The 55,944-nt window shown below is 59.1% G+C and carries 59 protein-coding genes (2 of these 59 only partly in view); 34 read left to right on the forward strand and 25 right to left on the reverse strand.

Annotation, left to right across the window (positions count from 1 at the left end; translation table 11 throughout):
• A protein-coding gene (locus DSCA_RS32200) for a histone H1-like repetitive region-containing protein (RefSeq protein WP_197904704.1) crosses the window boundary here: on the reverse strand, positions 1-134 show its 5' end (the start). 1,222 nt of this gene lie to the left of the window's left edge; 134 of the gene's 1,356 nt are visible here — the first part of the coding sequence; the start codon lies at positions 132-134; the stop codon falls past the left edge of the window.
• A gap of 28 nt (positions 135-162) precedes the next feature.
• Between DSCA_RS32200 and DSCA_RS32205 the strand changes: the two genes are divergently transcribed.
• The 10 genes from DSCA_RS32205 to DSCA_RS00810 all read left to right on the forward strand — a co-directional run bounded on the left by DSCA_RS32205 (position 163) and on the right by DSCA_RS00810 (position 9,941).
• Complete coding sequence (locus DSCA_RS32205) at positions 163-405, forward strand: hypothetical protein (protein WP_155314634.1); 243 nt, start codon at positions 163-165, stop codon at positions 403-405.
• A 98-nt stretch (positions 406-503) separates the two neighbouring features.
• Positions 504-1,340, forward strand: a complete 837-nt coding sequence (gene larE, locus DSCA_RS00770) for an ATP-dependent sacrificial sulfur transferase LarE (protein ID WP_155314635.1) — start codon at positions 504-506, stop codon at positions 1,338-1,340.
• Positions 1,341-1,476: 136 nt separating this feature from the next.
• Entirely contained in the window at positions 1,477-1,953 is a 477-nt protein-coding gene (locus tag DSCA_RS00775) for a GNAT family N-acetyltransferase (RefSeq protein WP_155314636.1), read from the forward strand.
• A gap of 43 nt (positions 1,954-1,996) precedes the next feature.
• Positions 1,997-3,232: a lipoprotein-releasing ABC transporter permease subunit gene (locus DSCA_RS00780; protein WP_155314637.1), complete on the forward strand. Its 1,236-nt coding sequence runs from the start codon at positions 1,997-1,999 to the stop codon at positions 3,230-3,232.
• 83 nt (positions 3,233-3,315) lie between these two features.
• Positions 3,316-4,020: a DUF6901 family protein gene (locus tag DSCA_RS00785; RefSeq protein ID WP_155314638.1), complete on the forward strand. Its 705-nt coding sequence runs from the start codon at positions 3,316-3,318 to the stop codon at positions 4,018-4,020.
• A complete protein-coding gene (locus tag DSCA_RS00790; protein WP_155314639.1) occupies positions 4,013-4,531 on the forward strand; it encodes a C40 family peptidase in 519 nt (172 codons plus the stop codon). The genes DSCA_RS00785 and DSCA_RS00790 overlap by 8 nt, the downstream gene beginning before the upstream one ends.
• 423 nt (positions 4,532-4,954) lie before the next feature.
• Positions 4,955-6,319: a DEAD/DEAH box helicase gene (locus DSCA_RS00795; RefSeq protein ID WP_231716345.1), complete on the forward strand. Its 1,365-nt coding sequence runs from the start codon at positions 4,955-4,957 to the stop codon at positions 6,317-6,319.
• A complete protein-coding gene (locus DSCA_RS00800; protein WP_155314640.1) occupies positions 6,316-6,615 on the forward strand; it encodes a hypothetical protein in 300 nt (99 codons plus the stop codon). The genes DSCA_RS00795 and DSCA_RS00800 overlap by 4 nt, the downstream gene beginning before the upstream one ends.
• Before the next feature lie 59 nt (positions 6,616-6,674).
• Positions 6,675-7,814, forward strand: a complete 1,140-nt coding sequence (locus DSCA_RS00805; protein WP_155314641.1) for a THUMP domain-containing class I SAM-dependent RNA methyltransferase — start codon at positions 6,675-6,677, stop codon at positions 7,812-7,814.
• A 222-nt stretch (positions 7,815-8,036) separates the two neighbouring features.
• Positions 8,037-9,941: an ATP-binding cassette domain-containing protein gene (locus DSCA_RS00810; RefSeq protein WP_155314642.1), complete on the forward strand. Its 1,905-nt coding sequence runs from the start codon at positions 8,037-8,039 to the stop codon at positions 9,939-9,941.
• Between the two features lie 54 nt (positions 9,942-9,995).
• Here the strand turns inward: DSCA_RS00810 and DSCA_RS00815 are convergent, their stop codons facing one another.
• Genes DSCA_RS00815 through DSCA_RS00825 form a run of 3 tightly spaced genes read right to left on the reverse strand, consistent with a single transcriptional unit; the run spans position 9,996 to position 14,000 of the window.
• The gene (locus tag DSCA_RS00815; protein WP_155314643.1) at positions 9,996-11,009 is read right to left on the reverse strand and encodes a P1 family peptidase; all 1,014 of its coding nucleotides are present in this window, start codon (positions 11,007-11,009) and stop codon (positions 9,996-9,998) included.
• Positions 11,006-12,004 carry a thiamine-phosphate kinase gene (gene thiL, locus DSCA_RS00820; RefSeq protein WP_155314644.1) on the reverse strand — a complete coding sequence of 333 codons (999 nt, stop codon included), beginning with the start codon at positions 12,002-12,004 and terminating at the stop codon, positions 11,006-11,008. The genes DSCA_RS00815 and thiL overlap by 4 nt, the downstream gene beginning before the upstream one ends.
• Positions 11,991-14,000: a PAS domain-containing hybrid sensor histidine kinase/response regulator gene (locus DSCA_RS00825; protein ID WP_155314645.1), complete on the reverse strand. Its 2,010-nt coding sequence runs from the start codon at positions 13,998-14,000 to the stop codon at positions 11,991-11,993. Before DSCA_RS00825 ends, thiL begins: the two co-directional genes overlap by 14 nt.
• Positions 14,001-14,281: 281 nt before the next feature.
• Between DSCA_RS00825 and DSCA_RS00830 the strand changes: the two genes are divergently transcribed.
• From DSCA_RS00830 to DSCA_RS00840, 3 genes are all read left to right on the forward strand, one after another.
• On the forward strand, positions 14,282-14,794 hold the full coding sequence (locus DSCA_RS00830; protein ID WP_155314646.1) for a gamma carbonic anhydrase family protein: 513 nt from the start codon (positions 14,282-14,284) through the stop codon (positions 14,792-14,794).
• A 204-nt stretch (positions 14,795-14,998) separates the two neighbouring features.
• Entirely contained in the window at positions 14,999-16,135 is a 1,137-nt protein-coding gene (locus tag DSCA_RS00835) for a PAS and helix-turn-helix domain-containing protein (RefSeq protein WP_167527547.1), read from the forward strand.
• 301 nt (positions 16,136-16,436) lie between these two features.
• Complete coding sequence (locus DSCA_RS00840; protein WP_155314648.1) at positions 16,437-16,625, forward strand: hypothetical protein; 189 nt, start codon at positions 16,437-16,439, stop codon at positions 16,623-16,625.
• Positions 16,626-16,862: 237 nt separating this feature from the next.
• On the opposite strand, the gene DSCA_RS00845 is transcribed toward DSCA_RS00840, so the two are convergent.
• The gene (locus DSCA_RS00845; protein ID WP_155314649.1) at positions 16,863-17,663 is read right to left on the reverse strand and encodes an alpha/beta hydrolase; all 801 of its coding nucleotides are present in this window, start codon (positions 17,661-17,663) and stop codon (positions 16,863-16,865) included.
• A 255-nt stretch (positions 17,664-17,918) separates the two neighbouring features.
• Between DSCA_RS00845 and DSCA_RS00850 the strand changes: the two genes are divergently transcribed.
• The 3 genes from DSCA_RS00850 (at position 17,919) to DSCA_RS00860 (ending at position 20,434) form a co-directional block, all read left to right on the forward strand.
• Entirely contained in the window at positions 17,919-18,518 is a 600-nt protein-coding gene (locus DSCA_RS00850; protein ID WP_155314650.1) for a metallophosphoesterase family protein, read from the forward strand.
• Complete coding sequence (locus DSCA_RS00855; protein WP_155314651.1) at positions 18,511-19,584, forward strand: Lrp/AsnC ligand binding domain-containing protein; 1,074 nt, start codon at positions 18,511-18,513, stop codon at positions 19,582-19,584. The genes DSCA_RS00850 and DSCA_RS00855 overlap by 8 nt, the downstream gene beginning before the upstream one ends.
• 88 nt (positions 19,585-19,672) lie before the next feature.
• Positions 19,673-20,434, forward strand: a complete 762-nt coding sequence (locus DSCA_RS00860; RefSeq protein ID WP_155314652.1) for a DUF362 domain-containing protein — start codon at positions 19,673-19,675, stop codon at positions 20,432-20,434.
• 128 nt (positions 20,435-20,562) lie between these two features.
• On the opposite strand, the gene DSCA_RS00865 is transcribed toward DSCA_RS00860, so the two are convergent.
• Genes DSCA_RS00865 through DSCA_RS00875 form a run of 3 tightly spaced genes read right to left on the reverse strand, consistent with a single transcriptional unit; the run spans position 20,563 to position 21,718 of the window.
• Entirely contained in the window at positions 20,563-21,096 is a 534-nt protein-coding gene (locus DSCA_RS00865; RefSeq protein WP_155314653.1) for a hypothetical protein, read from the reverse strand.
• Positions 21,093-21,347 carry a hypothetical protein gene (locus DSCA_RS00870; protein ID WP_155314654.1) on the reverse strand — a complete coding sequence of 85 codons (255 nt, stop codon included), beginning with the start codon at positions 21,345-21,347 and terminating at the stop codon, positions 21,093-21,095. Before DSCA_RS00870 ends, DSCA_RS00865 begins: the two co-directional genes overlap by 4 nt.
• Positions 21,348-21,358: 11 nt before the next feature.
• Positions 21,359-21,718 (reverse strand): Dabb family protein, encoded by a 360-nt coding sequence (locus DSCA_RS00875; RefSeq protein ID WP_155314655.1) that lies wholly within the window; start codon positions 21,716-21,718, stop codon positions 21,359-21,361.
• Positions 21,719-21,955: 237 nt separating this feature from the next.
• Between DSCA_RS00875 and DSCA_RS00880 the strand changes: the two genes are divergently transcribed.
• Positions 21,956-22,780: an NTP transferase domain-containing protein gene (locus DSCA_RS00880; RefSeq protein WP_155314656.1), complete on the forward strand. Its 825-nt coding sequence runs from the start codon at positions 21,956-21,958 to the stop codon at positions 22,778-22,780.
• Positions 22,781-22,813: 33 nt separating this feature from the next.
• Positions 22,814-22,942, forward strand: coding sequence for a hypothetical protein (locus tag DSCA_RS32820; protein WP_269434632.1), 129 nt, complete (start codon positions 22,814-22,816; stop codon positions 22,940-22,942).
• Here DSCA_RS32820 and DSCA_RS00885 read toward each other — a convergent pair.
• The 5 genes from DSCA_RS00885 to DSCA_RS00905 all read right to left on the reverse strand — a co-directional run bounded on the left by DSCA_RS00885 (position 22,927) and on the right by DSCA_RS00905 (position 27,727).
• Positions 22,927-23,643 carry an ABC transporter ATP-binding protein gene (locus DSCA_RS00885; RefSeq protein WP_155314657.1) on the reverse strand — a complete coding sequence of 239 codons (717 nt, stop codon included), beginning with the start codon at positions 23,641-23,643 and terminating at the stop codon, positions 22,927-22,929. The two genes, DSCA_RS32820 and DSCA_RS00885, sit on opposite strands and share 16 nt — an antisense overlap.
• 9 nt (positions 23,644-23,652) lie before the next feature.
• Positions 23,653-24,396 carry an ABC transporter ATP-binding protein gene (locus tag DSCA_RS00890; protein ID WP_155314658.1) on the reverse strand — a complete coding sequence of 248 codons (744 nt, stop codon included), beginning with the start codon at positions 24,394-24,396 and terminating at the stop codon, positions 23,653-23,655.
• Between the two features lies 1 nt (position 24,397).
• Entirely contained in the window at positions 24,398-25,399 is a 1,002-nt protein-coding gene (locus tag DSCA_RS00895) for a branched-chain amino acid ABC transporter permease (protein WP_197904705.1), read from the reverse strand.
• Between the two features lie 4 nt (positions 25,400-25,403).
• The gene (locus tag DSCA_RS00900; protein ID WP_231716346.1) at positions 25,404-26,258 is read right to left on the reverse strand and encodes a branched-chain amino acid ABC transporter permease; all 855 of its coding nucleotides are present in this window, start codon (positions 26,256-26,258) and stop codon (positions 25,404-25,406) included.
• 194 nt (positions 26,259-26,452) lie between these two features.
• Positions 26,453-27,727 carry an ABC transporter substrate-binding protein gene (locus tag DSCA_RS00905; RefSeq protein WP_231716347.1) on the reverse strand — a complete coding sequence of 425 codons (1,275 nt, stop codon included), beginning with the start codon at positions 27,725-27,727 and terminating at the stop codon, positions 26,453-26,455.
• A gap of 515 nt (positions 27,728-28,242) precedes the next feature.
• Here DSCA_RS00905 and DSCA_RS00910 point away from each other — a divergent pair.
• The 3 genes from DSCA_RS00910 (at position 28,243) to DSCA_RS00920 (ending at position 29,909) form a co-directional block, all read left to right on the forward strand.
• Positions 28,243-28,707: a YbhB/YbcL family Raf kinase inhibitor-like protein gene (locus DSCA_RS00910; RefSeq protein WP_155314660.1), complete on the forward strand. Its 465-nt coding sequence runs from the start codon at positions 28,243-28,245 to the stop codon at positions 28,705-28,707.
• A 19-nt stretch (positions 28,708-28,726) separates the two neighbouring features.
• Entirely contained in the window at positions 28,727-29,311 is a 585-nt protein-coding gene (locus tag DSCA_RS00915; protein ID WP_155314661.1) for a GAF domain-containing protein, read from the forward strand.
• 184 nt (positions 29,312-29,495) lie between these two features.
• Positions 29,496-29,909, forward strand: a complete 414-nt coding sequence (locus tag DSCA_RS00920; protein WP_167527548.1) for an Lcl C-terminal domain-containing protein — start codon at positions 29,496-29,498, stop codon at positions 29,907-29,909.
• 666 nt (positions 29,910-30,575) lie between these two features.
• Here the strand turns inward: DSCA_RS00920 and DSCA_RS00925 are convergent.
• The 3 genes from DSCA_RS00925 to DSCA_RS00935 all read right to left on the reverse strand — a co-directional run bounded on the left by DSCA_RS00925 (position 30,576) and on the right by DSCA_RS00935 (position 33,199).
• A complete protein-coding gene (locus DSCA_RS00925; RefSeq protein ID WP_155314663.1) occupies positions 30,576-31,118 on the reverse strand; it encodes a hypothetical protein in 543 nt (180 codons plus the stop codon).
• Positions 31,115-31,675 carry a PspA/IM30 family protein gene (locus DSCA_RS00930; RefSeq protein ID WP_155314664.1) on the reverse strand — a complete coding sequence of 187 codons (561 nt, stop codon included), beginning with the start codon at positions 31,673-31,675 and terminating at the stop codon, positions 31,115-31,117. Before DSCA_RS00930 ends, DSCA_RS00925 begins: the two co-directional genes overlap by 4 nt.
• Before the next feature lie 102 nt (positions 31,676-31,777).
• Entirely contained in the window at positions 31,778-33,199 is a 1,422-nt protein-coding gene (locus DSCA_RS00935; RefSeq protein WP_167527549.1) for a vWA domain-containing protein, read from the reverse strand.
• A gap of 177 nt (positions 33,200-33,376) precedes the next feature.
• On the opposite strand from DSCA_RS00935, the gene DSCA_RS00940 reads away from it, so the two are divergent.
• Genes DSCA_RS00940 through DSCA_RS00950 form a run of 3 tightly spaced genes read left to right on the forward strand, consistent with a single transcriptional unit; the run spans position 33,377 to position 36,656 of the window.
• Positions 33,377-34,105 (forward strand): response regulator transcription factor, encoded by a 729-nt coding sequence (locus DSCA_RS00940; RefSeq protein WP_231716348.1) that lies wholly within the window; start codon positions 33,377-33,379, stop codon positions 34,103-34,105.
• Positions 34,102-36,015, forward strand: coding sequence for an ATP-binding protein (locus DSCA_RS00945; protein ID WP_155314666.1), 1,914 nt, complete (start codon positions 34,102-34,104; stop codon positions 36,013-36,015). The genes DSCA_RS00940 and DSCA_RS00945 overlap by 4 nt, the downstream gene beginning before the upstream one ends.
• A gap of 32 nt (positions 36,016-36,047) precedes the next feature.
• A complete protein-coding gene (locus tag DSCA_RS00950; RefSeq protein WP_231716579.1) occupies positions 36,048-36,656 on the forward strand; it encodes a YkgJ family cysteine cluster protein in 609 nt (202 codons plus the stop codon).
• A 69-nt stretch (positions 36,657-36,725) separates the two neighbouring features.
• Here the strand turns inward: DSCA_RS00950 and DSCA_RS00955 are convergent, their stop codons facing one another.
• Together DSCA_RS00955 and DSCA_RS00960 are read right to left on the reverse strand one after the other, a co-directional pair.
• Positions 36,726-37,901: an MFS transporter gene (locus DSCA_RS00955; RefSeq protein WP_155314667.1), complete on the reverse strand. Its 1,176-nt coding sequence runs from the start codon at positions 37,899-37,901 to the stop codon at positions 36,726-36,728.
• 67 nt (positions 37,902-37,968) lie between these two features.
• Entirely contained in the window at positions 37,969-39,087 is a 1,119-nt protein-coding gene (locus DSCA_RS00960; protein ID WP_167527550.1) for a trans-sulfuration enzyme family protein, read from the reverse strand.
• A gap of 334 nt (positions 39,088-39,421) precedes the next feature.
• Between DSCA_RS00960 and DSCA_RS00965 the strand changes: the two genes are divergently transcribed.
• Positions 39,422-40,864, forward strand: a complete 1,443-nt coding sequence (locus DSCA_RS00965) for a trimethylamine methyltransferase family protein (RefSeq protein ID WP_155314669.1) — start codon at positions 39,422-39,424, stop codon at positions 40,862-40,864.
• Positions 40,865-40,974: 110 nt separating this feature from the next.
• Here DSCA_RS00965 and DSCA_RS00970 read toward each other — a convergent pair whose 3' ends face one another.
• Positions 40,975-41,649: a hypothetical protein gene (locus tag DSCA_RS00970; RefSeq protein WP_197904706.1), complete on the reverse strand. Its 675-nt coding sequence runs from the start codon at positions 41,647-41,649 to the stop codon at positions 40,975-40,977.
• A complete protein-coding gene (locus DSCA_RS00975) occupies positions 41,628-43,121 on the reverse strand; it encodes a hypothetical protein (RefSeq protein WP_155314670.1) in 1,494 nt (497 codons plus the stop codon). The genes DSCA_RS00970 and DSCA_RS00975 overlap by 22 nt, the downstream gene beginning before the upstream one ends.
• A 419-nt stretch (positions 43,122-43,540) precedes the next feature.
• On the opposite strand from DSCA_RS00975, the gene DSCA_RS00980 reads away from it, so the two are divergent.
• From DSCA_RS00980 to DSCA_RS01020, 9 genes are all read left to right on the forward strand, one after another.
• Positions 43,541-44,119 carry an NUDIX hydrolase gene (locus tag DSCA_RS00980; RefSeq protein ID WP_155314671.1) on the forward strand — a complete coding sequence of 193 codons (579 nt, stop codon included), beginning with the start codon at positions 43,541-43,543 and terminating at the stop codon, positions 44,117-44,119.
• 295 nt (positions 44,120-44,414) lie between these two features.
• Complete coding sequence (locus DSCA_RS00985; RefSeq protein WP_155314672.1) at positions 44,415-45,137, forward strand: HNH endonuclease; 723 nt, start codon at positions 44,415-44,417, stop codon at positions 45,135-45,137.
• 573 nt (positions 45,138-45,710) lie between these two features.
• On the forward strand, positions 45,711-46,772 hold the full coding sequence (locus DSCA_RS00990) for a GGDEF domain-containing protein (RefSeq protein WP_155314673.1): 1,062 nt from the start codon (positions 45,711-45,713) through the stop codon (positions 46,770-46,772).
• Positions 46,773-47,011: 239 nt separating this feature from the next.
• Positions 47,012-47,701 carry a hypothetical protein gene (locus DSCA_RS00995; RefSeq protein ID WP_155314674.1) on the forward strand — a complete coding sequence of 230 codons (690 nt, stop codon included), beginning with the start codon at positions 47,012-47,014 and terminating at the stop codon, positions 47,699-47,701.
• A 12-nt stretch (positions 47,702-47,713) separates the two neighbouring features.
• On the forward strand, positions 47,714-48,292 hold the full coding sequence (locus DSCA_RS01000) for a DNA-3-methyladenine glycosylase I (RefSeq protein ID WP_155314675.1): 579 nt from the start codon (positions 47,714-47,716) through the stop codon (positions 48,290-48,292).
• Positions 48,293-48,357: 65 nt separating this feature from the next.
• Positions 48,358-48,684 carry a TfoX/Sxy family protein gene (locus DSCA_RS01005; RefSeq protein ID WP_155314676.1) on the forward strand — a complete coding sequence of 109 codons (327 nt, stop codon included), beginning with the start codon at positions 48,358-48,360 and terminating at the stop codon, positions 48,682-48,684.
• Between the two features lie 16 nt (positions 48,685-48,700).
• On the forward strand, positions 48,701-49,900 hold the full coding sequence (locus tag DSCA_RS01010) for a winged helix-turn-helix domain-containing protein (RefSeq protein ID WP_155314677.1): 1,200 nt from the start codon (positions 48,701-48,703) through the stop codon (positions 49,898-49,900).
• Positions 49,901-50,121: 221 nt separating this feature from the next.
• Positions 50,122-50,277: a hypothetical protein gene (locus DSCA_RS01015; RefSeq protein ID WP_155314678.1), complete on the forward strand. Its 156-nt coding sequence runs from the start codon at positions 50,122-50,124 to the stop codon at positions 50,275-50,277.
• A gap of 27 nt (positions 50,278-50,304) precedes the next feature.
• The gene (locus DSCA_RS01020; protein WP_155314679.1) at positions 50,305-51,093 is read left to right on the forward strand and encodes an Lpg1974 family pore-forming outer membrane protein; all 789 of its coding nucleotides are present in this window, start codon (positions 50,305-50,307) and stop codon (positions 51,091-51,093) included.
• A gap of 387 nt (positions 51,094-51,480) precedes the next feature.
• Here the strand turns inward: DSCA_RS01020 and DSCA_RS01025 are convergent, their stop codons facing one another.
• The 5 genes from DSCA_RS01025 to DSCA_RS01045 form a co-directional block, all read right to left on the reverse strand.
• The gene (locus DSCA_RS01025; protein ID WP_155314680.1) at positions 51,481-51,990 is read right to left on the reverse strand and encodes a TRAP transporter small permease; all 510 of its coding nucleotides are present in this window, start codon (positions 51,988-51,990) and stop codon (positions 51,481-51,483) included.
• Positions 51,991-52,107: 117 nt separating this feature from the next.
• A complete protein-coding gene (locus DSCA_RS01030) occupies positions 52,108-53,148 on the reverse strand; it encodes a TRAP transporter substrate-binding protein (protein ID WP_155314681.1) in 1,041 nt (346 codons plus the stop codon).
• Between the two features lie 24 nt (positions 53,149-53,172).
• Entirely contained in the window at positions 53,173-54,477 is a 1,305-nt protein-coding gene (locus DSCA_RS01035; protein WP_155314682.1) for a TRAP transporter large permease, read from the reverse strand.
• A 44-nt stretch (positions 54,478-54,521) separates the two neighbouring features.
• Positions 54,522-55,508 carry a succinylglutamate desuccinylase/aspartoacylase family protein gene (locus DSCA_RS01040; protein WP_155314683.1) on the reverse strand — a complete coding sequence of 329 codons (987 nt, stop codon included), beginning with the start codon at positions 55,506-55,508 and terminating at the stop codon, positions 54,522-54,524.
• A gap of 100 nt (positions 55,509-55,608) precedes the next feature.
• Positions 55,609-55,944, reverse strand: the end of a protein-coding gene (locus tag DSCA_RS01045; RefSeq protein WP_155314684.1) for an L-serine ammonia-lyase, iron-sulfur-dependent, subunit alpha. The gene runs 939 nt beyond the window's last position; the window shows 336 of its 1,275 coding nt (coding positions 940-1,275); the start codon falls outside the window, past its right edge; its stop codon occupies positions 55,609-55,611.

Consider the following 55,944-nt stretch of genomic DNA (forward strand, 5'->3'; position numbering starts at 1 on the left):
CCTTTAATGCGCTGGGTATCATCGGCGTTAAACCCGGCCAGGCGTTCGGGTGCCGTGAATGTCGACTTGGCGACCATCTTGGCGGGCACGGTATACAAAACGGTGGGGGTAACGATATCAAATTTTTTCTTCAAAAGGTCCTTCACCGAAACCGGCTTTTTCTTGGGAGCGGTCTTTTTCGGCGCTGCTTTTTTTGCCGGTTTGGGGGTCGGTTTGGACTTGGCTGCCGGTTTCGGCTTCTCTGGAGCGGCTTTCTTAGCCGGCGCTTTTTTCTTCGGTTTGGCCTTTGAAGCCGCTTTTTTCGGCGCACGCTTCTTTTTTGAAGTCGATTTGATGAGACTCTTTTTCCCCATGAAAAACCCCTTTGAATTTGTATTTGGATTGGCCTATAGTGAAACGGAGTGACAACAACCGCTTATAATGGATTGCGTGCTGATTGTAAATGATTTTTTGGGCGTCTGCCGGGGCGGTAAACACCCGTCAACGCCGGGAATAAGATGATTATGAAGCCATCGCTGCAGGACAGGAAGCGCCTGTTGACAGAGGGGCTGAAGAAATTTGACCGTCTCGCGGTGGCGCTCTCCGGAGGTGTGGACAGCGCATTGCTGCTGGCCGAAGCCCGGGCCGTTCTGGGCAGCCGGTTGATCGCCGTTACGGCGCGTTCGCCCATCCACCCGGAGCAGGAAGTGGCCGATGCCGAAGCGATCGCCGGCCATCTGGGTGTTGATCATCTCATCGTCGATTCCGGTGAACTCCGCCGGGCCGACTTTCTTGCCAATACCCCGGAGCGGTGCTACATCTGCAAAACCTCCGTGTTCGGGCTATTGCTGGCGGTCGTCAGGGAAAAAGGATTCAACCATCTGGCCCACGGCGCCAATGCCGACGATCCGGGCGATTATCGCCCCGGGTTGAAAGCGGCGCGGGAACTGGGGGTGGTTGCACCCCTGATGGATGCGGGATTTTCCAAGGCGGATATCCGTCTTGTTGCCAGGCAGCGGGGTTTGTTCGTCTGGGACAAGCCCGCCATGGCCTGCCTTGCCACCCGTTTTCCATACGGCACCGCCATCAGCACCACCGCGCTCGAGCAGGTCAGCCGCGCCGAACAGGTGCTGTCCGATGAAGGCTTCTCCGGTTGTCGCGTGCGCCATCACGGGGATGTCGCCCGCATCGAAGTGCCGGTGGACCAGCTATTGAAACTGGTTGCCGGGCCGTTGCGCCGCCGGATTGTCGACCGGTTCAGGAATATCGGATTTCTGCATGTATCCGTGGACCTGGAAGGCCATGTGTCCGGGAGCATGAACCGGTCGCTGGGCGACAACCCTGCGGCCGAATCCCGGTGACGGTGACGGGCCGGGCAAGCGGGCGGCGGGTTGATTTGACCTTCATCGCATCCTCGTTTACAAAGACCTCCCTGGACGGAATCGGGACCCGAGCGAATAATGATTCTGATTTTTCATTGATCTTCAAGAGGAAACCATGACCGATCTTCTCGTTAAACTGTATGACCTGCCCGATGTGGGCCCCTGCCTGGCGGCCCTGGCGGACCAAGACATCGTCGTGCGCCGGGCCATGGCCAGTGAACAGCGCCTGGTGGTCGGGTGGGTGCAGAAAGTGTTCGGCGACGGGTGGGCCGCCGAGTGCAATGTGGCCTTTTCCCGCCAGCCGCTGGCCTGCATGATTTCCGTTTCCGGGGGCCGGATGACCGGCTTTGCCTGCCATGACAGCACCTGTCTCAATTTTTTCGGTCCCATCGGCATCGATCCCGCCTTTCGCCACAAGGGCATCGGGCAAGCGCTTTTGCTGGCCACCTTGAACGACATGGCCCATGCCGGCTATGCATACGCCATTATCGGCGGCGCCGGGCCGATGACCTTTTTTGAAAATTGCGTCGGGGCCTTTCCCATACCCGGATCGACCCCGGGGATATACCGGCCGCCCATAAAAAAAACCTAACCCGGCCGCAAGCGCCGTTTTCACTTTTCATAGGGAAGGTGACATGTCCTTTACCTGGTTCGTGGGCGCCCGCTATCTCAGGGCCCGGCAAAAACAGGCTTTCATTTCGCTGATTACGTTTCTGGCCACTGCCGGCATCGCCGTGGGGGTCATGGCCCTGATCGTCGTCATCGCCGTGATGACCGGCTTTGAAGCGGAACTGCAAAACCGCATCCTGGGCATCGAATCCCACGTGCTGGTGATGCGGTACGGAGAAACGGTTTCGGACATCGATGCCACCGTCGCCGCCATCGAATCCATCGACGGGGTCCGCTCGGCTTCTCCGTTCGTTTATACCCAGGTGATGCTGCGGAGCCCCCACGGGGTGACGGGGGCGGTGTTGAAAGCGCTGGATCCATCGCGACCGGGGCCGCCCATTGTCGTCCGGCACAACAGGCCCCTCGCCCGGGTGCTCAACGATGCGGCCCCCGACGAATCCGCCGGAAAGGCTCCCGGCCTGATCGTCGGGGGCGTGACCGCCGAAAAGCTGCAGGTTGCCGTCGGCGATCCCATTTTTCTCATATCGCCATTGGGAAAGGGGGCCGGGGCCAGCCAGATGCCGACGGTGATGCGGTTCTCCGTCGCCGGCATTTTCGAAACCGGAATGAACGAATATGACGGGGCCATGTCCTTCGTCCGGCTGGATGTCGCCCAGCGGCTGCTTCAGATGCCGGGGCAGGCCACGGGCCTGGAGGTGCGCGTCGACGATATTTATCAGGCCAGGACCCTTGCCGACGATATCGTCGCCAGCATCGGTTTTCCATTCTGGGCGCGGGACTGGATGCAGATGAACCGCAACCTGTTTTCCATGCTGCGGCTTCAAAAGACGGTGATGTTCATTATCCTGACGCTCATCGTTCTCGTGGCCGCCTTTAACATCGCCAGCGCCCTGATCATGATGGTCATGGAAAAGACACGGGATATCGCCATTTTAAAGACCCTCGGGGCCACCAATCGGCACATCCGCCGGATTTTCGTTTTCAAGGGGCTGGTGATCGGCTGTCTGGGAACGGTGGTTGGCGGTTTGATGGGCTTTGTCGTCTGCAGCATTCTGAAACGGTACCCGTTCATTAAACTGCCCGGCGATGTCTATTTTCTGACGACCCTGCCGGTGAGCCTGCAGCCGTTGGATGTGATCATCATCGGCCTGTCCACGGTGGTGATCTGTTTTCTGGCCACGCTCTACCCGGCAACCAGCGCGTCGGCCCTGGATCCGGTGGACGGGATTCGCTACGGTTGAGCATTGCCCGTTGGCGTGAATCTTGCTCTGAATTCAGTGTAAGGAATCCATGTCCCTTAACCTGTTTTCAGAAAGAGACGCCCATGAATGAAAAAGCATACTGGTTCAACTATCAGATCGAACTGGAGGACGGCCAGCGGTCCCGTTTTCACATCGCACTGGATCCGGTGACCCTGACCATGACGCCGGCGTCTCCTGAACCTTATCCACCGTGGGCCCGGCTTTCCTACCGGCAATGCCGGGGATGCCCGCTCTCCCCGAATACGGACCGGTATTGTCCCATTGCCGTGAACATCACGGACCTGGTCGAACGGTTCAAGGATATCGTTTCCCATAATAACTGTATGGTCGTCTGTGAGACCCGTGACCGGACCTATTCCAAAAAAACGTCGGCCATGGAGGGGCTGACCTCGGTATTCGGGATCGTGATGGCCACCAGCAATTGCCCGGTGATGAATTTTCTCAAACCCATGGCCCGCTTTCACCTGCCTTTTTCGTCGGTCGAAGAGACAACGGCCCGCAGTACGTCCCTGTTCCTGCTGGGCCAGTATTTCGAATATAAAAAGGGGCGGGTCGGCAGCTTTGACTTCGATCAACTCGAGCGGAGCTATGCCCGGGTGCAGCGGGTCAACGAAGGCCTTCTGGCGCGCATCCGCAGCCTGGGAAACCGGGACGCGGATAAAAACGCCATTATCACCCTGCACTCCCTGTCCCAGTTTCTCTCCATGGAGATGGACTTCAGCCTGACCACCATCGCCCACCTGTTTGAAAGGGGGGCGGATGGCTGATGGCGTTTCACGGGATGCTGGCCGGTTCATGCGCCGGTGGCGTGTCGCTTGCCTGATCTGGATCCTGATGCCCCTGATGGCCGCCGGGTGCGCCACCACCACGCCACCGGACCCCGGGCCGTCCCGTTCGCCGGCAGGCCGCCTCCGGCCTGAGCAGGTGCTGCGCGCCGGCATCCGGCCCTGGCTGGGTACGCCGCACCGGATGGGCGGCTTGAGCCGCCGGGGTATCGACTGCTCGGGACTGGTGGTGGTCCTGTACGATGACCTGTTCGACCGGCGGTTGCCCCGGACCACCACGGCACTTTTGCGCAGCGGCCGGCGGGTGGAAAAGGCGCAACTGACCGCCGGCGATCTTGTTTTTTTCACCCCCCGGTCAAAGGTCCGCCACGTCGGCATCTATCTGGGACATGGTGAATTCGTGCACACATCCACCCGCTACGGGGTGGTGGTTTCACGAATGAACGACGGCTACTGGCGCCGCTGCTACCTGACCGGCCGGCGGCTGTTGTAGGCCGATCGGCCGATACCCCTTGCAATTCGCGGTCGATCTTCGTATATTGCTGCGGGCCCTGAAACAGGCCCGCTTTTTTTATACAGATGATCATCGGTGCATGTGCACCGGTCAAATAACCGTTTGAAGCGATGAAAGGAATTGCAGGTTAGCTGAATTTTGATAAAAAAACTGATTAACGCCATACGGGGCAGGCTATTCGACAACCATCGCCCCGACACTGCCGAACCCTCTGGAAAGAACGGCTCACCGACACCCGCAGCAAAATCGGATCTTCGCACCGGCCCAAAGCAAACGCCCGCCGCACGCCGCAGACCCAAAGGTACGGATGAAAAACGTAAGGCTGCGCCCGAAAGACCGCTGCGGAAAAAGACGGACCGGGCACCCGCACCGGCCGTCACGTGGCACCCGGATCAGTTCCAGGTGCCCCCGGAACCGGGCAAGACCCGGTTCCACGATCTGGATCTCCCCGATCCGGTGCTGCATGCCGTCGCCGATGTCGGATTCCAATACTGCACGCCCATCCAGGCCGAGATCATGCCGGCAACCCTCAAGGGCCGGGATGCGTTCGGCCGGGCCCAGACCGGCACCGGCAAAACCGCCGCCTTTCTCATTACTGTGCTTACCCGGATGCTGGCCAATCCCCTCAAGGGGAAAAGACCCCCCGGTACCCCCCGGGTGCTGATCATTGCGCCGACCCGTGAACTGGTCCTGCAGATTGCCGATGAAGCCCACCTTCTCGCCGCCCATTGTCACTTTACCATCGTGAGCGTATTCGGCGGGATGGACTACGAAAAGCAGCGACGGCAGCTGCACGGCCGGCCGGTGGACATTGTGGTGGCCACGCCGGGACGCCTGCTGGATTTCAAGCGCCGCAGGGACCTGGACCTGAAGCGGGTTGAGATGCTGATTCTGGATGAGGCCGATCGCATGCTCGACATGGGATTCATCCCCGATGTGCGCCAGATTGTCTACAGCACACCCCACAAGGATAAGCGCCAGACCCTGTTTTTCAGTGCCACGCTCACACCGGACGTCACACGGCTGAGTGCAAGCTGGACGCGGGACCCGGTGTCCGTCGAGATCGAACCGGAACAGGTGGCCGTGGACACCGTGAACCAGGTGGTCTACATCGTCACCACCGATGAAAAATTTGCCCTGACCTACAACATCATCACCCGCAAGAATCTTCAGCGCGTGCTGGTCTTCTGCAACCGGCGTGATGAGACCCGGCGCCTGGCGGAAACGCTGGACCGCTACCGGATCAACTGTGCGGTCCTGTCCGGCGAGGTGCCGCAGAAAAAGCGGATCCGGACGCTGGAACAATTCAAGGCCGGAAAGATCCGCGTACTGGTGGCCACCGATGTGGCCGGACGGGGCATTCACATCGAAGACATGGATTATGTCGTTAATTTTACGCTGCCCCGTGATCCCGAAGACTATGTTCATCGAATAGGACGAACGGGCCGGGCCGGTGCGGCCGGAACCTCCATCAGCTTTGCCTGCGAGGAGGATTCCTTCTACCTGCCGGCCATCGAGGAGTTCATCGGCCGGCCGCTTCACTGCATTCCGCCGGAAGATCACTATCTGGAACTGCCTCCGGCCCCGCGACGGCGCAAACCCAGCTCCCAGGGCAAGCCCGGACACGGTCCCGGCAGGGGCGGGCAGGGGAGACGACGACGGCGACCGAGCCAGGGCGGCGGCGGTCCCAAACGGCAATATGGCAAGCGTGGCGGCCGCCCCAAGCGCTCCGGAGCCGGAAAGCCGAGAAGGACGCCGCCTGCATGACCCCACGTGACTGCATGATCAATGTCATGGCCGATCTTATCGGACTGGACGAGACCTACACGGGAGACCGGCTCAACGACCCAGCCGTCTGGGACCGGTTCATGGACGAGCTGTTCAGGCGCATGGACGCGGTCGAGGACGAGGGCATACGGCAGACGCTGAACAGCATCGACACCGATGAGTTTCAATCCTGGATCGATGAGCCCGGTTTCTGGTCAGCCATCCAGGCGGAGATCGCCCGCCGCCTGAACGTGGTGAAAACCCTCCTGCCATCCCGGAACCAGGGGCATTGCTGACGTCTGTTGCGCGACCCCGACATCGGCTTCATTGACCCTCTCCCGCAGGTGACCCATCCATGAGCGACGATCGCAAAACCCATCGTTATTTTGCCCAGATTGCCGACGGCCTCGAAACCACCGGGGCGGTAGAACTGGCTGAACTGGGCGCGACCGACACCCGCCCGGCCCGCCGGGGCATCCATTTCCAGGCAGATCGGGCTTCACTTTACCGCATCAATTACTGCACCCGATTGTGCACCCGGGTGCTGGCGCCGATCCAGTCATTTGCCTGCCCTGACGCTGCGGCCATCTACCGGGCGGCCCGCGGCATCGACTGGTCCCTGTTCTTCAGGGTGGATCAGACCTTCGCCGTTTTTGCCAGCACCGCCGGCAGCACCGTCCCCCATTCCCAGTTTGCAGGCCTGAAGCTAAAAGATGCGGTGGTTGACCAATTCCGCGACCGGTTCGGCCGGCGGCCGGATGTGGACCCCAAAACCCCCGATCTGTGGATCAACCTGCATGTGGAAAAGGACAGGGGAACCGTCAGCATCGACACCTCCGGCGGCAGCCTGCACCGCCGCGGATACCGGACGCGCAGTGTCGACGCCCCCATGCAGGAGACCGTTGCCGCCGCCATGGTGCGCCTGTCCGGGTGGGACGGCCGGGTCCCGCTGGCGGACCCCATGTGCGGGTCGGGCACCCTGGTGGTCGAGGCGACCCTGGCCTATTGCCGTATTCCCGCCGGATACCTGCGCCCCCGCTTTGGTTTTCAGCAGCTTCCGGACTACGATCCGCAGTTGTGGAAAATCGTCAAAGAGCAGGCGGACAGCCGGATCCGGCCGCTGCCGGAACGGCTTTTTTACGCCAGCGACATCGATCCCCGGGCAGTGTCGGCGACCCGGGCCAACTGCAAAATGATCCCCCAGGCACGCAGGGTCAACGTCCTGCGGGTCGATTTTCGGCAGATCGAATCGCTGGAGAACCGGATCATCCTGTGCAATCCGCCATACGGCATCCGCATGAACGCCCAGGACGGCCTGGACGAGACCTACCGGCAACTGGGCGACTTTTTCAAACAGCGCTGCAAGGGATCGACGGCGTATGTGTATTTCGGCAACCGGGAGATGATCAAACGCATCGGGTTGAAGCCGTCCTGGAAGAAGCCGCTGAGAAACGGCGGGCTGGATGGACGGCTGGTTAAGTATGAGATGTACTGAGGATTGGCGGATTCGTAAAAAAGCCGATATCTGCGTTACGCTTCATCCCTCGTCACTGCGGAGTACCGTAAGTACACCTCATTCCTCGGGATTCGCAAGCCTTGATCTCGGCTTTTTTACGAACCCGTCGATAATGCGATTTTTGTTTTGATGGGATTGAGGGATTGAAACGACAGGCCGGCGGGACCTTGATTTTAATGAACATATCCGATTAGCGAGAAAATGGCACTGATAACCCTTCGTGATGTCAGCATGAGTTTCGGCGCTCAGCCCCTGCTGGAGCGGTTGAACCTGACGGTGGCCGCCGGCGAGCGGATCTGCCTGATGGGCCGGAACGGTGTGGGCAAAACCACCCTGATGGGGATTGTCGCCGGCAGCCTGACACCGGACAGCGGCGAGGTCATGCGATCCCAGGGGGTCACGGTGAGCAGCCTGCCTCAGGAGGTCCCCGAACATCTGGAGGGTACCGTCTTCGACGTGATCTGCCGGGGAATGGGGCCGCGGGGGGAGCGATTGGCCCGATATCGCCGCATGTGTGATTTGAGTGCGTCCGACAACGACCCGGGCGCTTTCACGCCGGTAAAGCTGGCCGCCCTGCAGCAGACCATCGACAGCGAGGACGGGTGGCAGGTCGAGCAGCAGGTGGCGCGCATCATTTCCCGGATGGGGCTGGCCGCCGATGGCGATGTGAGGTCGTTTTCCGCCGGCATGAAACGGCAGGTGCTGCTGGCCGCGGCACTGGTGGCGCAACCGGATATCCTGTTGCTCGACGAACCCACCAACCACCTGGACATGGCGGCCATCGACTGGCTTGAGACGGTGCTGCTCAAGTGGCGCGGCACCCTGATCATGATCACCCACGACCGGATGATGATCCGCCGCCTGGGCACGCGCATCCTGGAAATCGACCGCGGCATCCTGCATTCCTGGGATTGTGACTACACCACCTACCTGAAACGCAGCAGGGAGCGCTTCGAGGCCGAAGAAAAGGGCAACCGCCGCTTCGACAAGCGGCTTTCCGCCGAGGAGGCCTGGATCCGCCAGGGGATCAAGGCCCGCCGCACCCGCAACGAAGGGCGGGTGCGGGCATTGAAGAAGCTGCGGGAAATTCGCCGCAGCCGCCGGGACCGCACCGGCAGGGTGCGCATGGCCCTGGATGAAGCCGAACGCAGCGGTAAAACCGTCGTCGAGGCAAAGGGCCTGACCTTCACCTACGGGGACCGGCCCATCGTCGAGGATTTTTCCTGCACCGTCATGCGGGGGGACCGTATCGGCATCCTGGGGCCCAACGGGGCCGGCAAATCGACCCTGATTCGCCTGCTGCTGGGGGAATTGCCGCCCCGCCGCGGCAGCATTAAACGCGGAACCAACCTGGAGGTGCTCTATTTTGATCAGCTGCGGGGGCAGCTGGATGAGAACAAGACCGTGCAGGAAAATATCTCAGCGGGCAGCGACATGCTGGAGGTCGGCGGACGGCGGCGCCACATCATCGGATACCTCAAGGACTTTCTTTTTTCTCCCGAAAGGTCCCGTACCCCCGTGTGGGTGCTCTCTGGAGGTGAGAAGAATCGCCTGCTGCTGGCCAAACTTTTCGCCCGCCCCGCCAACGTTCTGGTTCTGGATGAACCCACCAACGACCTGGATGTGGAAACCCTGGAGCTGCTGGAAGAGCTGCTGCTGGAATACAGCGGCACCGTGCTGCTGGTCAGCCACGACCGGACATTTGTCAACAACGTGGTCACCAGCACGCTGGTTTTCGAAGGGCCCGGACGGATTGAAGGCTATGCCGGCGGGTACGACGACTGGCTGAGCCAGCGGCCGGCATCCGCCGTTCCGGTGCCTGAAAAACCGAAAAAGCAGGCACCGGATCGGCCCGGGAACGGAGACCCGCCGCCGGCAACGGCCCGCCAAAAACTCGGATACATGCAGCAGCGCGAACTGGAAGCGCTGCCCGGGCGGATCGAATCCCTGGAAGACCGGCAGCAGGAACTGTTCGCGACCATGTCCGATCCGGATTTTTACCGGCAGGACGGTGAGCATATCGCCCGGGTGAAAAATGAACTGGCCCGGGTGGAAAAGGATCTGGAGTCCGCATTCAGCCGATGGGAAGACCTGGAATCCCGCTAAGGCGGCTCACCTGCCGGACCGGAATGCCCGCACTTGGAAAAAACCTGAATACATTCAGGAACCGGTCCTCGTGGGCAGATCCCCATAGGCGGTCATGGCCTTCAGGCTGTGGGCCTTGAGAATTGCCCGGATGATCGCCCGGCTCAGGCAGTCGGCCATGGCGCGGCCCAGGTCGTTGATGGCCTGGGCCCGGGGCGCGGCAAAAAAACCCGGCGTTTCCGGAAGGCGCTGTTTGCCGGTGCCCAGGCAGAAGATGGTGTCGCCGTCGAACATGGTGTGGGCCGGGCGAATGGCCCGGGCCAGCCCGTCCTGGGCCATTTGGGCCAGTTTTTGGGCCTGGGCTTTGGTCAGCTCGGCATCCGTGGCCACGACACCGATGGTGGTGTTGGCGGCTGCCGAACCGACGGGCGCAGCCGGCAGCTGCACCGCACGGCGTCCCGTTTGACCGAACTCGGCCTGCAGTTCGAGACGGATTTCCCAGGGGCGCCCGGTGGCCGGATCGACCACGCTGCCCAGGGCGTTGACCGCGACGATTGCCCCCACCGTCAGGCCGGAAGGGAGTACTTCGCTGGCCGAACCGATGCCGCCCTTGATGCCGCCCGAAAGCGCGCCGGTGCCGGCGCCCACCGTTCCCTGCGCATCGTTGTCCGGGCCGGCATCACGGCAGGCGGAACGGCCCCACGCGCCGGAGACCGGGGGGAGATAGGCCGTGCCGCGGCCCAGGTCGAAGAGGGCGGCCGCCGGCACGATGGGGGCCACATGGCTGTCCGCCAGCGGAAACCCCCACCCTTTTTCGGATAGCCACCCGACCACCCCGTCCACCGCCGCCAGCCCGTACAGGGACCCCCCGCACAAACCGACGGCATTGACCTTCTCAACCAGGTTGTGGGGCGCCAGCAGATCCGTTTCCCGGGTGCCCGGGGCGGACCCGCGTACATCCACCCCGCCCGTGGCGCCTTCCGGGCAGACGATTACCGTGAAGCCCGACGCCGCCTCGGGGTCGCTGTAATGCCCCACCCAGATGCCGTCTACATCGCAAATGGTATTGCGCGTGCCGGTGGTGCTCATTCAGGGTCCTTTCCCTTCTCTGAGAAATGATTGTACCCGCCGGAAAGAGGGGTTTGCCGTCCATCGGGAAACGTCAGCATCCGCCCTGACGCCGCGTCCGTAACCGCACCTACCGTGGTCACCTGAATTCCCTGGTCGTCCAGCCGCTGCCTGTTTCCCGGAGAAATGGAAAAGAGCAGTTCGAAATCCTCACCCCCGGACAATGCGAAATCGAGGGGATGATTCCCGGTCAGCCGGGCGGCCTCGCGCACCGAAGGATGGATGGGGATGTCGGCTACGACGATGTCCGCACCGGTGCCGCTCCGGTCGCAGATATGATTGACCTCGGCCGCCAGGCCGTCGCTGATGTCGATCATGGCCCTGGCCAGGGGAGCGATCCCCGCGGACACGTCCAGCCGGCACCCGGGGGCCAGGTGTCTGTCTTTCAGGTATGGCGGCGGCTCGAGCCCGGCGGACAGCATGGCCAGGCCGGCGGCGGACCCCCCTAAGGGGCCGGTAACACAAAGGTATTCGGCGGGGGTGGCGTGGCTTCTCAGCCGCAGGTTTGGCGGTGCGACCCGGCCCAGCATGGTGATGCTGATGGTGACCGCCTGTGCATGGGTGGTGTCACCCCCGGCAAGCACCACGCCGTAGCGGCGGCAGGCATCGGCCATTCCCCGGTAGAGGGCATCCACCCAGGCCACCTCGGTGTCTGCAGCCAGGGCCAGGGAAACGAACATGAACGTGGGGGTGCCCCCCATGGCGGCAATGTCGCTGACATTGCAGGCCACGGCCTTGATGCCGATCTGTTCCGGCGTGGCCCAGTCCCGCCGGAAGTGGCTGGATTCCACCAGCATGTCCGTGGTGACCAGCAGGCAATCCGCATCCGGGGAAGAGCCCTCGATGACGGCGGCATCGTCACCGATGCCGGCCAGCAGATCGGGATGGGTGATGGGGGATTGCCGGGCCAGCCGGTCGATCAGCGCAAACTCGCCGCCGATGTCATGAATTCTCATCCGATGCGGTCTCCAGCAGTTCCCTGATTTTCGTGGACAGTGAGGTCAGGCGGAAGGGTTTCTGGATGAACCCGTTGCATTGCCGCATCAGGTTCCGGGCAACTTCTCCGTTTTGGCTGTATCCGCTGGACAGCAGGATACGGACGGATGGATCCAGCTCCTTTAACCGTCGGACAGTGACGTCGACTCCCGGTCCGGGCATGATCATATCCATGATCACAAGGCTGATGCTGCCGGCCGCTTTCCTGAACCGGGCCACGGCCTCATCACTGTCACCGGCCGTGACCACCGCGTACCCCAGCAGGGCCAGCATTTCCCGGCCCACTTCGAGAAAATCCGGTTCGTCATCGACGATCATCAGGGTTTCCGTGCCTTTTTCCATGGACGTGTCTATGGCGGATGCGGCTTCTTCCGCGTTGTCGGAAGCCGGAAGCAGCACGTTGAACTGGGCCCCTTCTCCCGGCGCACTGTAGACCTCGATATACCCCTTGTGATTTTTGACGATCCCGTAGGTCGAGGCCAGCCCGAGTCCGGTGCCCTGTCCCTGTGCCTTGGTGGTGAAAAAAGGCTCGAAGATCTGCCGCTGGGTCTGGGGATCCATGCCGTGACCGGTGTCCCGCACCGAGAGCATGGCATAGTGGCCGGGGATGATTTCGTACGTCCGGGTGTCATTTTCGCACAGGTCGGTGGCATGGGTTTCGATGAACAGGGTGCCGCCCCCGGGCATGGCATGGACCGCATTGATCAGCAGGTTCAGCAGCACCTGCTCGATCTGGGTCCGGTCCCCCCTGACGGCTGGTGTCGCAGGACTGAAACGGGTTTGAATGTCGATCTGACGCTGGGTCTGGCCGAACATTTCCAGAGCGCCTTCGACCAGTCGATTCAGTTTGATTTCGCTGATTTCCGTTTGTCCGCCCCGGGCATACCCGAGCAGCTGGCCGGAGAGATTGGCGCCCCGCTGGACGATCTGATTGATGATGGCCAGTCGCTTCTGGTGAGAGCTGTTGGGGGAGAGCTGGTGGCGGATGATCTCCACGTTGCCCTGGATACCGGCAAGCATATTGTTGAAGTCATGGGCAATGCCGCCGGCCAGGGTTCCCACGGCCTCCATCTTCTGTGACTGAATCAGCTGCCGTTCGGTTTTCTTGCGGTTGGTGATGTCCCTCACGCTGACCACCCGGCAGGGCCGGCCTGCCAGTTCTCCGGGGCAGGCGCGCAGTTCCGCGGGAAACAATCGCCCGGTGGCCGAGCGGATCTTGATTTCGTAGATCGCGTCATCATTGGAATGAATGTTTTGCCTGACCCGCTCCATGTCCTCGGGTGAGACGAAACGGCCGATGACGTCCTTTCCGATCAACTGCTCACGGGGGCACTCGATCAGGTCGGCAAAGGCGTCGTTGACTTCGATGGCAATTCCCTTGTCGTGAAACAGGATGCCCTCCGTGGACACTTCTGAGAACAGGCGGTACCGGTCAAGGCTCTCCGCCAGCGCATGCTGGGCCTTTTTGCGTTCTTCCACCTCTTTTCTCAGCCGGTTGTTCTGCTCCTGGACCTTGGCGGTGAGTTCAAGCCTGGCTTTTTCCAGGACCGCTTCAAACGCTTTTCGATCGGTAATGTCGTTGCCCACGCACAAGATATGCGCGACCTTGCCGGTTTCGTCCCGAAACGCGCGGTTGGACCAGACCACCCAGACGCGGTCTCCGTTTTTGCGGCGGTTTTCATTGATCTGATGGGAATAGTTGTCCGGCCGGCACAGCAGATCGTCGATCATGGCCGCCAGGTCGTTTCCGGTGTGGTCCGTTTCGGGGATGATCGTCCCCACGGCATGGCGGCCGATAAGCTCGGACGCCCGGTAGCCGAAAAAATTCAATCCGAAAGGGTTGAGAAAAATCACGCGGCCCTCGCTGTCCAGGCGTAAGACGATGCTGCTGGCATTCGCCAGGGAGATGGATTCGGCGTCGGGCAGCGTATTTGAAGCGGTTTTGTCTGAAGTCATGGTCTGCGATGGCCTGCAAGCGGTGGTTGGCCTGTCCGGCGTTTAAGCAGTTTTAACCTGTTTTCGGCCACCTTCGCAAGAACTTTAGGAACTTAGCTCACAATTACACCTCTAATTCCTTCCTTGCCGATGTCGATCCGCAACTGGATCCCGGTTCCCGTCGCGGCGGCTTTTTGCTTGCGAAACCGGCCAGCTCAGGGGTAGACTGATAACCACCTGTCGGCAGGGACCCGGTCTGAACAAAAAAATGGATTTCGAACTGCAGGAGCGTCGTCCTCATAATGATTATCCCGTACAATCAAATTGTTCCCACCATCGGAAAGCACGTTTTCATTGCTCCCACGGCGGTGGTGATCGGCGATGTCACCATTGGTGACGGCGCCAGCATCTGGTTCAACGCAGTACTCAGGGGAGACATGGCGCCGATTGTCGTCGGCGCTCATTCCAACATTCAGGACAACTGCACCATTCATACTGATTTCGGCAAGCCGGCCGTTATCGGGGATCGCGTAACCGTGGGGCACAATGCGGTGATCCATGGATGCACCATCGACAACGGCAGTCTCGTGGGCATCGGTGCCATTGTGCTCAATGATGCCCATGTGATGGAACACACCGTGGTGGCCGCCGGTTCCGTGGTCCGTGAAGGTGCCCGGGTGGGCCCCCGGCAACTGGTCGCCGGTGCGCCGGCCGGGTTGAAAAAGGAACTGGGTGACCTGCCCATGGACCGGTTCGAACGCTCGTACCGGCAATACCTGACGCTTGCCGGTTCGTACCTGGATCAAAAGATCTGACAGGTGCCGATGGTAACGGCACCGGGGAATCCGGACGCCGGGAACCCGGGTTCTCCAGTGGGGCTCGCCTTCGACGATATCATTTCCAGGCGGTTCCCCAGGGCGGTTTTTTACGGCTCCCCGGGATCGTCCGCCGATTGGTTTGCCGGCCCCTTCGATAACCGCTCAACGCCCACGCCTTCCGGGCTGGTGAATGGATGTCTCATGGACCACTCAGCATCTTTGCCCGACGACCACGAGCCGGAACCGGGGAGGGTCACCATTTTTGAAATGGACGCCAGGGGCCGTTTTATCCGCGTCAACCCCAGGGGGCTGGAGCGATTCGGATACAGCCGGCAGGATGTTGAGGCCGGGGCCGGCACCATCGACATGGTCGTTCCCGAGGACCATCAGCGGGTGCTCGAGAGCATTGCCGGAACCCTTGCCGGCCAGCCGGTCTGCCACAACGAGGTCACCTGCCTTCGCAAAGACGGGTCCACCTTTCCGGCGCTTTTCTGCGCCGCCGCCAGGTTCCGGGGAAGGCGGCCGGCGGCCGTGCTGGGAATCCTCATCGAAAATACCCGCCAGAAGGCGCTCGAAACCGACATCGTCCGTCTCCGCATGGTTGAAATGGAATTGGGACGGGCCAAAAGGTCGCTTGAGGGCCGGGTCAGGGCCCGGACGCGGGAGCTGCGTGAGACCCGGAAGGCCATGCGGGCCCTGGTCCGTGAAAAAAGCCGGACGGAACGGGCCTTGAGACGGCTTGAAACTGAACTGGCGTCGAAATCGGGAAAACTGGAAGACCTGAACACGGCCCTGCGGTTCCTGCTGAAGGTAAAGGATCGGGAAAAAACCGGGACCGAGGAAAAGATGATGGCCGATCTCAGGGACCGGGTTTTCCCCTACCTGAGAAAACTGGAGCGAAAGGCCCGGGAACCGGAAATTCGTGCCCTGGCCACTGTCGTGGACAACCACCTGAAAGCGATCATTTCCCCTTTTTGCCGGCGCCTGGGCTGTCCGTCCATCAACCTGACACCCGCGGAGCTCAATGTCGCCCTGATGGTCAGGGCGGGAAAAAGCACCCGGCAGATTGCCGACTCCCTCAACGTGGCCTACAAAACAGTGGAAACCCACCGGGTCCGTATCCGCAAAAAGCTCGGGTTGACGCACCGGAGGCGGAACCTTCGCACCTGCCTCATGACCCTGGGGACCACCGACCCGCGACATAAGGCAATGGGAGATATCTTCACGGGCCCGTTCCCGGCCGAATCTCTCCGTGGGCGCGATCGACGCCGGCCCGGTATCCCGGGCGGGTCAATCACCCACCCCCCGAACCCCACCGGTGAACAAAACATGCCTTGACAGCTGCTGAAATCCCACTTAAAATTCGGTTGTTGAGCATTGATGCATACACCCGATCACCCTTATTCCGACCCGCACCGCTTCACAGCGCCCAGCTGAATGCTTTTTCTCCTTCCCGACACGTTGATGCCCCTGACCATGGCTGTTTTCAAGGATGTGAGAAATGAAAATAATCATAAAAATGTGCCTAACCGGCTCCCGGAAAGCGGCATGCATTCCGGGAGCCTGGTCACGGCATGGGGGATAGGCCCCCGCCGACCGTATCTGTGTGTACAGGATCCTGGAAAAAAGGAGGCACATCATGAAATTTTCCGATATTTTCGTTCCCCGCTGGCAAAATTCCAACCCCGAGGTGCGCAAGCGGGCCGTGGAGCGGCTCAAGGACACCAAGCTGCTGGCACAGATTGCTGAAATGGATGACGATTCCGGCGTCTGCCAGGCTGCACGACTGCGGCTGGACAGACTCCAGGTGAAAGAAACCGTGACATGATGGGAACGTTCGTGAACGGTCAATCAGGTCCGGGTGGAAACGGATGCACCCGGACCTGAAATGGGTTGCCGGTCCTGCCAGGCGCCCATCCCCGGCGGACATTTCGTCCGGCGTCCGCTTTCCGGTCAACAGCGGCCTCCCCGCAGTATCCGCCCAATGCATGCGCCAGGATGGCGGCATGCATCGATCCCGATCCTGAAAACCCGTTCCTGTGCGGCCGGGAGACTGTCGACGAACTCAGGAGAGCTTTTCGGCCAGGTGCATCATCGCTTCCAGGTAGCGATCGAGACCGCGCATGAAAATGTCGTTATGGTTGGCGCCGGGGATTTTAACCAGGACTTTATCCTCGGCACCGCTGGCCGCGAACAGCGCCTTGCCGTCGGTGAAAGGGATGATATGATCGAATTCGGCGTGAATGATCACCGTCGGTCCGCTGAAGGTCCGGATTTTATCCACGTTGGCGAATCCGCTGGACTCATCGAACCCGATACGGTCCGGATCCACCCCTAACAGCCGCAGCAGCGGCCCCGCCCATGCAAATCCACTTTCGATTACCAGTCCGTCTATGCGTTCGCCCCGTGTGGCGGCCAGCTCCAGGGCCGACGCGCTGCCCAGCGAACGCCCCATGACGATCAGCGGACCGGCGAATCGGTTTTCCACTTTCCAGTCCTCTGCAAACTCGAAGATCCGATGGCAGTCGGCCATCATGGCCGCCACCGTCGGATTGCCGTCCGAAAAGCCGTAGCCCCGGTAGTCCACCACCATGAGGTTGATGCCCAGCCGGTTGAACAGGGGGCCGACGTCGTCGTAATCGGAAACGATCTCCCCGTTACCGTGAAAAAAAAGAACACACGGGCCGTTGGCGTGGGCCATGTGGAAACGGGCCCCGACGTGAACGTCGCCTTCAACCGGAATCCGTATCTCCCGGGTGCCCGCACGGTCATCCACGGATCTGTCCGTTTTTCGCGGGTGAAAAAGAAGCGTCAGTACGTCGGGTCTGTCCAGGGCCGTAAAGTCGGCGGGCGTTTTCCGGGGCATGGGGGGCCTCCTGGCCGGCGGTGAGCCGGCAGTTGTCGGTTGGCGGAATCCTGCCGGCAGCCGTTTACGGGGTTTCCGGCCGGGTGGCGGCTCAGCAACCCCGGGCGTGCAGGTGCAGCCATTATCACCCCCCGGCAGCGGTTGCGTCAAGGGCGGAACAGATGTTTCGCCCTACGCGGATCCAAGCATGGTTAACGTTTACAACCATCGATGAAAAGGGTAAATAGGGGCTGTTGTCCATAGAAAGCAGACGCCATGAAAATTCTCTCTGTTTCCGATATCGTCGTTCCCGAATTGTCCGATCAGATGGATGCGGAGCAGTTCCAGGGGGTCGATCTGGTCCTGAGTTGCGGTGATTTGCCACCGGAATATCTGACCTCCATTCGTGAAAACCTGGATGCCCCCCTGTTTTATGTGCGCGGCAACCATGACATCCGCTATAAAACCGCCCCCCCGGTGGGGTGCGTGAACCTTCACCAGCGGCGGGTTTTATTCAAGGGGTTTCGCATCATGGGCCTGGAAGGATCGCGATGGTACAACGGCGGGCCGATTCAGTACCGGGATTACCAGATGCAGCAGATGATCTGGCGCATGATGCCGGGGCTGTGGTTCAGGGGCGGGGTGGACATTGTGATCACCCATGCGCCGCCCCGTCACGTCCACGACATGGAAGACCGCTGCCACCGGGGTTTCAAGAGCTTTTTGAAGCTTATCAGCCGATTCAAGCCGCGTTATTTTATCCATGGCCACATTCACGCCCACTTCACCGATCCCGCCCAGCGGGTGACCCTTTTGGGGGATACCCGGGTCATCAACACCTTCGCCTTTCATCTCATGGAGGTCAGTCATGAGTAAGTTTATGGAATTTTTAAAAAGGATTGGCTTTGTCAAGCATAACAGCGAAGCCAAATGTTTCCGGGCCAATCAGGAATGCGAAGGCGCCTTCGACCATATTGACCGGGGGATCTGCAGCGTCCCCCTGTCGCAGATCGTCGGCAGTGTGGGGCGATACCATGATTTCGACAGCCAGTTCAAACTCAAGGAACACGTGCCACCGGACCGGTTCGTCAGCGTCAAGCAGGCCATGCGCCAGGGAAAATCCCTGCCGCCGGTCAAACTCTACCAGATCAAGGATGAATACTACGTCCTGGACGGCAACCACCGCATTGCCGCGGCCAAGGAATTCGGCCGTTCGGACATTATGGCCAAGATCGTCGAGTTCATTCCTTCCAGCAATACCCTCGAGAACATCATTTACCGGGAAAAAAAAGAGTTTGTGGAGCAGACCGGGTTGTCGTACCCCATCGACATCACCGAGGTGGGCCAGTTTCCCTACCTGCTCGAACAGGTGGAATCCCACCGGACCTTTCTGGCCGGCAGGGAAAAGCCCGGTGCGACGCTGAAACAGGCCGCAGAAGACTGGTACAACACCATCTATCTGCCCATGGCCGGGATCATCGAAAAGGGACACTTTCTCGCGTCGTTCCCCGGACGCACCCTGGACGACCTGTACGCCTATATTTCCTTTCACCAGTGGGAGAAGGGCCGCACGCGCCACTACGGCATCGGCATCGACAAGCTCATTCCCAAAGACATGGAGGCATTCAGAGAGAAAATGGCCAATACGCATAAGGATGAATATCCGGAGATGCTGCGCAGCATCACGGCCTTTATCACCATGAATGTTGAAGCCAAGCGGGAGTTGAAAATCATTGACAAGCTATTCGCCCTGTCCGAAGTCAAGGAGGTTCACTCCATCCACGGAAGCATCGACATCCTGGTCAAGATTGTCCTGACCCGGGACCTGCTCTCCTCGGACGCCGAGGTCATCGGACAGTTCGTGCACCAGAAAATCCGCCAGATCGATGGGATCCTGTCCACCCAGACATTGATTCCGGGCGAGTCCAGAATGAAGCATTAACACCACCTCTGTGCAATGGCCAGGCGTTGCCGGTGCAGGGGGGATCAGAAATCCCGGGCGGACGGTTGCAGGGAACAGCGAAGGACTGATGATTTCGACTGTCGTGACACAGATGTTTACCAGCTATCCGGAATCGGTGCCAGGGAGCATGACCCGGGCCGGTGTGGCACAACTGCTGGCAGCGGATCAGCCGGTGATGCTCAAGCCCAATCTGGTCAACGACTCGCCCCACCCGGTGACCACGCCGCCGGCATTGTGCGAGGCCGTGATCAACGTGGTCAGGCAATACACCCGCGGGGCTGTCGTGATCGCCGAAGGGTGCGGCGACGCCGGTCTGGAAACCCCGGAGGTGTTTGCCCGGCTCGGATACCGGTCATTGGCGCGTCGACTCGATGTCGATCTGATCGATCTCAACACGGCCCCTTTGATTCGGCGGACGGACGAGACCTGTGACCGGCTCCCGGAAATATGGCTGCCTGAAGCGGTGTTCAGCCACCTGCTGATATCACTGCCGGTCCTCAAAGCCCACAGCCTGTGCCGGTTCACCGGAAGTATGAAAAACATGATGGGGCTGGTCCCGCCCGATCACTACGCGGGGCGCTTCGGCAGCTGGAAAAAGGCCGCCTTTCACCACCGGTTGGATCAGGCCATTATTGATCTCAACCGCTACCGGAAACCTGATTTTACCGTCATGGACGCCACCGTCGGCCTTGCTGACTACCATCTGGGCGGCGCCCGCTGCGATCCACCGGTGAACCGCATCCTTTCCGGTGCCGATGCCCGCAGTGTGGACCGTGAGGCCGCAGGGTTGCTGGGCATGGACTGGACGTCCGTCGGCCACCTGGCCTGAGGACCGCCGGCCGGGACGCCCTTCCCCGGGCACACGTGGCTCAAAGGCGGGCGGTCCGGCTGTTTTTCGCGGCGCCGCCGACTGTTGGCCGGTTTAAACACCGATGAAACGTTCTGCCAGGGATGCCGCTACGCGCCTGCCCTGACCGGCACCGGGATCGGTATGACGAGCGGATATCCATTCTCCAACACGGAACCGCAGAATGATGAAGGAAGGCATGCCGCCGTTTGTCGGTGATGACGACGCCTCACGGATCTACTCACCGGGTGGTCCAGCACGTCGACCGGCCCTTCGCTCCCTAACGTCTGTGCGATGATGGCCCGGCTTTTTTCGGAGATTTCCCGGGGTGCCGGCTGCTTGTCGTATGCCTGGTGAATGTAGGCCGCTTCCATGCGGTCGATGGCTGCAACCGGATCCGCGCACGAATCGGCGGCGAAGCGCCAGCTGCCGATGGACGACCCCAGCAGATGCAGCGGTTCCCGACGCTCCCGGAACCAGATGCCGAACAGCACGCGGTCCAGATGGCCTAAAATCAGCCATTTGGGGCCGCCGGCGGCCCCGGCCACGACTTTGACATGGTCCGGTGAAAGCCCCTGGCTGCGGATGCTTTCCAGGGCCCGCCTGCCGGCCAGAAAGACCAGCCGTTCCCCGGACGCCCTCATCGGCCTTTTTTGACCAGCCGGATACGGTGGGTCTGCTGCAGGGTCTGCCAGATTCGCCTCATGATTTCCTTTCCGGTTTCCGGATCATCACCGACGTCCCTGCCCAGGTACACATCGAAGGCGTACTGCAGGTAGGGCAGGCTTTTTTCGTCCATGTTGGCAATCAGCGATTTTTCCTTCAGGGACATGCCGGACAGAATATCCGCGACCATCCGGTCCATGTCCGCCGGCGGAAGGGGGTGGTTTTTCATCTCCGGCGCCGTCAGGAACCCTGAAAGAGGGTCTTGGATTTCCACGGATCGGGCGCCTCATCGGATTTCTGATGGTAGGGCGCGTTCTCGTAATCCACGGCGGCGATGTGCGCACACATGGCGCCCACTTTTTTTACCACCACCTGGTGCTCGGGGTGCGCCTGGTAGTGCTGCAGGGTGTCGAGGTTGGCAAATACCGACACCAGTGCAAAATCATAGGACCGTTCGGACCGGACGATATCCCGGCCGAAATCGTAGCTTTGGATTTCATTGATACAATCGGGCAGGCGGTTCAGCAGCGCCTCCAGTTCATCGATCGCTTCAGCGGTGACGTCGGGTTTGAATTTCATCATCACGACATGAGTAATCATTTTTTATATCCCTTCTTGAATTCTCATACGGTTGCCTGAACCGTGCTAGTCTGGTTCAAATTATACCACAGCCTGAACGGAACCTGAACCCCATTGTGGGAAATCACCGCCTATAAAAGGAAAAACAATAATGATCGCGCCTCTGGACAGCGATCCGAATTCATCCTATAAAAGGACCGTTCGGGCCCTCCACGGGGCTGTTCTCCGAACACGACAACCAGCAGAAAGTGAGAAGATATGACCCTGACGGATACGGATCGACAGGTCGCATCCATCATTATGGCCGCCGGAAGAGGCAGCCGGATGAAAGGATATGAGGGCAACAAAACGCTGCTGCCCCTGCAGCCGGGCAGCTCCATTTTCAAGGGCCGCCATCCCATTATCAGGCACCTGATGGAGAACCTGCCTGCCGGCGCCACCTCTTTGATTGTCAACCATTGCAAGGACGAGGTCATGGCGGCCACCCGGGACAGCGGCGCCGTTTACTGCGATCAGCCGGTGCTCAACGGTACCGGCGGGGCCATCCTTGCCGCCGGGGATTTCGTGGCCTCGCAACCTGCCCGGCATGTGATTATCACCATGGGGGATGTCCCCTTCGTGAAAAAGAAGACATACGAGAAGCTGGTCGACGGCCTGGATGCCCACCATCTGATGATCCTCGGTTTTTCACCCCGGGACAAAAAGCAATACGGGGTGCTGGAGATCGAACAGGGCCGGGTGAGAAAAATCACCGAGTGGAAATTCTGGAAGGACTATCCCCCCCACATCCAGGACCGGCTGACCGTCTGCAACTCAGGAATTTATGCCGCCCGCCAATCGGCCCTGGTCGACTATCTTCCCGTCCTGGCATCCCGTCCCCAGGTCGTGCAAAAAGAAATCGACGGGAAAATCACCGACATCGAGGAATTCTTCTTCACCGACCTGATCGAATACATGGTCCGGGACGGCAAACGGGTCGGGTTCCATGTGGTCGAGGACGCCTCCGAAACCATGGGGGTCGATGACGTGGCCGCCCTGGAAAAGGCGCAGGCCCTTTTCGCCGGTCCGGCGGCAACAGGGTAGCGAAGGGTAGGTGATCTGCTCAAGGCGGGCAACATGCCGCCGGGGAACGTCGACGGCCGCCGGCCACATGGCCTGAAAGAGCGGCAGCGCCGTTATGCCCGCCGGAACACGGCGGCTCGCCTGGCGCCTGAAAAGCCGTTTTACTCCTACATCCCCATGTAGGCTTTGCGGACCTGCTCGGAGTCGAGCAGCGATTCGGCCGGTCCGGATTCGACGATGCGTCCGGTCTGCAGGACGTAACCGCGGTGGGCGATTTCCAGCGCCTCCTGGACCATCTGCTCCACAAGCAGAATCGTGACGCCGTTCCGGTTCACCTGAACGATGGTGTCCATCATTTTTTCCACCAGTGCCGGCATCAGGCCCAGCGACATTTCGTCCAGCATCAGCAGTCTGGGCTTTGACATCATGCCGCGGGCAATGGCCAGCATCTGCTGTTCGCCGCCGCTCAGGGTTTCTGCGACCTGCGAGGACCGGGATTCCAGCACGGGAAAAAGACGGTATAGTTCTTCGATCCGCCCTTCGATTTCATGTTTGTCCTTTTCCATGTAAGCGCCCAGGACCAGGTTTTCCCGGACGGTCAGCTTGGAAAAGAGGCGGCGGCCTTCGGGCACATAGCTGATGCCCCGGCGCAGCACCATGTGGGCCGGCAGCCGTGAGATGTCTTCTCCGTTGAAATGGATGCTTCCCGCGGTGGGCTTCATCAGCCCGGCGATGGTGCGCATGGTGCTGGTCTTTCCGGCGCCGTTGGCACCGACGATGGCCACCAGTTCGCCGGGGTTGATATCCAGCGAGATGCCGTGGATGACCGGAACACCGTCATATCCGGTGAGAATGTTGTCGACTTTCAGGATCGGGTCCGTCATGGTTGCACCTTACTTGCGCCTGGCTTTTATTCGCTTGCTGAATTTTTGTCCGAAGTAGGCCTCGATGACCCGTTCATCGTCGATGATATGTTCGGGCGGGCCTTCGGCGATTTTGCTGCCGCCGTCCAGGACCACCATCTTGTCGGCGATGGGCATGATGGCCTCCATGATATGCTCCACCACCAGCAAGGTGATGCCATCGGCCCGGATGCGCCGGATCAGGTCGACGGAATCCTTGACCTCCGTCGAGGTCAGGCCGGCCATGGCCTCGTCCAGCATCAGCAATTTGGGGCCGGTGGCCAGGGCACGGGCCATCTCCAGCCGTTTTTTCCCGCCGATGGTCAGGTCTCCGGCCGGTCTGTCGATCATGTCGCCCAGATGGCAGGCCTCGAGGCAGCGCCGCGCGACGGCAGTGGCCCGGCCGGTTCCGGATTCGCGCAGGAATGCGCCCACCAGCACATTGTCCAGCACGGTCATATCCTTGAGGGGATGGACCACCTGAAATGTGCGCACCGCGCCCAGCCGGGCGATCCGGTGGGCCGGCAGCCGCGTGATGTCCCGGCCGTCAAACCGGACGCTGCCGGCGGATGGCTGGTACACGCCGGAAATACAATTGAACAGGGTGGTCTTGCCTGCGCCGTTGGGGCCGATCAACCCGACGATGGTGCCGGGCTCGATATCGAAGGAGACATTGTCGTTGGCCACCAGCGAACCGAATTTCATAGTCAGGTTGCGTACTTCGATCAGCGCCACGTTATGCCCCCCCTTTAGCGGACGTTCGCTTGAACCGTTTTTTGAGATCCCGCAGAATACCCATGATGCCCATGGGCTGCTTGATGACCACGACCACGATCAGCAGGCCGAAAACGATCAGGTCCACACCGCCGCCCAGTCCCCCCCATAAGGCCCGGGTGTATTCCTGCAGGGGGATCAGGACGGCCGCGCCCAGCAGGGGGCCGGCCATGGTGCCGATCCCGCCGAGGATGGTGATGAGCACGAATTTCATGGCCATTTCCAGGGACATGACCATGGGCGGGTCGACCCGCAGGTTGTACTGGGCATAGAAACCGCCGCAAAGGGCGGTGAGAAAAGCGGACAGGCCGAAGGCGGCCAGCTTGATCCGGGTGCTGTCGACACCCAGTGATTCAGCGGTTTCCTGGCCTTCGCGCACCGCCCGCAGGTAATAGCCGAAACGATGCTTCTCGATCCAGCGGACCACGCCGAAGATGATTCCGAACAGGATCAGGGCCCCGTAATAATAACCGTTTTTGGATTCATACCACATGAAATTGAGGGTGCCTTCATCCACCAGGGGGTAGTCGAGGCCCAGGGCGCCGCCCACCCAGTACCAGACCATGAAAAGACGATTGAAAATCTCTACGATGGCGAACGTGGCGATGGCGAAATAATGGCCCGAGAGTTTGAAGCAGGGGTAGCTGATCGCCACGGCGACGACCGCGGCGACCGCGGCGGCGATGATGACCCCGGGCCAGGGCACCAGTTCGTAGGTGACCACTGCCATGCCCGCTCCGTAGGCACCGATTCCGAAGAATACCGAATGGCCGAAAGAGGTTTGCCCGCAGTACCCGCCCAGGATGTTCCAGGCCTGGGACATGCTGGCGAACAGCAGGATCAGAATCAGCACATGCATGGTGAAGGTGCTTGTGATCAGGCCGGGAACCACGGGCAGCAGGGCAAAGACAGCGACCAGCGCGCACCAGAAAACATCTTTTTTATCTATCGTCATATTCTGCATGTCATCACCACCCGAAAAAGCCTTTGGGCCGAAACATCACGACCACCAGGTAAAGGCCGAAGACCGCCACATACTTGAATACCGGTGCGATGTAAAAGCCGCACAGCGATTCAACCAGCCCGATCAGCAGGGCTGCCAGCAGGGCCCCCGGAATACTGCCGAAGCCCCCCATGGCCACACAGACAAAGGCCAGCAGGCCAAACAGGGTGCCCACTTCCGGGTGTACCGCCATGTACGATGGCATCAGGCCCCCGGCGACACCCACACAGGCCCCGCCCAGCCCGAAGACCAGCACATAGATCCCTTCCGTGTTGATCCCCATCAGTTCGGCCGCTTCCTTGTCCATGGCCGTTGCCTGGATGGCCCACCCCAGGCGGGTTCTGTGAACCATCACGTAGACCACGGCCACAACGACGAGAGCAAAAATACCGGTTACCAGCTGGGGGACCGGAAGCAGCACCCCACCCAGGTTCATTGTCTTGCCGGTGAGCCAGCTGTCGGACAGCAGCCTGAAGTTGGGGGAAAAGCGGTTCAGACAGACGTTTTTCAGCACCATGGAGAGCCCGAAGGTGGCCAGCAGGGCCGACATGGCGGACTTGCCGATGGTGTGGCTGATGATCAGTTTGTAGGTCAGCGCACCGACAATGAACAGGAACGCCCCTGATGCCACCAGTGAGAGCAGCGGATCCACATTGAGCAGAAAACCAAGCCAGTAGCTGAGGTACATGGCCACCATGAGAAATTCGCCATGTGCGAAATTGATGACATCCATGACGCCCCAGATCAGGCTCAGGCCAACGGCAACGAGGGCATAGAGCATCCCGTTGACGAGACCGTCAAGGATGAGCTGAATCAGCATCTCCATAACGTCCTCGAATAAATAAGGGGTGGACGATCGGCCGCCGGCGAAAGGCGCGGGATGCGCGCTATGATTCCGGTTTCCGGTGATGCCGCGGCGGCCCGATCAGCGAAGGCGGCAGCGTTCCGGGAGCTGCCGCCCCGCCGGTATCGTATCCATTTGCCATTGCCGGCATACCACCGGCGGACAGGTGCTTACCGGTCACCCCACGGGATCATGGGAAACACCGGCCGGGTGTCGGCCAGGTCGGCCGGAAAGACCCGTTTGTAGGCGCCGCCCTGAAGCTGGGTGATCAGGCTTTTGGCCTTGATGTTCTGTCCGCCTTCGGCAAAAGCGACTTTGCCGCCCAGGGAGAGAGGCGACTCCCATTCGTTGGCATAAAGGGTCTGGGCCACTTTCTCGTGGTCCAGGGTGCCCGCCTTTTCTATCGCCTGGGCCAGGACAAACATGGCCACGGCCTCCTGGATGCTGTCGCTGTCAAAGGGCACACTGGGATTGGTTTTCTTTTTGTAGATTTTTTCCACGGCAGCCACTGCAGGCATCAGTTCGGCGAACTCGGGTGAGTAGCCGGTGCCGCCCATGAAATAGTTGGCGTCCGGGCCGAGCTGTTTGGTGATCACCGGGTCCTGGTAGCCGGTGCAGTAGTTCATCGCCACCTTGGGCAGCCAGTTCATCTGTTTCATGGTGCGCACCCACAGGGTATAGTCGCCGCCCAGGCAGGCGCCGTAGATCACGTCGGGATCGTTGGCCTTGAGGGTCCGCACTTCGCTGTTGAGGTTGGTGGCACCCGGGCTGAAGGGAACGTCGGCCACAATTTTGAACCCGGCGGCCTTGGCGGCTTTTTTACCTTCGTCGGCCGCGTGCTTGCCGAATTCGCTGTTCTCGTAAATCAGGCCAACGGTTTCCAGCCCGGCATTGCCGGCGTGGTTCAACCATTCCGTGACTTCCACAAATTCCATGGATTCGGTCTCGTCCGTGGGGGCCATGCGGAAAAACCGTTTGAATTTGCGTTTGGTGAGCGCGGCCGAACTGGAGCAGCCGCACATGAATATCTTTTTCTTGCGCTCGGCCACGAAGCTGGCCGGTTTGGTTACCGAACTGTTGTAGGAACCGATAATGGCGTATACGCCTTCCTGATTGAACAACCGTTCCGCCTCGGATTTGCCCACATCCGGTTTGCCCTGGTGATCGGCGTGCACCAGTTCGATGCGATAGCCGTCCAGGATGCCTTTCTGTGCTGCCAGCGGAACGTTGATATCCGGGTACTGGTTGTTGATTACTTCCGCGGCCGTCGCCACCGATGCCTGGCATCGTTGTCCGGCCAGGGCGCACGGTCCGGTCAGGGGAAACAGGGTTCCGATCTTGATGACCTTTTCCCCGGCCAGTACGGTTGTACCGGCGAATCCGACGGCCAGCGCGGCTGTCAACAGCATAAGAACCATTGCCTTCGCGATTCTGAAACGCTTCATGTCTACTCCTCCGAATAAATGGGTTGCCAATCGATACTTGCCTGCTGCAGCGACGTCCCTGCCTGCCCCCTGCGACCGACCGCCGACAGGCAGTATTGCCCATGGTCGGGAAGCCGGCAGAGGGTGAGCGGCCAATAACAATTTTTGCCATGGTAGTAAAGGAGAAATCCATCATAACACGCTGAAAACATATAAAAATAAATCAATAATTGCTATCAGCGACAATTAAAAAGTGAGAATATAATTAAAAACGGAATATGCTGTCTGAAGTCGATTTATCGGCTAAATCCGGGACAGCGCGTGTGGCGATTTCCAAGCAGGCGTGGGATAATTTTATTTGACCCTTGACCATCCGGACGTTTCCATCCTATTCATTAGTATCACATACATTTGTCGCCCCTCCTTCCCCACATCCATGCGGCTAAAGCGATTTCCTGCATCCGAAGGCATCGGCTGACCGTTCAGACGAACTGGCACTATTTATAACCTTTTCAACGAATGCACAGGAGGCCCATATGCAGTTGACATCCCCGAATTTTGCAGACCGGAAACCTATGTCCAGGGAGCACACCTGCGATGGAAAAAACATTTCCCCTGCACTGGAATGGTCCGGCGTTCCGCAGGGAACCAGAAGTTTGGTTCTGATTGTCGACGATCCAGATGCGCCTGATCCGGCCCACCCGAAAATGACCTGGGTGCATTGGGTGCTCTACAATATTCCGGCAACGGCAAGCGCCCTGCCGGAAGGTGTGGCGGACAAGGACCTTCCCGAGGGGACCTTGCAGGGCATCAATGACTGGAAAAAGACAGGCTACGGCGGCCCATGTCCGCCGATCGGGGAACACCGGTATTTTCATAAACTGTATGCGGTGGATGTCATTCTTCCGGACCTGATGCGTCCGACCAAAGGCAAACTCGAAAAAGCCATGGACGGGCACGTCCTTTCAAAGGCGGAGCTGGTTGGTCTGTACGAACGATAACCGATACGGGGAAAGGAAAATGGAAGAAAAGATGACCCGGTCTTATCGCCTGGCAGAGAAATTTTCCCAGCTTTTCGACCTGGAAAGCAAAATCGATACGGTGCTTTCCGCTTCCCTTTACTACCTCAATCAGTTTATGGATTCCGAGAGATCCTCGATATTTATATTTCAGCCGTGGAATCAGAAACTGACCATTTTTTCATCCCTCGATCTGGAAAAGCATGAAGTCAGCATTCCAAAATCCTGTGGGGTGGCCGGGCGTGTGTTTGTCGATCGCCAACCGGCAGTCGTCAATCATGCCTATGCGGACAACCGTTTTTACAGGGAGGTGGATGAGATGACCGGTTTCAAGACGCGCAATCTGGTCTGCACGCCCCTGCTCGATCCCAGGGACCATTGTCTGGGCACCCTGCAATCCTTGAACAAGAACGGGGGGGACTTTTCCGCCGACGACCTCGAATTGTTGAACCTGGCTGCGCGCATGATGGCTGTGGCCATCAATAACAGCAGGCAGTATAACGAGCTTGTCGTTACCAATGAAGCCCGCAGAAAATTATTAAGGAAACTGACTGAAAGCAGCAGTAATATCTTTGACAAGGCGTAAACGCTGATGCATTGACGTCGTCGACGTCAATGCCATGAAGGGGCGTTGCTGTAATTTTATGGTACGTAGAATGGTATTGGGTAAATTTCCAATGGGTTAGGAGCCAAAGGAGAAAGAAACCCAATTGAACCTGCGTTACCGGATGTCAGCTTCAAGACTCATTTTATTCCTCGCCGGGTGCTTCGTGCTCCTGTGGTTTTGCGGTTTTCCGGCCATGGCGTCCGAGCGCTTTGTGAAAAACAGCAACGGGACCGTCACCGACAATAAAACCGGCCTGATGTGGGCGCCAACAGACAATGGCGCCCCGATCAACTGGATGGATGCACTGTCGTACTGCCGTGAATACCGCGGGGGCGGTCATACCGACTGGCGAATGCCGACCCTGGATGAGCTTTCCAGCCTGTATGACCCCCAAACAGGCAGCATGCACGGCTACCCTGTTTCCGAACCGATCCAAATCACGGCTGCCAGTTGCTGGGCGTCAGAGACCCGTGGGAAAAAGGCCGCCCGATTCAATTTCACCTACGGTACCATCTACTGGCTCCGCCAACCTTATTCCGGTCCGACGCGAGTCCTGCCCGTCCGGAATTTAAGATAGAGCAGCGTCCGGCACTGCTGCCTTTCCGCTACCCTCCCCATTGTTCGGGTCATGGCCTGACTGAAAACATCATTCATCCCGTCCTGGCGCGGATAGAAGGCGCGCCCCCGGGCACCAGAGGCATTTCCCTGTTTCTGGTCCCCAAGTTCCTGGTCAACGAAGATGGCAGCCTTGGAGAGGCCAATGACATTACGTCCCGTGCCATTGACCTGGCTGCGGTTTCCGCCGACGAGGAAACGTCTCAATACTACTCGGGTGATACGTCGATGCTGGATTTGTCGGAAGCCTCCCTGGGTGTCGGTTGATCAGCGTCTGTGCCGCCCCGAGTCCCCAGCGCGGGGAGACGGGAAAACCGTCAGGCGCTTGAACGATCTGACCGGATCGGGACAAAAATTGGCGCAGAAGCGATCTGGGCGGCGATGCATTGACAGTTCCGTAAAAAGTACGATAGCTGCGGTATGCGTCATCCCTCGTCACCGCGGCGTACCGTCAGTACGCCTCATTCCTCACGATTTGCAAGCCTTGATCTCGAACTTTTTACAAAACTGTCTGAAATGTGACTTTTTACGAAGCCATCACATTGGAAAGCCCTGAAATCTTCCCATGCAATGAGTTTACCCCCTTTGCCTGTTTCCGGACGGGCATGGACCATAAATGGCCTGCCCGTCAGACCTGCTCCATCATCCGCCGGGCCTTCCGGTGTGCCAGTTCAAAGGGATCCTCATCGGTTGGTACCGCCGCCGGCCGGTCTGGCGTTGGAACGATGAAAAAATAGAGCGTCTGCACCAGGAAAAACAACCAGATGCTGATGCCCCAGGTGACGGTGGCGCCGGGCCCCAGCAGTGCCACCAGGCCCGCACCGCCCGAAACGGTGATGATTTCGGCGGCAACGGCACGCACCGGGGTTGCGGAAAAGCAGATCCCGCTTCGGATCCAGCCCAGAACGCCCAGGCCCAGGAAGAAGAAGCTCGGGTAGCCACCCGGCCACAGGGCCGCGCCCAGCAACAGGGCAAGGGGGAAGACAATGGCGGACAGCCCCTTGCCGCTCCATCGCGCCAGCAGGACCGCGTAGAAGAACAGATCCGCCCAAAGGGCCAGTTTGAAGGCCACGGGCCAGCCGGTCAGCCCTGCCAGCAGCCAGGTGGCGGGCATCACCAGCAGGGCGCTGATGAATCCATAGACGAGGGTGGTGCGAACGGCCCGTTTCATGAGATGCCTCCTTCCCGAAGCGCTTCTTTGCGTTCGAGCAGTTCCAGTTCGATTTCCTCATCCAACGGACTGTCGGCATAGGCGGCGCCGGTGCTCGGAACCGCATCCGTGTCGAACAGGCGATCCACATGCCGGCGGCAATAGGCATCGGCCCCGGCTTTGAGGGTTTCATACTGGAGCCGCTGCTGGCCGAGGGTTTCCGCCAGTTGCGATTTCTCATCAGATATCGTGTCGGCCTGTTCCTTCAGGTGCCGGGACGCCGTTTCAAGGGTGCGGCGCCTGCGGATCAGCACACGCGCGATGTCGTCCTTCTCCTTTTTCAGGGCCAGAACCAGATCCCGTTCCAGCTTGTCCATCTCCTCGCCGTGGCGGACGATCTGACGGGTCAGGCGGCCATGGCGTTCGGCCAGCCCGGCCACCTGCCGCTCCTTGTGCTCCAGGCTGGTTTCCATCTCCCTCAGGTACTGCTTGAGCAGCAGGCCCTTGTCTTCCAGTTGGTCCATCACGCCGTGGACATCGGCCTTGCACAGTCTCAACAGGCGGGTCATGATTCCCATCGCTGCCTCCTTGAATTAAGTGTTGATGGTGACGGCTGAAGAAATAAAGGGGACGACATTTTTTCCCTCAGCCTTTTCACCGATACCGTATAGGGGGTCCATCTATTGGTTCCGTCTCATTTTGTAGCCGTCGTACTGCATCGACTTGGACACCTGTTTTTTCTTTTCGGCCACGGCAGCCGGTGCACCGGTAAACGTTTCAGCCACCTGCCGGCGAAGGTCCTGTACATCGCTGCTCAGGTTGTCGGCCACCTTGCCCGAGCCGACCACCGTGTTGATGGCTTCCTGTTTGGACTCATACGCCTGGATGCGCGCCTGGGCCCGGTCCTTTTTCCCGTCACGGATATCGGCTGCCACCGCTTCCTTCAGTTGGCTGAATTCCTCCCGGACCACCTGTTCCGCCCAGAAATCCTTTTTGATGCTGGCCATCACCGCCGCCGGATCCGGCACGCAGGCAACGGTCAGGGGGCGGGGTGCGTTAACGGTGTGGGACTCATCCTGGTGCCGGTACGTCAGCCCAACGCGGCCCAGAGTGATTTCTTTTTCAACATCCGTGGGAACCTGGAAGGTCAGGAAGAGCGTCCTGCTCTGGCCGGACAGCAGGTTGCCCGGACGGACCACCGCCGTGCCCCTGTCATGGTGGACGGGGTAACCGCCGGCACTGATCAGACGAACGCCGGGTTCCAGGGGAATGCGGATGGCCACATCGGCGGCGGCGACCTGGCGTGCGGACTGCAGCTCCTCTTCAAATACCCGGGCGAACGTCCGGGGGTCCTCCAGGAAATGATAGTGGCCGGCACCCTGGTCGGCGATCGCGGTCATCAGTGTTTCGTTGAAATCCAGCCCGACCCCGGCGGTGCTGATGGTAAAGCGGTTCTCAACCGCGGCCGATGCCATGCGTCCCAGTGCAACCGGGTCGGTGACGCCCTGGTTGGCCAGCCCGTCGGAGATCAGGATCACCCTGCGCTGGCGGTCGCCGGCGGGAGTGCGCATCAGCAGATCGATGCCCCGGCTCAACCCGCCGCCCAGGTTGGTGCCCCCGCCGGCATGCAGCTGCCGGACCGCCAGGGCCAGCTGCCGCCGATTGGTTTCGGTCAGGGGCACCAGGGTGGACCGGGTCTGTACGCCGCTGGAATAGGTCACCAGCCCCAGGCGGTCCCCGGGGCCCATCTGATCCAGCAGGCGGATCACCGCCTGGCGGGCATCTTCCAGCTTCCGCCCTTCCATGGAACCGCTGCGGTCCAGCACAATCACCAGGTCGGCGGCCTGGACCGGACGGTTGTCAAGGACCGGCAGGCGGGCCGCCGTGAGGTTCAGGGAGACCGTTACCCTGCCGTCGGCGCCTTTGAGCACCTTGTCCTGAACGACCTCTGTGGAGACGGTTACCTGTCTATCCACTGCCGGGCCCGCGACGGGCGGCACGGGGGAAACCTCTGCGTCCATGGCTTTCATGGCCGCCAGCGCAGCGGTTGTGGCCATGATCAGGCCCAGGATCGTCAACAGGCTTTTTTTTACGGGGGACATGAGCATTCTCCTTTTTTTGGGTTGATAGACGGGGTGTTGCCGTCACGATGATTCATGATTGGGATGGTAAACCAATCCGTGGGAAATACAATTCAAACAAATGCAAAAGGTTAGCAGCTTTTTTTTGCATAAGTTTTACTTTGAATGCCCGGGGGTTTGATGGTAGGGAAGGACAGCATGAATGACGATCCGGAGAAAGGAGACACCATGGAACCGCCCAAAGCCCGCGTACTGGTTGTGGAGGATGACCCGGCCATTTTAAGGGGACTTTGCGATGTGATGGTTTTCAACGGATACGGCGTGGAGGGCGTCGCCGACGGCACCGAGGGCTGTCAAGCCGCATTGAGCGGGCAGTATGACCTGGTGATGCTGGACGTGATGCTGCCCGGTATGGACGGTTTTTCCATCTGCCGCGAAATTCGCCGCCACCGGCCGGCCCAGCCGGTGATCATCCTCACGGCCAAGGGGGCCGAAGACGACGTGGTGACCGGATTCAGGGCCGGAGCGGACGATTATGTGAGCAAACCCTTTTCGCTTAGAGAACTGATGGTGCGCGTGGAGGCCGTGCTCAGAAGAAGTGGAAAACCCACGGGAGATGAGCAGATCCGTTATGCCGATATCCTGTTTGACGGCCTCACCCTTCAGGCGACCTGCCGGGACCGGTCCCAGGCACTGACCCGCCGGGAAATGGACATTATGGTCTACCTGTTCCGTCATCGGGACCGCATCGTTTCCAAGGCTGATCTGCTCAGCGAAGTCTGGCACTACACGGATCCGAATGTGGAAACCCGCACCGTGGACATCCATATGCTCAAGTTGAGAAAAAAGATTGCCTCTCTGGCCGGTTCGCGCAGCCTGATCCAGACGGTTCGCGGGGAGGGATATCGACTGGAGCCTGAACGTTGAAGCACCTGCGCCTTTATATGATCCTTTTTTGCGTACTGGTTTCCCTGCCGCTGGCCTTTGTGGCCTGGCGGACATACGGGGCGCTCGACCGGGAAGCCCGGGAGCAGGTGCGCTTTTTTTCGGAACGGCTGCTGGACGGGATCGAAGCCGAACTGGCCGACCTGGTCCGGCGGGAAGAGAACCGGGCCGTGGACGAATACGGCCATACCCTGGCTCAGGAGGACGGCACGGCAAGGTCTCCACTGGCCCGCATGCCCGAGGAAACGTTCATCCTGGGGTACTTCCAGAACAACCCGGACGGTTCCTTCCAGACCCCGCTGGCGACCGGGGCGGGCCCCGTGCCTGCCGGTATTGCCGAACGGGTCCGACAGCTCCAGGCGATCAACGCGATCTTCAATCAGCGCAAGTTCGTCGCACGGATGCCGGCGGCTGAACCGGCCGGGCCGCCTGAGCCGGCCGCGGTCGCCAAAGAAGAGCAATCCTCATTTGCCGGCCGTTACCTGAAACGCTCCGAGCTGAAAAAAACCAGAAATGTACTCGGGCAGGAAAAAGCCCGCGTCCAGGAGATCACAGCCGGCCAGGCCCTGAATCTGGCCCGCAGGGAGTCCGAATCTCCGGCGCGGGTCGCAGAGGAACGCACTGCCGACGACCTGGCGCCGTATGCGGCTCAAACCGCATCCGACGGCATGCTTCCTTCGGCCGTTGACAATCCGGCCGAAGTGTTACCACGACAGTGGGACACACCGGGCAACGTGACGGAACCAACGGAGACCGGCCGGTTCCAGGTGGAGGTCGCCCCCCTGCAGGCGGTCGCCGTCGACGACGGGCAATTGTTTATTTTCCGTCGCATCGGCATCGGCGGTCAGATTTACCGCCAGGGATTCGTGCTCCGGCTGCAGCCTTTTCTCGACCACCTTTTTGCCGTTCACTACGACGCCCAGCCCATCGCCCGCTATGCGCGCCTGACCCTGGCGGCGGCCGGGTTCCATGGGCTGCGCGCCCGCACCGGGGCCAACGGCGGCTTGGCGGGGGGGGCGGCGGTCGCCGGGAGGACGTTTCCCGCCCCCTTCGGTTTCCTGTCTGCGGACATGCGCGCCGTGTCGCTGCCATCATCCCCGGCGCGGCAGACCCTGACCCTGGCCCTGGCGGTTCTGGGGCTGGTGATGGTGGCCGGTCTGGTGACCCTGTATCACAGCGCGCGGAGCATCGTGGATCTGTCCGAGCGGCGTTCCCAGTTCGTATCCGCCGTGACCCATGAACTCAAGACCCCCCTGACCAACATCCGCATGTACATCGAGATGCTGGAACAGGGCATTGCCGCCACCCCGGAGCGGGAGCAGGAATACTTCGGCATACTGAACTCGGAGAGCGCCCGGCTGTCCGGGCTGATCAACAACGTGCTGGAACTGTCCCGGCTGGAACAACAGACCCGCCGGTTCGACCTCGCGGAGGGGGATCTGTCCGACGTGCTCGCCGACGTGCGGTCGGTGATGGCAGAAAGCCTGGCCCGGGAGGGATACGACCTGGCCATAGAGTCCGGCCGGCTGCCGGTATTCGCCTACGACCGGGAGGTGCTGGTCCAGGTCCTGATCAACCTGATGGAAAACAGTATCAAGTTCGGCCGGCATCTGCCGGAGAAACGTATCGGCATCGCCGCCCATGCGGTGGACGGATGGATACGGCTGACCGTCGCCGATACGGGGCCGGGCATTCCCCATCGATCGCTGAAAAAGGTGTTCGATGATTTCTACCGGGTGGACAATGACCTGGCCCGCACCACCGGCGGCACGGGGATTGGATTGGCCCTGGTCAAGAAATTCATCCTTGCCATGGGCGGCCGGGTGCGGGCGGCGAACAACGATGGTCCCGGCTGCACGATCACCCTGATCCTGCCGGCCCGTCGGAAATGACACTTTTTGCGGGGGCATCAGACTTGAAACGTGTGGGATCCATGGAGCAGAAAAAGAACGGGCTGCAGGCCATCTACGACGACTTCGAAGCCGCTGCCGCACCCTATAAAGCCGAAGCGGCCTGCGGCAAAGGGTGTGCGTTCTGCTGCACGGACGCGGGCGGCATTCATATCACCACCCTGGAGGGCCTGGTGATCCGGGATTGCATCAACCGATTGCCCCGTTCCAGGCAGGTGGCCCTTAAAAAAGCCCTGGCCGCCGACATGAAACGGCGGGAAGCGAAAAAAAAGAGCGCCTGCCCCCTGCTGATGAAAAACCGGGCCTGCATGATTTACCGGCTGCGCCCGTTTGCCTGCCGGCGCATCTACTCGCTGGAGCGGTGCGGCCCGAACCGGCACCCGGTGCTCAGCCGTCAGGTGATGGCCCTGGGCGACGCGGCCATCCGGTCCCTGCAGCAGCTGGACGATACCGGCTACAGCGGCCACCTTGCCTACATCCTTTTCATGCTGGAGACGCCTGCTTTCCTGGATACCTATCTGGCCGGCGAATACCGGCCCGAGGCGATCATGCAGTTCGGGAAAAGTCATGGGATTGTGATCAATCGGCTGGCGGGACAGGGCAGGGCGGAAAAAGAGGGTTGACCGTCGCGGGGCAACGGCGCCCGGGAAGATGACCGTTTTCAGCCTTCCTTGCCGCAGCCGTCCCCCCGGTCATCGTTTTCCCACCAGAGACCGCATGCACACCAGCCCGACCGCCGGGCCGGCGGCCAGCGGAACCAGGAGGACCGGCGGCGGCACCACGGCCGACAGCCATTGAATCAGGGAGAGGCTGACCACGGTGATGGAAAATCCGATGCTGTTGACCAGGGTCAGCGCGCTGCCCACCAGGTCGCGGGGCGCCGTGTGGGCGATGATGGTGGAAAATTGAGGTGAATCCCCCACCACGGCCATTCCCCAGAGCAGCAGGAAGGGCAGGAAAAGGGCCGGCGGGGCCCGGTAAAAAAGGGGGGACATCAGGCAGCAGGCGCCGGATACGGACAGCTGGACGGCCGCCACCGTTGCACTGCCCGCACGCCGGGAGACCCTTCCTCCGGCAACGCACCCCAGGCTGCCCGCAGCGATGGCCAGAAAACTCCACACGGAAACATTCAACGACAGGTCGGGTGTCCGGGATACATAGGCGGTCAGGAAAACCGGCATGAAGGCCCACAGGGTGTAAAGCTCCCACATGTGGCCGAAGTAGCCGCAGGCGGCGGCCCGAAGGGGGCGGTGGCCGAACAGGGCCGCCACCGCCATGGGGTTGAAGCGGGTGCCGCGCGCCAGATAGGGGCCGTCCGGAACCAGGACCGCCATCGATATCCCGCCCAGCAGGCAGACGCCCGAAGAGAGGATGATCGTGGCCTGCCAGGGCAGCGATGACATTCCCCCCTTGAGGAGGTGGGGAAAGGCCGTCCCCAGAACCAGGGCCCCGATGAGAAATCCCATGGCGTTGCCCAGGCCCTTTTTGTACCATCCCGCCGCGATCTTCATGCCCACCGGGTAGATGCCCGCCAGGAAAAATCCGGTCATGACGCGAAGGGCCAGCAGTCCCGACGGGCCGGTGTCCACCAGACCGGTGGACAGATTGGAAAGGGCCCCCGCCACGGCACAGAGCAGAAAGACCCGTCTCGGAGAATAGCGGTCGGAAACGGCAAAGAAGGCGAAAACCAGCGTACCGGCGATAAATCCCAGTTGAACGGCGCTGGTCACCCAGCCGGCCATGGACGAGGGTGCGGGCCAGCGCTGCATCAGATCGGGAAGGACCGCATTTCCCGAAAACCAGATGGCGGTGCCGGCAAACTGGGCGAACACGATGACCGGCAGGGTCCATGCCGGTCGTTTGATCATGGCCGCCCCGGCCGGCCGCATTTTATGAAGGCGCTGCATCGGGAGGCTGCCATGGCCCCGGCGCCGCTCATATGGCGTCCAGGGCCTGATTCAGGTCATCGATGATCGTCTGCACCGCTTCGATTCCCACGGAGAGACGCACCAGGCTTTCGCTGACGCCGGCCTTTTCACGGGCCTCGGGGCTCAGGGCCGCATGGGTGTTGGTCATGGGCTGGTTGGCCAGGCTGGTGACGCCTCCCAGGCTGGTGGCCAGCTTGATGGTTTTGAGCCGGTCCATCACCGCCTTGGTGCCGTCGAAGTCCGAGGCCACCTCGAAGCTGAGCATGCCGCCGAAACCGCTCATGCGGGCCCTGGCGATGTCGTGGTCCGGATGGGAGGCCAGCCCCGGGTAGTGGACCGCGGTAATTTTGGGGTGCCTTTCCAGGAACCGGGCGATGGACATGGCGTTTTCATTGTGCTTTTCGATGCGAAGGGCCAGGGTCTGAAGGCCGCGATGGGTGAGAAATGCGGACATGGGGTCCATGACCCCGCCGAAAACTTTTCTCAGTTGCCAGATGCGGTCCGCGCAGGGCGCATTGCAGCAGACGAAGCCGGTGGTGATGTCATGGTGGCCGCCCAGGTATTTGGTGCCGCTGTGAATGACGGCATCGACCCCCCATTCCACGGGGTGCTGGTTGATCGGCGAGGCAAAGGTGGCATCCAGCAGCACCACGGCCCCCTTGTCATGAGCCGCACCGGCCAGGGTGGGGACATCCACCACCCGCAGCAGGGGGTTGGTGGGCGACTCCAGGTAGAGCAGCGTCAGGCCCTTGTCGATTTCGGCCAGGATCTGATCGGTTTTCCAGCAGTTGACATAGGTCGTGTCCACACCGAGCCCGGGCAGGATCGTATCCATCAGTTCAAAGGTCCCGCCGTATATTTCCCGGGTGGTCACGATGCGGTCGCCGGTTTTAACGTGGGCCATCACCGCCGTGGTAATGGCGGCCATGCCCGATCCGAAACCGATGGCCCGGTCGTACCCCTCCAGATCGGCCAGTGCCTTTTCCACCTCCACCACCGACGGGTTGTCCCAGCGGGAATAGATATATCCGCTGTGGTTCTGGACCACGTCGATCAGGTCGTCGGAATGGTCGAACTTATAGGTGGCCGTCATGTAGACCGGCGGGATTACGGGTTTGCCTTTCATTTCAAGAATTCCTTTCAACGTTGGCGCAGCCGGTTTGTATCGGCTGCGGTTGTGCAGGGTCGTCGATCCTGTCCGAAGCCGGTACGCTAAATGAAATGCGGCCATAATTCAATATGCAAATCGAGAAAATCCGATTGACTTTTAGGCCCAAAACATGCAGATGGCAAACCTGCGGCATTTTCTTTTGGACGCTGGTGGTATGGTTCCCACTGAAGTCGTGCGACACCGTTTCAACCGTTCATCTGATGATTGGCCGAGATCCACAACCTGCCTGTCTCAGGCCCTAACGCCATGTTTTTCCTGCATGGGAAGACATAGAAGAGGAGATCTGCAGATGAACGATCGCATGCAGGTGTTCACCAGGGACGAAGTCAACCTGATCCATGATGCTTCCATGGAGATCCTGGCTGAAACCGGTGTCAAATTCAATTCCGAAGAGGCGCTGGACCTGTTCCGGCAGAACGGATTCAAGGTCACCAACCCCCGGGTGTACTTCACCGAAAAAGAGGTGATGCGGGCCCTGGAAACGGTGCCCTCCCGGTTTATCGTTCACGCCCGCAACCCGAAATACAATGTGGCCATCGGCGAGGATGATTTCGTTTTTCTTCCCACCGCAGGGGCGCCCAACGTATCCAATGCCGACGGGATACGGCGGCCGGCGGTCATGGCGGATTATCACACCAGCTGCAAACTGGTGCAGACCTCCGACCAGCTGGACATGAACGGCTTTCTGACCGTCCAGCCCAATGATGTCCCCTCACAGATCGTCCACCTGGACATGATGCTGGCCAACCTGACCCTGTGTGACAAGGCCTTTCTGGCAGGCAGCAATTTCAGGCAGGCGGCGGCGGACTCGGTGGCGATGGCGGCGATTGCCTGGGGGGGCGTGGAAAAGCTGAGAAAACAGCCGGTGATGGCCGCGGTGGTGCATGCGGCCTCGCCCCTCAAGTACAGTCCCGAAATGGCGGAAATCATCATCGACATGGCCCGGCTGGGCCAGCCCCTGGTGATTACGGACATGGTCCTGGCCGGCACCAGCGGGCCGGTTTCCCTGCCGGGGCTCCTGGCCATGGCCAATGCCGAGATCCTGAGCGGCATCGTGCTCTCCCAGCTGTCCGGACCGGGGACGCCGGTTGTCTACGGCTCGGTTTCGGCGCCGTCCGATATGCGCACCGTCGCGTCGGCGGTGGGGGCGCCCGAAGCGGTGACCCTGGCCTCGGCGGTCATCCAGCTGGCGCGTCATTACCGCATCCCCTGCCGCACCGGCGGCATGCTGACCAATTCCCACTGTATGGATTCCCAGGCGGCGGCCGAAGGCACCCTGATGATGAGTACTGCCGTGAGAAACGGCGCCAATTTCATCCTTCATGCCTGCGGCCAGTTGGGATCCTATATCTCCATGAGCTTCGAAAAGTGGATCCTCGACGAGGAGGTGTGCCGCACCCTGCGGCGCGTGCTCACCGCCATGGACGTCAACGTGGAATCCATCGATGTGGCCACCATCAAGAGCCTGGGCAGTGACGGGAATTATCTCACCCATCCGACCACCTTCAAGCACTGCCGGAGCCTGTATCAGCCCCGGCTGTTCACCCGTGACGACTACCAGGCGTGGGAGCGGAAGGGGGCCCGCTGCGTGGCCGACCATACCGAACGGATGCTGGCCGATCGGCTGGCGACATATGAAAAGCCGCCCATCGACGAGGGACTCGAAGCGGCCCTGGCCGATTATACCCGCCGGCAGAAAAAACGGCTGATGGACAAGAAGTTCATTTTTTGAGAATTAAAAGCACCCCGGTAGGATAACCCGGGGTGCAGTTGAGCCGATTTCCAGACGCTCCGTTGCCAGGTTTACAAACAGGCCCTTCGCTCGGAGATCAGGAAACCGGGTTACAAGCTGAAGATATGGTCCAGCCGCTCGAGGTCATTGATCACCCGCCAGGCGCCGCCGCCGGTTTCGGTGATGGTCTGCCACCGATCGACCCGCTCCATATAATTTCTGGGATCGCGGATGTCGTCGCGCAGTTTGGTGACATTCAGGGCGATAATGTTGAATCCATCCAGTTGAAAAGGGACGTCCCGCACGTGGCCCCTGGCCAGTTCCTCTTTCAGGTCGGAAAAAATCAGAATGAATTTGCGGCCGGATCCCGCTTCGTTCAGGTATTCAACTGCCTGCAGGAGCCCACCGGAGATGTCCGTGTAACTGCTGCCGTCCACTGACTGGACAAAATCGGCCACCTGTTTCTGAAAGGCGCGTTTTTGCGTATTGGCCACCGACGGCCGTTGATCAAAGGTCACCTTGGCCAGGATGTCCTTTTCGCTGAAACTACCCGTGTCGATGCGTGCCACGGCCATGGTGTCCCCGGGAGCGAGGGAGCCCAGCAGGTAGTTGACGATGGCCCGCGCCTTGTTCAGTTCTTCGGTATAGGTGCCCGAGGTGTCCACCAGCATGTAGACCCCCCTGGAATGATCGACTTTTTGTGCACATCCGCCGACAAGCAGCACCGCTGCACTCAGGACGGCGGCAGCGGTCAGAAACGGGTTCAGTCTGCCGATTCTTTGCATGGTGCCGCCTCCTCGAGCATCGTCATGGGTGTTTTCTGTGAGGCCCGTGCCGCGTCCTTCGTTTTCTGCGAAGAGGGTGCCGCCGCGATTTTCCTGAGAATCAGCGCCTCAAGCCAAAGGGCCGGGAAGATCACCAGATCGTATACATTCACCACCAGCCGGCCCAGGTAATAGCCCAGGTTGCCGGTCAGGCGCAGGAGAAAAACCAGCAACCGCAGCGCCCATGCGCCGGCCATGCCGATTACGGTGCGCGATGACGAAATGAAGGTTTCAAAGGGCATGGCCACCGTGGTGAGAATAAAAGGCAGGATAAATCCCAGGATCATCTGGCCGATGGTGGGGATATTGCTGGCGGCCACCGCCGACGGCTCGATGCCGGCCAGGCTCTGTCGCAATGCCTCCATGTCCGCGGCAATGCGGTCGCGCATGAAGGCCAGTGATGACTCCACACCGGCCAGGATGGTGAGCATGACCAGCAGGATCCAGAAGAACCAGGTCCGCTTTCTGTCATCCAGGCAGCCGATCACGGAAAACAGGCGGGTAAACCGCAGGGCGTCCATGAGGAAAATGCCCACGACGACTTCCAGGCAGACGATGAACATGCCGGCCACATCGGATGTCCTGAACGCCCCGATGTAGCTGGCACCGCCCACCATCTCGGACATGGGCAGGGCCACCAGGTTGAAGTTGATGATGGCCCCGATGACGAACACGCCCAGAACCAGGCCGGAGGTGAAAAACTGGGTCAGGGAGGACGATGACAATTGCCGCTCGGCCATGTCGGTGTGCGCCTTGACGGTTTCGTAATCGGTCATGCAGCGGTCCACCGACCGTGAGCGGTCGGTCAGGTCGCTGATGGCTTTTTCGAGCCCCTTGAGGGTTTTGTCCGTGGCGCGCCACTGGGGGACCATGCGGGCCAGGATGCCGTGGCGGCCCGATACCGCTTTGCGATGGCCTTCCAGGGCGGTTCGGTGCTGTTCCTTCAGGGTGTTGTGGATATCTTCGAGAATATTGGCCACCACGGGGTCGCCGGACGGTTTGATTCCTGATATGGCATCGATCACCTTGACCCAGTCCGACAGGTCCGGCGGAATCTCCGAGGTTTTCTGATAATCGTCTTCCAGTTTCAGCAGGTTTTCCCGCAGCTGGCGCTGGAGTCGGGGGTAGGCCTCCAGGTTTCGCTCAACCGCCGTGCTGATGCGCTCGAACTCGCGTTCCGTCCGGCGCTCGGCGTGCTCGATACCGGCTGCCAGCAGCACCTCACGGTTGCGCGCTTCCAGGCGCTGCTGTGTCATTTTTACCGAAGCGGCCGCCACGCGCATGGCGTTGTAGATGACCCGGCCCAACGATTCCATGGAATCGTGGAAGGGGCGGCGGGCAAAATACATGGCAGCGATGCACAAAACCATCCACACCAGAACCGATAAAAACGGAACCGGTGTGATGTTGAACAAAAGGGTTGCATCTGGCATGATATCCTCCGTCTATTCAGGTTGGACCGACTGTCCAGGTTCAGACTCCGCTTTATCAGGGGGCCTTCGGGCTCGTGACGATATTCCTAAAGCGGTGGCCGCCGACGCGGCGGTGGTTCCCATTTTAAAAAAAAAGATGGCAGCGGTTGCCGAAAACATGCTCACAAACACACTAAGCAAGTCATGTGCCGTTTCGAAACCGGTAACCCGCCCGACCGGAACCGGCGCCGGGTTTCTTGAAATCAGGCAAAAACGGGATAACCCATTGAAAACACAGTGCGCCATATGATTCATGCGACGGCGTGAGGGACGGGCGGGGCCAATGGGCGGGTGGCGGCAGGACAATACGACGGGTCGCCTGTGCATTAATTTGCACATTTGATTTTTCCATCAGACAAGAAAGAATTGGTGCTTCGGGAATGAAATTATCGGACAGCCTGTCATTGTTCAGCGACCGCCATCTCAGCGTATATCAACTCCGATATATCAACCGGGAGGGGCGCCGGGCGGGCTGGACCCTGGCTTCACGGGAGAGCGCCGGACCGAAATGCATGACCGGGCGGCTGAATTCGGCCGATGCCGTGGTGATCGTTCCCTACCACCGCGAGCGCCGGCAGCTGGTCATCATCCGGGAATTCAGGGTGGCACTGGGCGGCTTTCAGTACGGGTTTCCGGCCGGGCTCGTCGATCCGGGAGAATCGGTTGGGCAGGCCGTCGAACGGGAGCTGGCCGAAGAGACCGGGCTGAGGGTGCTGACGCATTTGCGGCAAAGCCCGGTGGTCTTCACCTCGTCGGGCATCACCGACGAATCCGTGGTCATGGCCTATGTGGAATGCGGGGGCGACCCCTCGGATGCGGGAAACAGCGCTTCTGAGGTCATTGAGACCCATTTTGTGGGACCGGGCGAGGCGGGCCGCCTGTGCCGGGACGACAGCATTTTGATGGACGTCAAGACATGGCTGGTGCTGACCGGGTTTGCCGCCAGCGGATCCATCTGAAACCGTCTGCGCAAACGGGTCTGTTGCCGGTAAAAAAGGGTGGGGCGCAAGACCGGACCGGCCCTGTTTTAAGAGCCGATGGCAGCCTCGGATCTGTCGTGGATCGCCGCTGGAGCCAGGGCAGGGACGGGACCCAAAGGCATTTAGGCGATGGCCCCAACATTCCGATTGCATCCTTGGTGGTATTGGTGTAATCAACTTTTTTTTTGAATGGTAAGACGATCGGTTCGACCGCCGGTTGGCCAGCTTCAGGCGATTCGGCATCGCTATTTTAAAAAATGAGTAAAAGGATACCATGGCACTTAGCAAACTGGAAATTCAGCAGATGCTGCGCGAAATGAATGTCAAATTCGGTGCAGATGAACCCCTCGACGCACTGAAACAGCGTTTGCAGAAGGAAAACCACAGTTTGTGGCTCAAGTCGGTGGCCGGAAGCCGGACCGCCAACGGCAGATCCGACAACGTCGTGGTCAGGAGGCGCAGAAAATCGGACCAGCCGCAGGAGACGATCGTCGACCCGCCGGACACCTCTGGAAAATCGGAATCCTTCAAAAAAATCGGCACACGGCGTGAAACCGACTACTCACGCCGCAACGGGCACCCCTATCAGCCGCAAACCATTGAAAAACCGGCGCCCGGAAAACCGTGGAAAGCTGCGGCGGACGGCACCGAACCGTTCAACCGCAAAAAGCGGGTCTTCGATTCGGTGCTGAAGCGTGCCCGCAGGTGCTGTGAACACTGTGGCCGGGGTGCCGAGGAAACATCCGGGACGACGGACCTGGAACCGTTTCACATCCTGCCCTTGTCCGAAGGCGGGGAACACTCCATCAAAAATGTTGTCGCCTTATGCCCGGCCTGTATGGAAATTCTGCAGGGCAAACCGGATCCCAAAGTTCTCAAAGAACTGAAGCGAAAGACGCGAAGCCGGATATACGATTCCCTGCAGGTGGTGAAGAAAAAAAAGATCCATTCCCGGCGGCGGCATCCCGGCCGGCGGAAGCAGGGGCAGGGGGACTGAATCGTCGTAATCGGCGGCGAGGATGGCGTCCGGGGGCGAAGGCGCTGCTCCGATTTCCTGCGCATACCCGCCAACCGACTTATTCAATGAGGATCCCCTGCTGATCCGGATAATCATAGATTTGCCTGATGCACGGCAATGCCCATTCAAGCCCGGCGACATCCAGTCGGACTGAAAACCCCGGTGGACGCCTAACTGGTCAGGAACAACCGGTGTAATTGCCCGATTCTGCTTTACTACATGCCGTTCCACGGAGGGGGTCTGCTGTTTGGAGCCAACGCTAACGTATTGCCGGCGTATGCCGATTTTTTATGAATGGTCTTCATGATTGATTTTCTCATTTTTTGATTCGAATGCCTTTGCAAAGAGATATGAAAACCGATACGATTCAATAATTTTTGGAGGCTTCTGGAATTGAAAGAAAGCCTGCACAACATGGAATCGAAGTACTAAGTCCTTGAATCGATACAGATACTCGACTTGGAATGGATAAAGGGAAGAGACCGTTGTGGGGGAGAGGCAATCTTGTACGGCAAGTTGATTCCAGAAGATGACGTGAAACAGCAGATCCGGATGAAACGAGCACTCCAGGCAGTGGGCGGGGGTGTCAGTCAGACGGTGGTATCCGTTATACTGTTTTTCTCAGGTGGATTCAGGATAGAGTGGCAGGGGTTTATCTGCCTGATGCTCTTTCTGTGGACTGGTCATGTAGCACTTCTTTTACTGATTCGCCTTGGTATAAACCGGCGCTTGTCCGATCCCAGCATGACCCGGGAGATGGTGATCTGGTCAATCCTGACGCTGCTGACAACCGTTTTCTTCATGGATCAGTTCCGCCCCCTCATGCTGATGTATTTCCCCATTATTCTTTTATACGGCGCCTTCAGCATGACCCCCAACCAGTACCGGGCTACGGCAGCGCTGATGATATTGGGGTATATCGGTGTCATTTTGACGGTTTATAAGCTTTATCCACGCATATTGAATATCGAATATGAAATCGTTGTCGCGCTTGTTTTTACATTGGTCATCGTTGCCTTCTCCTTTGTCAGTAATGAAATAAGCCTGCTAAGAAAAAAACTGCACCTGCGCAATGCCGAACTTGCCTCGGCAATTGAGAAAATAGAGAGAATGGCCACAACTGACGAACTTACCGGTTTAATCAACAGGCGGCATCTGATGTATGTGCTCAGACAACAGAAGTCGGTTGCCGATCGCGGCGGTATCAGCTTTTGTGTCTGTTTTTTCGATATAGACCGTTTCAAAAGAATCAACGACCACCTGGGGCACCATGTGGGCGATATCGTACTGAAGCGGTTTTCATCTGCGGTTCAGCCCTACCTGCGGACGTCAGACCTGTTTGCCCGTTTTGGAGGTGAAGAATTTGTTTTCGTGGCCATCGGTGTCGACCTTGACGGCGCAACGGTGGCCGCCGATCGAATCCGCAGGGCCATTCAAGCGCTTCGCTTCAAGGATGTGGCGCCGGACCTGGCGCTGACTGTTTCCGGCGGGGTGGCGCAATTCCGGTGCAATGAAAAAATTGAATCCGTTTTATCTCGTGCGGACCAGGCGTTGTATTTGGCCAAAAACAGAGGAAGAAACTGTATTAAAACCGAAGCCGACCTCGACGTCTGATGGCCGGGGTCGAATTGCCTCACCGGCCTCTCGGCCTGTTTAAACTCCGGTGAGACGTTCTGCCAGGGAAGTTGCCGCGCCCCCACCCGGACCTGCACCGGGATCGGTTTGACAATCGAATATCCGCTATCCGACAAGAAACCGCATAATGATGAATGGCGGCATGCTGTCTTTCATCATTCAACTCGTGATACGATGCCTTCCCTTTGCATTCCCGTTGACAGTTTTCGGGATATCTCTTGAAATGCGGTGTTTTTTGTTGTTATGGTCGACAATTATCAACAGCCCATGATCCATTCAACGTCCTGATACTCAACGTCGGTGCCAGGAACCGCGGCTCGAAACGACCGGTTTTCCTGAACCGGACTTCCCCTGACAAGCCAGCAGGCGCGTTACAGGAGGCGACAAACATGGAAAGATGGATTACGGCAAACCAGCTGCTAAAACGGTGGTCGGCTGGACCCTCGACGATCTTTAAAGCCGTCGAGGACGGTTTGTCGACCTATCGGGAATGGACGCAGGGCCGGCCAAAAGAAGTCGACATGAAAAATTTTGTCAGACACTTTTCCAGAATGCACGACAGCAGCGCGTTAGGAGACTGGTTTCCGGCAATGTTGTTCAAAATGAGCGATGTCGAGTCCTTCGAGGACGATCATTCCGAAGACGGCGGCGGCATGACCGCGAAAGATCGCCGAAACTATGGCCGGCTGAAAGCCGAAAGAGAGAATTTCACAGACGCCATATCAGCAGCAGTCAAAGGACTGATGCATTGCCAGGACAGAAACCCGCCCATAAGAAAAGCCGAGTTTAAAATTTTTATCCAGGAGGACTACCCGGGGCTGCCGGATACGTCGATCGGTGAGATCTGGAGAGCTATTCCGGGGAAATACAAACTATCCGGCCGGCCCCGGCTTGCTGCAAAAAAGTAAAAATCGAGAGAAATGAAAAACAGATGCACATGGTGTGGAAGCGATCCTCTATATATCGCCTACCATGATGATGAATGGGGCGTTCCTGTTCATGATGACCGGCGCCTGTTTGAATTCCTGATTCTGGAAGGCGCACAGGCCGGTTTGAGCTGGCTGACCATCCTGAAGAAACGGGAGAATTACAGGAATGCGTTTCACTCCTTCGATTGCGAGACAATCGCCAGTTATACGGAAACCGATGTCAGCCGCCTGCTTTCCGACTCCGGCATTGTGCGCAATCGCCTGAAGATTGAATCGGCCATCAGGAACGCCCGGGGTGTTATCAAGATACAAGATGAGTTTGGCTCGTTGGACGCCTATCTCTGGCGCTATGTGGAAGGTGTCCCCAAACCAAACGAATGGAAATCCATGGCAGAGCTTCCCGCGAAAACGGAAATATCCGATATGATGAGCAAGGATTTAAAAAAGCGTGGATTCAACTTTGTCGGTCCAACGATCTGCTACGCATTTATGCAGGCAGTCGGCATGGTGAACGATCACACAACGGATTGTTTTCGACACGAGGAACTCAGGACATTTGTCGGGCCATGAAAATTCAACCTGCGCGATAAACCCTGCCGCTGATTAACAGATGTTGGAAATCCGGAGAAACATCATTGACAGTATCAGATGACTTTCTTGAATATGTTCTTGATCAACTCTCGGCGTGGAGCGGCGTCACTGCACGAAGAATGTTCGGCGGTGCCGGACTCTATCGTGACGGCAGGATGTTTGGTCTGGTCGCTGACGATGTTGCCTATTTGAAGGTTGATGAAACAAACAAAGACAAATTTTTGGCGGCAGGGTCATCAGCTTTCAGACCGTACCCAGATAAGCCAACAATCATGTCATATTTTGAAATACCCCCGGATATCCTGGAGGATCCAGAGGCATTGATAAGATGGGCCGAAGAATCACTGTCCATCCAGAAGAAACGGAAATGACGTTCCCAGTACGGAAATGACAGAAACACTTTCACTGCAACAAGCCAGAAAGCTGGTGTTGCTGTCACAGCGGCTGCCGCCGGCAAAGCAGGCCGGTCGAGCCATTGCAGCCACATTGTCAGCGATTGAACACCTTGGCTACATCCAGATCGATACGATAACGGCAATTCGGCGTGCCCATCACCATACCCTGTGGAACCGCAACCCCCGCTACAAAACGTCCCACCTCAATCAGCTGGTCGCCGATAAACAGGTTTTCGAATACTGGGCCCACGCTGCCGCCTACCTGCCCATGCGCGACTACCGGTACAGCTTGCCCCGCAAACAGGCAATCGCAAACGGTGATCTGAATCACTGGTATGAACGCGATGAGCGGTTAATGAATTCGGTGCTCGATCGCATTGCTTCCGAAGGCCCTTTGATGGCCAAAGACTTTGAGCATGCCGGAAAAAAGACCGCCGAATGGACGAGCAAACCCGCAAAACGCGCCCTGGAATATCTGTTTATGCAAGGAGAACTCATGGTTCCCTGCCGGGTTAATTTCCACAAGGTTTATGACCTCACCGAACGGGTATTGCCTGAAGACACTGACACCACCGTGCCCAATCCGGAGGAATATGCCCGTTTTCTGATTGTCCGATACCTGCGGGCAAACGGACTGGGAAAGTCTGCCGAAATCGCCTATTTGCTGAAAAACACCAAACCGCTTGTTTGGGCTGCCTTGCAGGAAATGGTTTCGAGCAAAGAATTATTACCGATCAGGGCCGGCGGCAGCGGTTATTACGCGTTACCAGCATCCCTGGACCTGCTGAGCAGACCGCTGGCTCGCAGCAAGCTTAAAATACTCTCGCCATTTGATAATCTGCTTATCCAGCGCAATCGCATGCAGGTGCTGTTCGGCTTTGACTATCTGGTTGAATGCTATGTCCCCGAGGCAAAACGTCAATACGGCTATTTCTCGCTACCCGTTTTATGGGACGGGAAACTGGTTGCACGAATGGACTGCAAAACCGAGAGAAAAAAATCACTTCTGCATATTCATCATCTTGCCCTGGAACCCCGCCTCAGAAAAATTGATGCCTTTAGCCTTGCCCTGCATAAAGAGCTTGCACCGTTCCTCCAGTTTAATAACTGTAACCATCTCCGGTTACACCGAACCACCCCTGCCAATTTAAAACCCGTGCTGCAAACCGTACTCGACAGTTTAACGATTTGAAATTTTTGCCCTGGGCAGACGGCTCCAGGGGACAGATGACGAGAGCCTGCGTTAAAACAAACGCAAACGAGGGCATGCGTCGGGTTGGAGCAGGGATTTAGGCATTGACATATCGACCGCCTGCGGTAAGGATGACGGCTTACTGATGATGCCGCGCACTGTTGAGTGTGACAATCTCTGTGTTCCTTTTTTCTGACGCTGAATCTGAAACGGAGGAATTGATGAGAAGAAAAGCAATTCATGTCATGTTGGTTTTGTGGTTGGCGATGTTTTGTGCGTCTACGGCAGCCCTTGCCCAGAATGGAGGCCAAAACCGTTTAGCAGACGCCCTGAAAGAACTGAACGAAGAAGTAAAGGCTGTTTCTGCCAGGCTTTAGGCGCTTAAACACCAGCAGGCAATACTGATGGAAGACGCCGGCCTCGCAAAGCAAAACGATCCACGACACCTATCGGTGAGTAAAGACAGCGATACACCCGGAACATCCGACGGCACATCCATTCGTCTGGAAGCAAGCCTCATTAATCTCAAACCGAATATTAACGCATTGGATTACGCGATAGATGACCCGGACAGTTCCGGAGACCCGAACGGAGAACTTTTTCGGGTGGAACCGGACGAAGAAACCGGTTACAGATATGCTTTCTGGGTCAATACGCCAAAGTTGCCATTTGAGATCGGCATCCGTCACTCCGATCTGGACGGAACGTGGCATTCGGAAAGGGAGGATGATGGGGCTGGGGCGCTCTGGCATACCCGCATGCACCCTGATTCCAGCATCGACAGCGCGATCACCAGTGCCGATGCGACCTATGACCTGGATTACCAGGTAACCGACATCGAAGCCAGAAAACACTTTACACTGTTTGACAGCGTAGACGGCGCTTTTCTCGGCGGCATCCGGTTTGCCCGAATTGAGAGTAAATTCTATGTCGACTATGTCGATGGCGGCAATGAGGCGCGCTTTAATGAGGAAAGCAAGACAAGCGGATTCGGTCCATATATCGGATTTGAGAGCGGCTGGCAGTTACCATACGGATTTCGTCTGGACGGAATGATCAACTTCTGTCTTCTGCATAGTGATACAGATTTTGAAGCGAATGATGATGTAGACGAAGGGAAAATCACCTCCACGGAAAAAAACATGGTGTTTCAGGGCGTTGTCTACACACTCGGTCTTGAAAAACGGTTTTAGCCCACCGGGAGGCTGTTGAAATGCCGGCAGCGTCGTGTCTGTATAACGCCCGGCAGGGAAGGTGGGTTTATCCGTCCCTGTTCTGACCGGCCGAACCGACAGATACGGATCCGCATGTCCGGTGGTGTGCAAGGGGGGGCGTGAGGCCTCCCCCCATGCCTGTATGACGATGCGCCTGTCGGGTAGATTTGGGGAGTATTAACGATATAGGAAGCATTTGCTGTTTCTCCTTCAGTCCGGGAGAAGACAGCATGATCCAGGTACAACCTGCCGGTATGGCGAAAGTGCTTCCGCAGGTTGGTCAATGGGCAAATTCCGGATCATACCTTATTTTGTAATCAGCCATTTTTCTACGGCGAAGCCATCCCAATGCTTGGGAGTCGACAGTCATGCTGATCCTTTGAATATCCTGAGGGCAGCCCGCATGGTAAAGCCGGTCAAGGCCAGGAACAACAGGCCCAATCCAATGGGAACGATGATCTGCATGGGAAACAGGCGTAGCCCGTCCGGAGTGGTCGAGTTGAGTTCACGGGACATGATGGCCAGATCAGTTGTGGTATGGATGAGAAAGCCGATTAAGGCCAGTGAAATCAGCCCGCAAGCCAAGTCGAGCCAGGACCTGAAGGTGGCGGGCAGCCGGTCGTAAAAGAACTTGATGCGGATGTGCTTGTCTGCGGCCAGCGTGTGGCCAGCGCTCATGATAACGATGAGGAGCACGAGATAAGCGCAAACCGAGTCGCTCCAACCGGGAGTCCAACCGAAGCCGTAGCGCAGCACAGCACCAGAGGTGACCAGCACGACCATGGCGCAGAAAGCGATATTTGCGACGACACTGCCACTTTTAAGCACGATTTTTTCAAATTGCCGGCAAAAAGCAACGAATGACGAATTTTTCATGGATGGTTTTCCTTAGTTTCGTTTCCATGGCCTGACCGGCAGGCGCCTTTCCAGTGGCGATACCACCGGGGCGAAACCTGCCGGCCCCAATTTCGACCATTCGGCTGCAACGCAATGTCAGTTGGTCTCGTCCGGGAGATAAGGTGCAATGATTTCAGCCATTTTTTTCACATTCGGATTTTCAGAGCCGGCGACGAATTCCTTGTAAGCCGTCAGTGCCGCCTGCTGGGACCGTTTCATGTCCGCATCGCTGAAATACCGGATCGTCATGCCTTTTTCACGCATCTTTGCCAAATAGGCCTCCTCGGTCCTGGGGTCCGTGGCCTCGCAGGCCCCCTTGCGAGAGGCATCCAGGGCGGTTTCGCGGACGATCTGCTGCAGGTCTGCGGGGAGCTTGTCCCAGTGCTTTTTGCTCACCAGGATTTCACAGGTCCACAGCACGGTCCCCGGGTACCCGACCGGGTAATAATACTTGGCCACCTCATACAGCGAGCGGCCGACCACGGTACGCGGCGACGTGTCCACACCGTCGATGACGCCGGTTTTCAGGGCCTGGTACAATTCGCCCATCGGCATGAACACTGCCGAAGCGCCGCGCAGTTCGAAGACCCGTTTGGAGTCCGGTGCGGAGACCCGGATCTTCTTGCCGGCAAAGTCTTCCCAGCCGCTGCCGTCGATATTGGTGACGATGCCGTCGTTGGTGTTGTAAAGCGGATATCCGCCAAGCAGTTCGATGCCCCAGCTGTTGTTGAAGATTTCCTGGCGGGCGGGGGCCAAAAGGTTGTGAATGGCCCACCGCTGGCTGCGGTCACGCCAGAGATAGAAGCGTGAGTCGAGGCTCAGGGACGGTGCATCGCCGGCCTGGAACTCGGACATCCCCATGGCCATGTGAACGACTCCCGACTTCAGTGCACGATAGAGTCCCGTCGGGGGGATGCCGAGGGAACCGCCGGGAAAAAGCTGGATTTCGAGACGGCCACCGCTGCGGGCTTTGACCTGGTCGCAAAACCATTGAAAGTTTTTCACTTCACCGGTTTTTTCGTTGAGGATCGCATCAGCACGCCATTTGAAAGTGTCAGCCGCCGTTGCGGGCGAAAAACCTGTCAACAGCAGGCCGGTTACCAGGATCGCAGACAGAGCCAGATGAAACGTCTTCATGTTCTCTCCTTCGTATAAATGGGGTTATTGAATTTCGAATCCAAACAATCGAGGCAGAAATGTCGCGATCTGCGGGAAGCAGATCAGGATGACGACAAACCCGCCCAGAATCCAGAAAAACGGCCAGACACCGCGCACGACGTCTTCCAGAGTGACGTCGTCACCTTCAGTGATCGCCTGGATCACATACAGGTTGAGTCCCACCGGCGGGGTCAACTGGCCGATTTCTATCAACACTACAATCACGACCGCAAACCAGATCCCGCCGAAGCCAAAGGTGGTGACAATCGGAAAGACGAACGGCAGGGTCATGACCATGAAGGAAATGCCGTCGAACAGGCACCCCAGCAGCAGATACATCACGACCAGGCCCACCATGACCACCATCGGCGCAACGTTGAGCCCGCCGATGGTAAGACTGAGGCTGCGGGGCAGCCCGACCAGGGCCGCTGATTTGGCCAGCAGCATTGCACCGCAGACGACGAGCAAAAGCATACAGAAGGTGTGGGTGGATTCCTGTACGCTCTCGACAATCTGCTTAAAGGATAGGTCGCCGTACAACGCGCCCACGACGATCGAGCCGAAAACGCCGATGCCGCTGGCTTCGGTGGCGGTGCTCCAACCGGCCAAAATCGGCAGCAGCACCACGCCAATGAGCAGCACGATGGGCCAGATGCCGATGAGCCGCTTGAGCGCCGGCAGTAGCGGCTCCACCGAGTCGCTACGCGGGGCGAATTCCGGATTGCGGATGCATTTGACGGCCACATAAATCGAGAACAGCACCGCCAGCAGGATCCCGGGACCGATACCCGCCGCAAAGAGGGCGCCCACTGAGGTTTCTGTCAGGGCGCCGTAGATGATAAAGGCGGAACTGGGAGGAATCATGATGCCGAGGGTACCGCCGGCGGCGACGGTGCCCATCGTCAGGCCGAAATTGTACCTGCGTTTCTTCAACTCCGGAAAGGCGCTGCTGCCCACGACCGCGGTCGTTGCCGCGCTGGCTCCAAAGATCGATGCGAAAAGGGCACAGATGGCGATGTTGGTATGCAAGAGTCCCCCGGGGATCCGCTCCATCAGCGGTGCCATACAGCTGTATGCCTTCTGGCTGATACCGCTTTTTAAAATGATCTGTCCCATCAGGATGAAACACCCCACGGCCACCAGGGCGTACATTTGGATCGACCCCCAGACCGCAGCCCCCATCATGGACTGGGCCTGGCCCGCCAGAAAATAGTAGACGATGAAAGAGGTCGCACCGACGGCGACGAAAACGAAAACACCGCCGAACACCAGGGCAAAGAGTGGGACCAGAAGGACAATCCATTCCATAAAATAACCTCGCTACTCAAAAATGCCGCTATGCGGCCGACCGGCTAAATGTGTTTGCCGTACAGGAACGCCCAGTTCCCGGGGTGAATGGTCGTGTAGCACCAGTAGCCGATGATCACACCGTCGAAGGGCGCCACGACCTCGCCTACCTTCTCACCGAACAGGTTGTGCACTTCGGAGAGCACCTCGCCCTCGCGGCATTCGTCGAGCGCCTTTTTGAGGGGCTTGTGGATGCCGCCCTGGTCGGTGTGCAGATAGCGCAGTTCAACATCGATCTGGTCGGCTACGGTCGGGACCTTACCCTGGAGCATGCCGAAGCGCACCATGACGTTCTTGATGCCGTTGCTGCAGATGTCCACGTAATACTGCCGGTGTTCGTGTCGCACGCAGTGGCCGCCGATTTCAGGAATGATCGCCGGCACCCCGAATTTCTGGGCCTCAACCGTCGTGATGCCGCTGAACGGCAGGTTCTGCTGGCGCCACAGGACCTTGACGCCAAAGGCCTTGGCCATTTCATAGGTGACTTTCCCCACTTCGGTGTCCGGCGGCAGGTAGGCGGCCAGCGGATCGAGGTACAAGGAGTTGCCCCCACCGTGAAAACTGATGACATAGTCCGCCTTGCGGATGAAGTTGTGCATATAAAAATGGGCGATGCGCGAGGTGATCAGGCCTTTCTCGTTGCCCGGGTAGGCGCGGTTGAGGTCCTGGTACGACCAGTCAATCGGTGCGATGCGCATACCCGCGTTGAATGCCTCCAGGTTCAGGGCCGGAATGCCGACCAGGGTCCCCTTGACCTGCTCGGGGTTCAATTCGTTCAGCGCCTGGATGATGCCTTCCGAGCCCTCGTATTCGTCTCCGTGGTTGCAGGCATCGACCAGCAAAAGGGGCCCTTCGTCCTTGCCGCAGATGATAAAATAAGGAATCCGGACCATCGACCCGTCGACCTTTTGGGCGATGTCTATGAATCCGTGCTTTTTCGTAGACCGTTCGGAGATCAGTTCCTGCAAGTCGAATTGAATGTTGTTTGACATTGTTTCACTCCTCTTTGACAAATTGGGTAAAATCGGTGGTTTGCCGGCTGGTTGCCGTCCCCGCACCGTTGTCGAATCTGTTTTAACGGCCGCTTTTCGCCTACCCGGCGACCGGCAGTTTCAGCAGCAGCTCGACAATGCCGCTGTCTGTCCCCGCCAGGGCGCAATGATTGAAGGGTTCGAGGACCTTCACCAGTTCCGGCAGCTTCACGGGGACGAGCCCCTGAGTGTCGTGAATGCCGCCGCCGCTGAGAACCAGCATGGCGGTGGTGTATGCCTGGGCGGCCGCCGTGCTGACCTTCAGGCCGCAGGATTCCTTGGCCCCGTCACAAACCATGCCGAGAAGCGCGGCCACAAAGGTCGATACCGCACGTTCCGCCTGGATGGCCGTGCCCTGCAGCAGGCGCACAATCCCGGCCGCGGCGCCGGCACCGGC

Source organism: Desulfosarcina alkanivorans (assembly GCF_009688945.1).
Classification (GTDB): Bacteria; Desulfobacterota; Desulfobacteria; order Desulfobacterales; family Desulfosarcinaceae; genus Desulfosarcina; species Desulfosarcina alkanivorans.

Excerpts from the sequence above, each read along its gene's own strand:
- DSCA_RS01010 (WP_155314677.1), top strand. The coding sequence starts at position 48,701 with ATGACAGAAACACTTTCACTGCAACAAGCCAGAAAGCTGGTGTTGCTG.
- DSCA_RS00805 (WP_155314641.1), top strand. The coding sequence starts at position 6,675 with ATGAGCGACGATCGCAAAACCCATCGTTATTTTGCCCAGATTGCCGAC.
- DSCA_RS00860 (WP_155314652.1), top strand. The coding sequence starts at position 19,673 with ATGATTTCGACTGTCGTGACACAGATGTTTACCAGCTATCCGGAATCG.
- DSCA_RS00905 (WP_231716347.1), bottom strand. The coding sequence starts at position 27,727 with ATGAAGCGTTTCAGAATCGCGAAGGCAATGGTTCTTATGCTGTTGACA.
- DSCA_RS00815 (WP_155314643.1), bottom strand. The coding sequence starts at position 11,009 with ATGAGCACCACCGGCACGCGCAATACCATTTGCGATGTAGACGGCATC.
- DSCA_RS00840 (WP_155314648.1), top strand. The coding sequence starts at position 16,437 with ATGAAATTTTCCGATATTTTCGTTCCCCGCTGGCAAAATTCCAACCCC.
- DSCA_RS01025 (WP_155314680.1), bottom strand. The coding sequence starts at position 51,990 with ATGAAAAATTCGTCATTCGTTGCTTTTTGCCGGCAATTTGAAAAAATC.
- DSCA_RS00915 (WP_155314661.1), top strand. The coding sequence starts at position 28,727 with ATGGAAGAAAAGATGACCCGGTCTTATCGCCTGGCAGAGAAATTTTCC.
- DSCA_RS01040 (WP_155314683.1), bottom strand. The coding sequence starts at position 55,508 with ATGTCAAACAACATTCAATTCGACTTGCAGGAACTGATCTCCGAACGG.
- larE (WP_155314635.1), top strand. The coding sequence starts at position 504 with ATGAAGCCATCGCTGCAGGACAGGAAGCGCCTGTTGACAGAGGGGCTG.
- DSCA_RS00845 (WP_155314649.1), bottom strand. The coding sequence starts at position 17,663 with ATGCCCCGGAAAACGCCCGCCGACTTTACGGCCCTGGACAGACCCGAC.
- DSCA_RS01000 (WP_155314675.1), top strand. The coding sequence starts at position 47,714 with ATGAAAAACAGATGCACATGGTGTGGAAGCGATCCTCTATATATCGCC.
- DSCA_RS32820 (WP_269434632.1), top strand. The coding sequence starts at position 22,814 with ATGCCGCCGGGGAACGTCGACGGCCGCCGGCCACATGGCCTGAAAGAG.
- DSCA_RS00865 (WP_155314653.1), bottom strand. The coding sequence starts at position 21,096 with ATGAGGGCGTCCGGGGAACGGCTGGTCTTTCTGGCCGGCAGGCGGGCC.
- DSCA_RS00955 (WP_155314667.1), bottom strand. The coding sequence starts at position 37,901 with ATGATCAAACGACCGGCATGGACCCTGCCGGTCATCGTGTTCGCCCAG.
- DSCA_RS01035 (WP_155314682.1), bottom strand. The coding sequence starts at position 54,477 with ATGGAATGGATTGTCCTTCTGGTCCCACTCTTTGCCCTGGTGTTCGGC.
- DSCA_RS00780 (WP_155314637.1), top strand. The coding sequence starts at position 1,997 with ATGTCCTTTACCTGGTTCGTGGGCGCCCGCTATCTCAGGGCCCGGCAA.
- DSCA_RS00825 (WP_155314645.1), bottom strand. The coding sequence starts at position 14,000 with ATGACTTCAGACAAAACCGCTTCAAATACGCTGCCCGACGCCGAATCC.
- DSCA_RS00930 (WP_155314664.1), bottom strand. The coding sequence starts at position 31,675 with ATGGGAATCATGACCCGCCTGTTGAGACTGTGCAAGGCCGATGTCCAC.
- DSCA_RS00775 (WP_155314636.1), top strand. The coding sequence starts at position 1,477 with ATGACCGATCTTCTCGTTAAACTGTATGACCTGCCCGATGTGGGCCCC.
- DSCA_RS00850 (WP_155314650.1), top strand. The coding sequence starts at position 17,919 with ATGAAAATTCTCTCTGTTTCCGATATCGTCGTTCCCGAATTGTCCGAT.
- DSCA_RS01020 (WP_155314679.1), top strand. The coding sequence starts at position 50,305 with ATGGAAGACGCCGGCCTCGCAAAGCAAAACGATCCACGACACCTATCG.
- DSCA_RS00785 (WP_155314638.1), top strand. The coding sequence starts at position 3,316 with ATGAATGAAAAAGCATACTGGTTCAACTATCAGATCGAACTGGAGGAC.
- DSCA_RS00935 (WP_167527549.1), bottom strand. The coding sequence starts at position 33,199 with ATGTCCCCCGTAAAAAAAAGCCTGTTGACGATCCTGGGCCTGATCATG.
- DSCA_RS00885 (WP_155314657.1), bottom strand. The coding sequence starts at position 23,643 with ATGACGGACCCGATCCTGAAAGTCGACAACATTCTCACCGGATATGAC.
- DSCA_RS00875 (WP_155314655.1), bottom strand. The coding sequence starts at position 21,718 with ATGATTACTCATGTCGTGATGATGAAATTCAAACCCGACGTCACCGCT.
- DSCA_RS00790 (WP_155314639.1), top strand. The coding sequence starts at position 4,013 with ATGGCTGATGGCGTTTCACGGGATGCTGGCCGGTTCATGCGCCGGTGG.
- DSCA_RS00960 (WP_167527550.1), bottom strand. The coding sequence starts at position 39,087 with ATGAAAGGCAAACCCGTAATCCCGCCGGTCTACATGACGGCCACCTAT.
- DSCA_RS00990 (WP_155314673.1), top strand. The coding sequence starts at position 45,711 with ATGAAACGAGCACTCCAGGCAGTGGGCGGGGGTGTCAGTCAGACGGTG.
- thiL (WP_155314644.1), bottom strand. The coding sequence starts at position 12,004 with ATGAGAATTCATGACATCGGCGGCGAGTTTGCGCTGATCGACCGGCTG.
- DSCA_RS00985 (WP_155314672.1), top strand. The coding sequence starts at position 44,415 with ATGGCACTTAGCAAACTGGAAATTCAGCAGATGCTGCGCGAAATGAAT.
- DSCA_RS00870 (WP_155314654.1), bottom strand. The coding sequence starts at position 21,347 with ATGAAAAACCACCCCCTTCCGCCGGCGGACATGGACCGGATGGTCGCG.
- DSCA_RS00855 (WP_155314651.1), top strand. The coding sequence starts at position 18,511 with ATGAGTAAGTTTATGGAATTTTTAAAAAGGATTGGCTTTGTCAAGCAT.
- DSCA_RS00940 (WP_231716348.1), top strand. The coding sequence starts at position 33,377 with ATGAATGACGATCCGGAGAAAGGAGACACCATGGAACCGCCCAAAGCC.
- DSCA_RS00835 (WP_167527547.1), top strand. The coding sequence starts at position 14,999 with ATGGACCACTCAGCATCTTTGCCCGACGACCACGAGCCGGAACCGGGG.
- DSCA_RS00800 (WP_155314640.1), top strand. The coding sequence starts at position 6,316 with ATGACCCCACGTGACTGCATGATCAATGTCATGGCCGATCTTATCGGA.
- DSCA_RS00925 (WP_155314663.1), bottom strand. The coding sequence starts at position 31,118 with ATGAAACGGGCCGTTCGCACCACCCTCGTCTATGGATTCATCAGCGCC.
- DSCA_RS00975 (WP_155314670.1), bottom strand. The coding sequence starts at position 43,121 with ATGCCAGATGCAACCCTTTTGTTCAACATCACACCGGTTCCGTTTTTA.
- DSCA_RS01030 (WP_155314681.1), bottom strand. The coding sequence starts at position 53,148 with ATGAAGACGTTTCATCTGGCTCTGTCTGCGATCCTGGTAACCGGCCTG.
- DSCA_RS00880 (WP_155314656.1), top strand. The coding sequence starts at position 21,956 with ATGACCCTGACGGATACGGATCGACAGGTCGCATCCATCATTATGGCC.
- DSCA_RS00970 (WP_197904706.1), bottom strand. The coding sequence starts at position 41,649 with ATGCAAAGAATCGGCAGACTGAACCCGTTTCTGACCGCTGCCGCCGTC.
- DSCA_RS00900 (WP_231716346.1), bottom strand. The coding sequence starts at position 26,258 with ATGCTGATTCAGCTCATCCTTGACGGTCTCGTCAACGGGATGCTCTAT.
- DSCA_RS00965 (WP_155314669.1), top strand. The coding sequence starts at position 39,422 with ATGAACGATCGCATGCAGGTGTTCACCAGGGACGAAGTCAACCTGATC.
- DSCA_RS00895 (WP_197904705.1), bottom strand. The coding sequence starts at position 25,399 with ATGCAGAATATGACGATAGATAAAAAAGATGTTTTCTGGTGCGCGCTG.
- DSCA_RS00810 (WP_155314642.1), top strand. The coding sequence starts at position 8,037 with ATGGCACTGATAACCCTTCGTGATGTCAGCATGAGTTTCGGCGCTCAG.
- DSCA_RS01015 (WP_155314678.1), top strand. The coding sequence starts at position 50,122 with ATGAGAAGAAAAGCAATTCATGTCATGTTGGTTTTGTGGTTGGCGATG.
- DSCA_RS00910 (WP_155314660.1), top strand. The coding sequence starts at position 28,243 with ATGCAGTTGACATCCCCGAATTTTGCAGACCGGAAACCTATGTCCAGG.
- DSCA_RS00830 (WP_155314646.1), top strand. The coding sequence starts at position 14,282 with ATGATTATCCCGTACAATCAAATTGTTCCCACCATCGGAAAGCACGTT.
- DSCA_RS00980 (WP_155314671.1), top strand. The coding sequence starts at position 43,541 with ATGAAATTATCGGACAGCCTGTCATTGTTCAGCGACCGCCATCTCAGC.